Origin of the sequence: Guyparkeria sp. SCN-R1, from assembly GCF_003932495.1 — a bacterium.
Taxonomy (GTDB): Bacteria; Pseudomonadota; Gammaproteobacteria; order Halothiobacillales; family Halothiobacillaceae; genus Guyparkeria.
Map to the genome: position 1 here is coordinate 57,672 of NZ_QZMT01000005.1, position 55,962 is coordinate 113,633.

Here is a 55,962-nt window from a genome sequence, read left to right on the forward strand (position 1 = left end):
GTTCGTGTCCCGGCTCGCGCAGACGCGCCCAGCCGTCGATGACGCCGGGAATCAGCCAGTGGCCCTCGGCACAGACATGCTCGGCGGTATCGGCCGGCCAGTCGCCGGGTGCATCGCCGATCCCGACGATGCGTCCGCCACCGAGATAGATATCGCTGGAGGTATCTAGCCCATTTGACGGATCACGTAGCCGGGCGCCGCGGATGACCCAGCGATCGCAGTCGATACCGGGACGACATCCCTCCGGGTGGCGCACCGGGTCGTGATCGATGCCGAGGTTTTCCGGTGCGTCCTTCATGTGTTGTCTCCCCGGTTGGCGCTCATGCACAGACTCATCACCGCCATGCGCACGCCGATGCCGTTGGATACCTGCTCGAGAATCACCGACTGCGGCCCGTCGGCCACCGACGATTCGATTTCCACGCCTCGGTTGGCCGGGCCCGGATGCATGACCATCGCGTCGGGCTTGGCCCAGGCGAGTTTCTCCTCGGTCAGACCGTAAAGGCGGTAGAACTCCTCTTCGCTGGGCAGCAGGCCCGCCTCCATTCGTTCGCGTTGCAGGCGAAGCATGATGATCACGTCGACGTCCTTGAGCCCTTCACGCATGTCGTGGAATACGCGCACACCAAGCTTCTCGACGTCGGTGGGGAGCAGGGTGCGCGGGGCGATCACGCGCAGTTCACCCACATTGAGCGAGTTGAGCACGTGCATCTGCGAGCGGGCCACCCGCGAATGGCGGATGTCGCCGACGATCGCCACCCGCAGCGGCGTGAAATCGCCCTTGTGCCGACGGATGGTGAAGGCGTCAAGCAAGGCCTGGGTCGGGTGCGAGTGCCAGCCGTCGCCGGCATTTAGTACGGAGACGTGCGGGGCGACGTGACGGGCGATGAAGTGGGCTGCACCGGACTGCTCGTGGCGGACGACGAACATGTCGGCCTGCATCGCCTCGATATTGCGCAGGGTGTCGAGCAGGCTTTCGCCCTTTTTGGTCGCCGAGGTGGCGAGGTTGAGGTTGAGTACGTCGGCGGAGAGGCGCTTGGCAGCCAGTTCGAAAGTGGTGCGGGTCCGGGTCGAGGACTCGAAGAACAGGTTGACCACGGTCCGGCCGCGCAGCAGCGGCACCTTCTTGATCTCGCGATCGGTGACCGAGACGAAGCCCTCGGCGGTATCGAGGATGCGAGTGATCCACTGCGGCCCGAGTCCCTCGATTGTCAGCAGGTGGCGCAGGTGGCCTTGTTCATCGAACTGGATTGCCCAGGGATCCGGGGCAAACTTCGGGATCTTCGGGCGGACGAATTTCACGGCCATGGCGCTCAGCTCTCCTTGCTGGTGACGAGTCGGGCGGTCATCGGGTCGGGGCCGTCGACGTGGATCTGTTCGTCGGGGCCGAGCGTCAACTCTTGACCGGCCCAGTCGGCGCAGATCGGCAGCTCACGACCGTCGCGCTGGTAGAGCACCGCCAGGGCGATCCGGCGTGGTCGGCCGTAGTCGAACAGCTCGTTCATCGCCGCACGCACCGTGCGACCCGTAAACAGCACGTCGTCGACCAGAATGATATCGCGACCGTCGACATCCACCGACAGGTCCGAAGGGCTGACCTGGGGATGCAGGCCGAGTGTATTGAAATCATCACGATAGAAGGTGATGTTCAACCGGCCCAGCGGCTCCTGGCAGCCCAGTGCGCGGTGCAGGGCATCGGCCACCCAGACCCCGCCGGTGTGAATACCCACGATCAGTGGATCGACCAGAGTGCCATCCTGCTGATCCGAGCGGATCTGGGCCTCGAGCCGGTCGATGGCCTCGTTGACGGGCAACAGGCGGTCGGTCTGTGTCATCGCAGGGGAGTCCGGGTGAGATTGATGGGATCGAATTGTATCAATGCCGCGACGTAGCGGGAGAGCCGACCAGGTTTTGCGTGACCTCGGCCTTGGTGACGGTCTCGATCAGGCGCGGCGTCGACTGGGCAAAGAAGGTATCAAGAATGACCGCGGCGGCCATGGCGTCGATCTGACCCTGATCGCGTTCGACGGCACGGCGCCCGCGGCGCTTGACCAGACGCTCGGTGGCCTGCTCGGAGCTCATGCGTTCATCAACGATGAATACCGGCAGGTGGTAGCGTTCGCGCAGACGATTGCCGAAGCGGCGGATGGCGGCGGCCTGCGGGTAGCAGCGTCCCGTGTCGTCGATCGGCCAGCCGAGCACCAGCGCATCGGGCTGCCACTCCGAGACGAGGGCCTCGATCGCCGTCCAGTCAATCTGGTCGGCGTTGCGATTGTGCAGGGTGGTGAGCGGACGGCCACTAGCAAGGCGCCGGTCGCCCACGGCCAGCCCGATACGCCATTCGCCGTAGTCGAAGCCCAGTGCCAGGGAGCCGGGCATGGAGTCGGCCTGGGAGCCGGGCGCTGGTGAGGCAGGCTCCGTGGCAGTCATCAGGCGTGACCGGCCTCGCCGGAGAGCAGGTTGATGTCGATGCCAAGTTGGCTGGCCGCGGTCGTCCAACGCTCGTCGACCGGCTGATCGAACAGTATTTCCTCGGTGGCCTCGACATTGAGCCAGCTGTTTTCGGCGATCTCGCGATCCATTTGCTCGCGGCTCCAGCCGGAATAGCCAAGCGCGACGATGGCCTGCTTGGGGCCCGCCCCGTCGGCCAACGCCTGGAGGATGTCCTTCGAGGTGGTCAGACCGATGCGGTCGGTCACCTCGAGCGTGGATTCCCAGCCGCCGTGGGGGGCGTGCAGGACGAAGCCCCGCTCGAGGGCAATCGGGCCGCCCATGAACACCTGCCGGCTCCGCACGTCGGGGTCGGTGCAGGTGATGCTCATGTGGTCGAGGATGTCGCCGAGGTCGAGCTCCAGCGGGCGGTTGATGGTGATGCCCATCACGCCCTCGTCGTTGTCTTCACAGATGTACGTCACGCTGTGGCTGAAGTTGGGGTCCTCCAGGTTGGGCATGGCGATCAGGAGCTGGTTGGTCAGCGAGCTGTTTTCTTGCATGGTCTCCCCAGTATTGGTGGCGGGCGCGTTGCCTTCAAGCCCGAATGCGGTGAGCGCTTGGGATGAGTGCTTCTCGCCTCAGCGGCTCGTGCCGCGTCGGCGGTTGGCTGCCCCGCCGCCCTTGCGTCGCGAGGTAGCCGGCTTGATGGTCGTTTCGCGCTTGAGCGAATGGCCGACCGGGCCGGCACTCTTGCCGCCCCCGCCACGGCGGGGTTGCGCGCGCTTGCTGTCACGCACCGACTGACCGGCCTTGAACGGCTTATGGGCGCGGCGCGCGTCGTGGCGTCCGAGCGTCTTCTGACGCGTCTCGGCCTTGAGGCCCACCAGCTCGGCCAATGCCGCCTGAATGTCGGGTTCGAGCTCCTGGACCTTGCCGGGTCGCAGACGCGGCGGCAGTGTGACCCCGGCGTAGCTGATGCGGATCAGCCTGGATACCGCTCCGTTGACGGCCTCGATCATGCGACGCACCTCGCGGTTGCGCCCCTCATGCAAGGTGACGTGGTACCAGTGGTTTTGCCCTTGGCCGCCGGCGTCCGCCAGGCGCTTGAAGCTGGCCGGCCCGTCCTCGAGTTCGACCCCTTCGAGCAGTTGTTTCTGCTGTTCGTCACTCAGGCCGCCGAACACGCGAACGGCGTAGGTCCGTTCGATGCCGTAACTCGGGTGCATCAGCCGATTGGCCAGCTCGCCGTCGTTGGTTACCAGCAGCAGGCCGCTGGTGTTGAAGTCGAGTCGACCGACCGTGATCCAGCGACCCTCGCGGATCGGCGGCAGGTTTTCGGCGACCGTCGGCCGGCCCTGGGGGTCGTGGTTGGCGGTGATCTGCCCCTCGGGCTTGTGGTAGATCAGCACCCGGCGCACCGGTCGCACGTCGGGTACTTGGATGCGTCGGTCACCCATCTCGATGATGTCGCCGGGCCCGGCCTGGTCGCCCAGTGTCGCAGTCTGACCGTTGACGCGGACCGCGCCTTCGGCGATCCAGTTTTCGATCTTGCGACGCGAGCCCAGCCCCATGGCCGCGAGGACCTTCTGCAAGCGCTGTTTTTCCATGGGCATCTCCTCGTGTCGCGGTTGTCCGCGTGGGTTGCGTTTGCCGGCGAGGCCAAGCCGCGCGGCAGCCGCCAATAAAAGGCCCGGCATTCTATCAGGTTCGTCTGATCCGACCGACGCAACTGCCTTGCGATGAGGTGCGCGGTGGAGACCTTGCCGAGACGAATAGACGAGTGGGGCGCTTTGCGCCTACGCTTGGGCAATACAGTTGTTCGCGTTTGCATCGATTGCCTAGGCGGGGCGAGGGCTCCGGTTGGGGGCGAGCAGCGCCTAGGCTGCCGGTATTCTCCGTCCGAACAATCTGCCGAGATCGCCCGGTTCATGACAGAAAATGGATCTTCCGTGAACGTGCCGCCGCGTATCGCCCTCGATCGGGGCGATAACGACGTGTGGCACCTGCAGTTGGCCGGCGAATGGACCCTGGCGCAGTCCGAGACCCTTTCGACAATCGATCGGTCGCTACCCGCCGGATTCGGCGACTCGGCCGCGAGGGGCAAGACGATTCGGGTTGGCGGTGAGATCGATGCGCTCGACAGTGCCGGTGCACTGAGGCTCGCCCGGATCGTCGACGGAATGGAGCAGGGCGGTGCGGCGGTGGATCTGGAGGCGTTGCCTCAGAGTCAGCGCAATGTGATCGAGTTGCTCAAGGGGCGTCTGCCGCCACCCAAGACGCCGCGGCCGCCGCGCGAGGGCGTGTTGGCGGGAATCGGCCGGGTGACCGTCGCCAAGTTCACCGAGGGCAACGCCTTTCTCGCGTTTATCGGCGAACTGGTGGTGCGTGGCGGCAAGTTGATCGCTTTTCCCTGGCGCATTCGTTGGCGCGAGGTGGTGGCCGAGATCGAGGCGGCCGGGTTGCGTGCACTCGGTATTGTCGGCCTGCTCTCGTTCCTGGTCGGGATGGTGATGGCCTACCAGGCCGGCGCCACCCTGGCCGATTTCGGTGCCAACATCCTGATCGTCAACCTGGTCGCCATCATCACCCTGCGCGAGATGGGACCGTTGTTGACCGCCATCATCGTCGCCGGGCGGACGGGGTCCTCGTATACCGCGCAACTGGGCACGATGCGGATTACCGAAGAGATCGACGCGCTGCGGTCGATCGGCATTTCACCGTTCGACATGCTCATCCTGCCCAAGATCATCGCCCTGATGGTGGTGCTGCCCCTGCTGACGGTGTTCGCGAACCTGCTGGGGTTGTTGGGTGGGGCGGTGGTTGCGGCCTACCGTTTTGAGGTGAGTTTTGCCGTCTATTTCGATCGGTTGCCGGAGGTGGTCGACTTGACCACGCTGATGCTCGGTCTGATCAAGACGCCGGTATTCGCCATCGCGATTGCGCTGATCGGCTGCATGCAGGGCATGCGGGTGGCGGGCAGCGCGCTGGCCGTCGGGCGGGCGACGACGGTCAGCGTGGTGCAAGCGACCTTCCTGGTCATCGTGCTGGATGCTGGGTTCTCCGTGCTCTTCAACCTGATGGGGTACTGACTGGCGATGGTTTCAGCGTCCCACAGCCCAGCTCAGAACGAATCCATGGCGCCAATCGCGCGTCTGAGCGGCATTCGAAACTGCTTTGGCGACGAGTGCGTCCATGACGGCCTGAGCCTCGAGCTTCCACCGGGACGGATCACCGCGCTGGTCGGCGGATCGGGAACCGGCAAGACGGTCCTGCTACGCACCCTGTCCATGCTCCGCCGCCCGGATGCAGGCCAACTGGAGCTGTTCGGTGAGGATGCCCTCGCGGTGGGCGAGCGCGCCCAACGCGACCTGCGACGGCGGATAGGTTTGTTGTTTCAGGGGGGTGCGTTATTCACTGCCCTGACGGTGCTGGAAAACGTCATGCTGCCGCTGCGTGAACACACATCGCTTCGGGGGCACTGGCTCGAGGAACTGGCGATGAGCAAGGTGCTCCTGGCCGGGCTACCTGCCGATAGTGCCGGCAAGTACCCGGCCGAACTGTCGGGGGGCATGGTCAAGCGCGCGGCCCTGGCTCGCGCGCTGGCGCTCGATCCGCGCCTGTTGATCCTGGATGAACCCACCTCGGGGCTCGATCCGATCGCCGCGGCGGGTTTCGATGATCTTATCCGCGAGTTGACCGATTCACTGGGCCTGACCGTCATTCAGGCCACCCATGATCTCGATTCGATCTGGCGTGGTTCGGATGTGGTGGCCTTTCTGGCCAGAAAGCGCGTGCTCGCGTTCGCCCCGGCGGCCGAGCTGGCGCAACGCGACGAGCCGGAGCTGGTTGCCTATTTTCAAGGTAGTCGATCCGCGGAATATGCGAAACTCGGAACGAGTCAGCCGGGAACGAGCCGGGGGAGCGCCTAGGGCACGGTCATGGAATCAAAGGTCAATTACAGCATCGTGGGGTTGTTCGTCGTGTTGCTGCTCGGCGCGTCGGTGTTGACCGCCTGGTGGCTTTACAGCGGCGGTTCGTCTCGTCAGTACAACCCGTATGTGGTCTACGCCACCGACAGCGTTTCCGGTCTGAATAGCGACAGTCGCGTCTACTACCACGGGGTGGACGTCGGCTACGTGGATGAAATCCGCATCGATCGGCGCAACCCGGACAACATCCGGATCCGGCTGTTGATCGATCAGACCGTGCCCATTCGGGCCGATACCAGCGCCCAGTTGCAACCGCAGGGCGTCACCGGCCTGAGCGTGCTCAACCTCAAGGGCGGCTCGGCCGACGAGGATCTCCCGGCCGCCCCGAACGCCTGCTGCCCGGTGATTCCCTACGAGCCGTCGCTGTTTTCCAAGCTCGAAGGCGGACTCAACGACACCATGGTGCGGCTGGTCGCTGTCAGCGAACGGATCGACCGGTTGCTGAGCAAGGAGAACCTGCAGGCGGTCGAACGCACCGCCAAAAACCTTGACCAGATCACCAGCACGCTCGCCGAGGAGCGGGAGACGCTCCGGTCCCTGTTGGAAAACGCCTCGCGCACCGCGGAGAACACGGCCGAGCTGACCGAGCACGGTGAGCGTCTGCTCGCCCGGGCCGACGGCACCATGGACTCCCTCGACCAGGCGATCGGCAAGTTCTCGGTGACCATGGATACATTTGACGAGACGGCCGACCGAGTAGCCACGGCAGCCGAGGTGACGGTCGGCTTCAGCCAGGCGGGCGAACGGGCCGCCGACGAGATCTCGCGCCAGACGCTGCCCGATATCAGTCTGCTGATTCGGGATCTTCGGGATTTGTCGCGCCGACTGAGTGACTTTACCTCGACGCTGGATGATGACCCGTCGCGGGCGATCTTCGGTGGTGATCAGCGCACTCCGGGACCCGGCGAGGCGATCCGATGAATACCTCCCTCGACCCGAACCAGGATGGCAGGAAGATGAATCAGGTCATTGAAAATAAAATTAAATACGGTTCGATTCGTTTGCTGGTGACGCTCGGGTTCGCGCTGCTGTTGGGTGGTTGCGCCGTCTTGCCGGAACGGGGCGGAGAGCCGCAGCAATGGCGGCTGGTTGCGCCCGCCCCCGTGGTAGAGGGGACCGACGTCAGTGATCCAGTGATCGTCCGCCTGATTGAAACGCGTGCGGCCAGTGCAATCGACCGCCGGGACATGGCCTATAGCCGTGAACGTCAGTCGCTCGCCTATTATCGCGACAACCGCTGGACCAGTCCGCCCGGTGTGATGCTCAACGAAATCATCGACGAGACCCTGTCGACCCAGCCCTGGGTGAGAACCGTGGTCCGCGGTGGGGCGCGCGTGCCTTCCGATTTGAGCCTGTACTGCGAGATCCAGCGCCTGGAGCATCAGCTCGAGCCCGGCGCGGCGATGACGCAGTCCGGGCAGGTGCAGATGAAGGTGGCCTGCAGTTGGTATCGGGCCGCCGAGCGACAACTGGTCGAGGCGATAATCTTCAATGAAACCATCGAGCTCGAAGCCAACGATGCGGAAAGCTACGCCAAGGGCGCGCAATCGCTGGTCGACCAGCTGATGACACGGCTCGCCGCCCAAGGGGCATCGCTTGCCGCAACCACCACGCCGTTGCCTTCGGCCACGGACTAACGGCCGTTACCGGGCTCGTTGGGTCTCCCGATACCAGGCATCGGGTATCGGCAGATGACCGGTCTTGACCCAGATGGTGCAGCCGGTTTCCGAGTAGGGCTGGTGAAGGCTCCAGTGAGGGTTACGTAGCCAGGTCCCGGCGGGATAGCGACCGTACTCGTCGGCGAACGTCCCTTCCAGCACGAAGATCTCCTCCCCGCCGAAGTGATGGTGCGGTTTGAAATGCGTGCCAGGCGCCCATCGCACCAAGGCGGTGTGCTCGCCCTCGAAGCCGGCCAGCGGCATGACCTCCAGGCCCTCGACCAGACCTGGTTGCCAGTGCGTGGCGTGGGTGTCCACCACTATCTGTTCGTGCTCACGCGGGTCGAGGTGGTGGAGCTTTACCAGGATCACGCAACCATCCGGCGCGCTCGGACTGTGGCGAGATCCGGGTGGATTGCGCACGTAGTGACCCGCGGGAAAGCAGCCGGTCTCGTCGCAGAACGCGCCCTCCAGCACCAGGAACTCCTCGCCGCCGTGATGGACGTGCTCGGGGAAGCTCGCCCCGGGGGCGAAACGCACCAGGCTGGTCGCCCGCGTGCCGTCGCCGCCCTCGCGTTCGATCAGCTTGCGCTCGACGGTCGGCTCCGGGGATTGCACCCAGGGCAGGGCGTTGGTGTCGACGACGGCGCGTTCGAACAGGTCGGCGTGAAGGGGGGTCAGCGGGTGTTCGGCCATTGGTCGGGTTGTCATGAGGTGTTCACGGGAGCCCAAGCGTAGACAAAAAAAACCGCGACCGGCCAGAACGGCGGGTCGCGGTTGGTCTCGGCGCATGCCTGGCCGTCAGGCGGCCTTGCGTGCCTTCTTCTCGGCCTTGATCTGCTGATCGAGCTGCCAGAAGTAGTACATGATCGGGATTACCAGCAGCGTCAGCATGGTCGAGGCGAAGGTGCCGAAGATCAGCGAGACGGCCAGCCCGCCGAAGACCGGGTCGGTGATCATGATCGCCGAGCCGAACATGATCGCCAGCGCGGTGAGCAGGATCGGACGGAAGCGCACCGCGCCCGCCTCGAGCACCGACTCCTTCAGGCCGTAGCCTTGCTGGCGGTAATCGAGGATGAAGTCGATCAGCAGTAGCGAGTTGCGTACCACGATGCCGGCCAGCGCGATGAAGCCGATCATCGAGGTGGCGTTGAAGGGCATGTCGAACAGCCAGTGGCCCGGGAAGATGCCCACCAGGGTCAGCGGGATCGCGCCCATCACGATCACCGGCAACATGAACGACTGGTAGTAGGCGACCAGCAGCAGATAGATGAACACCAATGCCACGATGAACGCGGCGCCAAGGTCGCGGAAGACATCGAGCGTCAATCGCATGTCACCGCCCCAGAGGACCTCATAGCCCTTGAGGTCATCCGGCTGGCTGTCGACGAAGCCCAGGTTGCCGGTGCTGATTTCGACGTTGCCGTCAAGCTCCATCTCGTTGAGCCACTTGTTAAGCGTCAGCGTGGCGTAGACGGGGCTCGAGCCGAGCAGGTCGCCCTGGACGAAGACCACCGGGTGCTGGTCGCGGTCCATGATCGGCTTGGTGACCGTGCCCTCGCGGATGTCGACCAGGTTGCCGATCTTGACCGCCTTGCCCTCGGGGTTGGTGACGGTCAGGTCGCGGATCTGGCGGATCCAGGCGCGGTTGGCTTGGTCGAGGCGCAACACGATGTTGACCGGCTCCGAGGTGTCGGTGTCGTGCACGGTGCCCAGGGTCTGGCCGTTGACGTACTCGTGGACCACCTTGGCGATCTGCGCCGGGGCGATGCCCGACTGCAGTGCCTTGGTCTGGTTGACCTCGATCCGGTACTCCGGTGCGTCGGCGGTGATCGAGTCGTCGACGTTGATCATGCCGTAGACGTCGTCGAAGCGCTCACGCACCTGGCCTGCGATGTCGCGCAGCGTCTCGTAGTCCGGCCCGTGGATGCGGGCGAGCACTTGCGCACGCACCGGTGGACCGGGCGGGGTCAGGAACAGCTTGATGCCGGAGTCCGTGTATTGCTGACGCACCGGTTCGAGCTGTCTCCACATCTCCATGGCGACTTCGCTGGTCACGGGGCGATGGTGTCGATCGACCAGATTGACGCGGATCTGTGCCATGTTGGGGGCTTGGCGCATCATGTCGCCACGGACCATACCGGCGAAGGTCAGCGGACCCGTGCGTCCGACGTACGTCTGGTAGTCGGTCACGTACTGGTTCTGCGAGACGACGTTGCCTACCGCGTCGGCGACCAGCGACGTGCGCTCCGTGGCCGTGCCTTCCGGGGTGTTGACCTCGAGCAGGAAGGTGTCGACGTTGCCCTCGGGCAGCATCTTGAGGCTCACGCCGGCCGGCGAAAGTGGGCCGTTCATGCCCGAGTCGCGCACGAACTGCCACGCCGGCATCAGCATCGAGGCGATCATCAGGCCGAGGACGAACAGCAGGAAGGCCAGCGAAAACATCCTCGAACCGAGCAACGGCTTGGCAATGCGCTTGTAGTTGCGCATCAGCCAGTCCTCGTGGTGCGGGTCGCCCTCGAGGGTTTCGCGCTTGGCGAGCGCCTTGCGGGCCTTCGAGCCCAGCCAGCGGTACGCCGTCCACGGGACGATGATGTAGGCGAGAATCAGCGAGGCGATCATCGCCACCGAGACGTTGATCGGGATCGGCAGCATGAACGGCCCCATCATCCCCGACACGAACGCCATCGGCACAAACGCCAGGATGACGGCCAGCGTCGCGATGTTGGTCGGGTTGCCGATCTCGTTGGTCGCCCGCACGAGCAGATCCGCGAATGACGGCTCCTTGCCCTCGTGCAGGTGTCGGTGGATGTTCTCGATCACCACGATCGCGGCATCGACCAACAGGCCCAGCGAGAGGATCAGGCCGAATAGTGAGATGCGGTTGATGGTCTGACCGAAGATCCAGCCCACGCCCAGGACGACGAACAGCGTCAACGGCACGGTCAGGGTGACGATCAGCGCCTCGCGCCAGCCGAGGAAGAAGAACAGGATGATCAGCACCACCAGCACGGCGACGCCGAGGTGCTCGATCAGGGTATTGACCGCGTCGTCGGCCCGATCACCATAGTCGCGGGTAATGGTCAGATCGACCTGCTCGGGCAGCAACTCGCGCTCGATGACCGCAAGCTTTTCCTTGACCGCGGCGGCGACCGTTACGGCGTTGGCCCCCGCGCGCTTGCCGACGGTGACGGTTACTGCTGCCGTGGGATCACCGGCCTGCTTGCCCATGTCGTTGGCCTGGCCGAAGGCGTGGGTGGTGTACTGGTCGTTCTCCTCGGGCGTGTAGGAGATATTGGCGACCTGAGCAAGGTAGATCGGTCGCTGCTCGTGCTGACCGATGACCAGGTTCTCGAGATCCTCCGGACCGGTGAAGGCCGCGTCGGTGCGCAGGCGGATTTCCTGATTGTCGTTGGTCAGGGCGCCGCCCGGCAGGACCGCGTTTGCGCCCTGGAGCATCTCGCTCAGCCGGCTCATTGGCACGCCGGTCGCGGCCAGGCGCTGCGGGTCGACGTCGATGGCGAGCACGCGGCGATGACCGCCGATCACCTCGCTGGCGCCCACCTCCGGGACGTTCTGGACCTGTTCGAGCAGTCGCTGGCCAACTTCGCGCAGCTGAGTGCTGTCCAGCTCCTCAGAGCTCAAGGTGAGGCTCATGATCGGCACGTCGGTGATGCCGATGCTCTTGACCAGCGGCATGCTGGTGTTGGGCGGCAGGCGGTCGAGATTTCGAGAGATCTCGTTGTAAAGCCGCAGCAGGCTCGATTCCTCGTCGCTACCCACCTCGAACTGCACGGTGACCATGCCGAGGTCGTCCATGGCCACGCCGTAGGTGTGCTCGACACCCTTGAGACGCGCCATCAGCGCCTCGAGCGGCTTGACTACCTGGTCCTCGATCTGGGCAGCGTCGTTGCCCGCCCGTTGCACGAAGATCTGCGCCCCGGGGACCACGATCTCGGGGTTGTACAGGCGCGGGGTGATCAGGACCGCCATCAGGCCGAACAGCGTGATGGCGATCATGATCAGGGCGGTGATCTTGGAATAGAGAAAGCTGTTGGCCAGCCGGCCGGCAAGATTCAGCTTCGGGTCCTTGGCGTTGGTCGTCTGGCTCATGACGATGCATCACCCTCGCTTGCATTGCTCGATACGACCTTGGCGCCGTTGGCCAGTCGACCCTGGGCCGCGGTGATCACGCGATCGCCGTCGCTCAGGCCGGCCAGCACGACGACCTCGCCGGCACGTTCCTGACCGACGCGGACGAGGCGGAACCGGGCCCGGTCCTCGTCGTCCAGCACGAATACGCCCTGCATGCCGCCGCGATCGTGGATGACACCCTTCGGTACCAGGATCGCTGCCTTCTGGTCGAGAACCACGCTGACGGTGACGAAATTGCCCGGCGTCAGGGAGAGGTCTGACGGCACGCTCAGCTTGACCGTGTGGGTGCGGGTGATCGGGTCGGCGGCCGATACCAGCCGAAGCACATCGGCGGAGAAGCTGGCCGGGTTGCCGTCGTTGTCGCGGTAACCCACCTCGAGCGTGTCGCCCTCGGACAGTCGCGAGTAGGCCTGATCGTCGACCTCGACCTGTATTTCGCGGTCGCCGCTGCCCATCAACATCAGCAGGGGCTGGCCGGGAGTGGCCAGCTGGCCGGGATCGACCATGCGCTGGACGATGGTCCCGGCGAACGGGGCGCGGATCTGTGCGTAATTGACCTGCGACTGCGCCTGCTCGACGGCGGCCTGGGCTGCCTGGAAATCCCCCTGAGCCACCTCGTAGGCCGTGCGCATCTGCTCGAACTGCTGCTTGGGCACGGCGTTCTGGTCGTAAAGCCGCTGGAATCGCTCGAAGTTGCTGCGCGCATTCGCCAGTCCGGAACGGGCCTTCGCCAGTGCCGCTTCGGCCTGACGGATCTGCGTGTCGACATCGCTCTGGTCGATGGTGAGCAACGGCTGATCCTTATCGACGGTTTCGCCCTCGCGGACGTTGATTTCCCGCACGTAACCCATCATCCGCGAGGCGATCGGCGACTGGTCGCTTGCGATCACCGTGCCGGGGAAGAGCGCCGTGTCGTCGACCTGGCCGGCGTCCACGGTGACCCAGTCGGCCTGGATCTCGTTCTCGGCACCAGCCGGTGGTTGCTCGGTCGGTTCACCGCCACAGCCCGCCAGCAAGAGGCCAGCGAACAGGGGGGCGACCAGCCGGCGGGCAAGTCGGTGGTCCATGACCGGGAAGAAGGAGTGTGTCGCTTGCTGCATCATCGATGGATCTCGTTCGTTGGATCGCAATAGGAACCGCGGCCGGGGCTGTCGGCCGATCAGGATTCGGAGGTGGCCAGTGCCGCCTTCACGCCATCGGCGCGGACGGACTCGACCCGCTCGGGACCGAGTTCGCCCAGCGCCAGCCACAGGGCGGCGCGCTGCATCGTGCGCTGGAAGCGGGCGCGGATCAGCTCGGCACGGGCGTTGTCCAGCTCGGTTTGCGCGGCGAGGAGTTCGGTCATGGTCGCCAGGCCCTGCTGGTAACGCAGTTCCTCCAGGCGCACAGCCTCCTCGCTCTGGTTGATGGCCAGGCGACGCACCTCGACGCGCTTTTCCGCCATGTTGGCTTCGCGCCAGACCTTGCCAACCTGGCCGATCAGCTTGTCGAGGGCCTGCTGGCGCTCGGCGAGACTGGCGTCGACCTTCGCCTGGGCCCGATCGACCTTGCCGGAGCGGGCGCCGAAGTCGAACACCCGCCAGGTGAGCACGCCGCCGACCGTGTAGCTGTCATTGCGTAGACCCAACGATTCGTCGTTGAAGTCCTGCTGTGCCATCAGGTTGAACTGCGGCTTGTAGTCCGCCCGAGCCACGTCGACCTCGGCGCGAGCCGCGGCAATGCGGCCACGCAGTGCCTGGATGCGCGGGTTGTTGGACAGGGCCAGTTGGCGTGCCTCGTCCAGCGTGGTCTCGGGCAGGGAGACGTCGATCGCCTCGTTGAGCTCGATGTCCTGACGGGTGTCGATGCCGGTGAGTACCTTGAGGCCATCGGCGGCGTTGGCGGCCTGGTTGCGCGCGTTCTCGACATCGAGCTCGCGTTCGCCGAGATTGACCTTGGCCTTGAGCAGATCGGCCTTGGTGACCACGCCCTCGTCGTAGAGCTTCTGCGAGAGATCACGGAAGGAGGTGGCCGCCTCGCGCGCCTGGCTGGCGACCTCGACGAAGGCCTCGGCGGTGTTGATGCCCGCGTAGGCCTCGACGGTGTGCAGGACCAGTTGCTGGCGCGCGGCCTCGTCGCCCGATTGCGCCGCCTGCAGCAGGGCCTGCGCCTGGGTGCGCATCTCGCGGATCTTGCCGCCGTTGTAGATCGGGATGGAGAGCTTCAGTGAGGTCTGGAAGTTGTGGTGCCAGCCGGGATCGTTGAGATTGTCCGGCTCGGTTTCCAGGGCGGTGTTGAGCTGACTGAAGTCTTGACCGGCCGCCTGGAAAAACTCCCCGGCACCGAAGTCGTTGAAGTTGGCCTGCTCCTGCTGCAGCTTCATGCCGAAGACGTTCAGCGGGTTGTTCGACCCCATCACGCCGAACGACAGGTCCAGCGTGGGCAGAAGGTTGCCGTTGGCTTGTTCGATTGCCGCGCGCGCCTCGGCGATTCGCGCCTGGGAAAGATCCACGGCGGCATTCTGGCTGAGCGTGCGTTCCACTGCCGCGTCGAAGGGAAGCGTCAGTGCTTGCTGGCTGTCGGTCGCCGGGGTGTCGGCGGTGAAGGCGATCGACTCGCCTTCGTTGGCCATCGCGTGGCCGCTGACGGACAGGGCCAGGATGATGGCGGCCGAGAGCAATCGCTGCGGCCGGGCCGGGTTGGGGAGGCGAGCCGACGAGATGCCATATTCGCTCGTTGAACCCAGAGAGTGGTTGCTGCGCGCCATGCTGCGTGTCCTTGAATGCGGTTGCGGAGAGTCCGAAGACATCGTTCGCGTTCCCGTTAAGGTCGATGACATGAGCCGCTGGACGGGCCCATTTCCGGTCGATCCCTCACGGGCAGCGCGCACAATATCAGTAAACGCTAATATATGAAACCCGCGTAGTTATCCCTATCGATTGGATGCTAGCACGCGGATTCGTGCCTGCCTTTTCTATCAGTACGTTGCGAGATACTTATAGATCATGGGTCATGCCTGCGTGGCGGCCGTTGGGTTAATCGGTATCATCGCGCTTCCTGTCCTGACGGTCGGGCTTGAGCGAAAGCAATTCGAGGGGAGTGGGGCATGCGATTGGCCATGGGGGTCGAGTACGACGGCGGGCGCTATCACGGCTGGCAACGTCAGTCGCACAGCGATTCCGTGCAGGAGCGCGTCGAGCGGGCGATCAGCCGCGTGGCCGATGGCCCAGTGGAGGTGGTCTGTGCCGGGCGCACCGATCGTGGCGTGCATGCCACCGGGCAGGTGATCCATTTCGACGCCGAGGTCGAACGACCGGTCTACGGCTGGCAGATGGGCACGATGCAGCACCTGCCGCGCGATATAACCGCCCTGTGGGTGCAGGAAGTGGACGAGACCTTTCATGCCCGGTTCTCCGCCACGGCGCGCGAGTACCGCTACTGCCTGATCAACCGATCCACTCGGCCGGCGATCTCTTCGGGGCGGCTGAGCTGGTGGTATCGCCCCCTGGATGAGTCGCTCATGCAGGCCGCCGCCGACCGCCTGCTGGGTAAACACGATTTCTCCAGCTTCCGCGGCAAGGACTGCCAGGCGCATTCCCCGGTGCGCACCGTAGAACGCGTCGAAGTCACCCGCCAGGGCGACTATCTGTTCATTGATGTGCGTGCGAATGCGTTCCTGCACCACATGGTGAGGAACATCGTCGGCAGCCTGTTTGCCGTGGGGACGGGCGAGCGTCCCGTCGAGTGGATCAGCGAGGCGCTGGCGGCCTGCCATCGCGAGGCAGCGGGCATCACCGCCCCGGCCGATGGGTTGTACCTGACCGGGGTCGACTATCCGGCGGCTTTCGATCTGCCCACCCGGCCACGCCGGCCGCTGTTCGAGCAGGTGGGCTGAGGTCAAACGGACTCGTTTCCCCATGTTGAGAAGTCGATGCGGGCCCGCGGGGGAGTCGAGAGCCCTCGGGAATCCTGCTAGAATCCGCGGCCCCAATTATCGTTCTTAAGTCATCTTTCTCACGAGGGCCGACAAACCGGTGGACAGCAGCCGCACACGGGTAAAGATCTGCGGAATTACGCGTCTGGCCGATGTCGAAGCAGCGGTCGCCGCTGGAGCCGATGCGCTGGGCTTCGTGTTCGTGCCGGCCAGTCGGCGCTCGATTCGAGTGGAGACGGCGCGTGACCTGGTTGCCCGAGTGCCGGCCTTCGTGCAGACGGTGGCCCTATTTGCCGATCCGAGCGTGGACTGGGTCGAGACGGTAATCGACCAGGTCGGTCCGGATCTGCTGCAGTTTCATGGCAGCGAGACCGGGCGTTTCTGCCGGCAATTCGGTCGCCCCTACATCAAGGCGGTCAGTGCCGACCTGGACGACGAGGCGCGCCGGCGGATCATGCAGGAGCATCACACGGCACGCGGCTTTCTGATCGACAGTCACGCTGTCAGCGGGTTGGGTGGCACCGGCCATACCTTCGACTGGAGCCGCTGGCCGCGGGACAGCGGCCGGGATCGCCGACCCTGGATCCTGGCGGGCGGGCTGTCTCCGGATAACGTGACCGACGCGATCAACACGCTGTCGCCTTACGCCGTCGATGTCTCCAGTGGGGTCGAGGAGACGCCGGGCATCAAGTCGGCCGACAAAATTCATGCATTCATGCGAGGGGTGGGTCATGCCCGAAACCAACGTTAAGGCGACCGGCGCGCCAGTCAATTACGCGAGCTTCCCGGACCAACGCGGTCGTTTCGGGGATTACGGGGGCCGTTACGTCGCCGAAACTCTCATGGGGCCGATCGAGGAGCTGACCGCCGCCTACGAGAAATATCGCAACGACCCGGGCTTCATCGAGGAGTTCGAGTCGGACCTGCGTGACTACGTCGGTCGACCGACTGCCCTCTACCACGCCAAGCGCCTGTCCGAGCTCTACGGCGCCGAGATCTGGCTCAAGCGCGAGGACCTCAACCACACCGGCGCGCACAAGATAAACAATGCGCTGGGTCAGGCCCTGCTGGCCAAACGCATGGGCAAGACGCGCATCATCGCCGAGACCGGTGCCGGGCAGCACGGCGTGGCCACGGCCACCGTGGCCGCGCGGTTGGGCATCGAGTGCGTGGTCTACATGGGCGCGGACGACATCCAGCGCCAGGCCCCGAACGTCTTCCGCATGCGCCTGCTGGGCGCGAAGGTCGTGCCGGTGGATTCCGGGACGCGCACGCTCAAGGATGCCCTCAACGAGGCGATGCGCGACTGGGTAACCAATGTCGACGATACCTTCTACATCATCGGCACCGTGGCCGGTCCGCACCCGTACCCGCTGATGGTGCGCGACTTTCAGTCGGTGATCGGCCGAGAGGCCCGTGCCCAGATGCTCGAGAAGACCGGTGAACTGCCCGACCAGGTGGTTGCCTGTGTGGGCGGTGGCTCGAACGCGATGGGCATCTTCCACGCATTCCTCGCCGACGAGTCGGTGGAGTTGCACGGCTCGGAGGCCGGTGGCGAAGGCCTCGAGTCCGGCCGCCACGCCGCCCCGCTGACCGCCGGTCGCCCGGGCGTGCTGCACGGCAACCGCACCTACCTGATGGAAGACGAGAACGGCCAGATCATCGGCACGCACTCGATCTCCGCCGGCCTCGACTACCCCGGCGTGGGGCCGGAGCATTCCTGGCTCAAGGATATCGGCCGCGTTCACTACGCCGCGATCACCGATGACCAGGCCATGGCGGCCTTCCACGACACCATGCGCTGCGAGGGGATCATCCCGGCGATCGAGTCGGCCCACGCCGTCGCCCACGCCCGCCTGCTGGCCGAGGCGCGCGGCGGGCAGCGCATCCTGGTCAACCTGTCCGGCCGGGGCGACAAGGACATCAATACCGTGGCCAAGCTCGAGGGGATCGAACTGTGAGCGAGACGACCAAGCAACCCGCAAGCCGCCTGGCCTCCCTATTCGAGCGACTCAAGGGCGAGAATCGCGCGGCACTGATCCCCTACATCACCGCCGGCGATCCGGATGCCCAGGCCACCGTCGAGCTGATGTACGCGATGGTCGAGGGCGGGGCGGATGCCATTGAAATCGGCGTGCCGTTCTCCGATCCCATGGCCGATGGCCCGGTCATCCAGGCCGCGCACGAGCGCGCCCTGAAGTCAGGACTGGGTCTGCGCGGCGTGATCGATCTGGTAGCCGAGTTCCGGCAACGGGATGCCGAGACGCCGGTGGTGCTGATGGGCTACCAGAATCCGATCGAGGCGATGGGTGTGGCCGCCTTCGTCGACAAGGCGGCGTCAGCCGGCGTGGACGGTGTGCTGACGGTCGATCTGCCGCCGGAAGAGGCCGACGAGATGTCCGCGGCGATGGGCGAGAGGGGCATGGCACCGATCTTCCTGCTCGCGCCGACCACGAGCGCGGCGCGCACCCGCGAAGTGGCGAGCAAGGGCTCGGGCTTCGTCTATTACGTCTCGCTCAAGGGCGTCACCGGGGCGGCCAACCTGGACACCGATGCGCTCGCCGCACAGGTCAAAGGCGTTCGCGAGGCCTGCGCGTTGCCGGTGGGTGTCGGGTTCGGTATCCGCGATGCCGAGACCGCTGGACAGGTCGGCCGGGTGGCGGATGCGGTGATCGTCGGGAGCGCCATCGTCCGATTGATCCACGAACAGGCCTCGGCGGCCGGCGGCATGAATGCCCAGGGGCTGGAGACGGTGCGTGCCTTTCTCGCCGAGTTGCGCTCGGCCGTGGAAAGCGCACGGCAATAACGACACATACGCGAGGCCGATCCACCGCGAGGACGGTGGTGGTGCGGACCGAGAACGACATCATCCTGGGAGAGTTCGAGCATGAGCTGGCTGGATAAACTGATTCCATCACGCATCCGAACGGAGAGCACCGGCAAGCGCGGTGTGCCGGAGGGATTGTGGGTCAAGTGCGACGGCTGCGATGCCGTGCTCTACCGCGAGGAGCTGCGTCGCAACCTCGAGGTCTGCCCCAAGTGCGGCCATCACATGCGCATCGCCGTACGCGCAAGGCTGGACGCCTTTCTTGATCCGACCGGGCGCGAGGAATTGTTCACCGATATCTCTCCGGTGGACATGTTGAAATTCCGTGACCAGAAGAAGTACCGCGATCGCATCAGCGCGAGCCAGAAGAAGACCGGCGAGAAGGATGCGTTGGTGGTGATGCGCGGCAGCACCGATGGCGTGCCGGTGATCGCCGCAGCCTTCAACTTTGCGTTCATGGGCGGTTCGATGGGCTCGGTGGTCGGCGAGAAATTCGTCCGGGCCGTCGAGGCGGCCATCCAGAACCGCTGTGCGCTGGTGGTGTTCACTGCCTCGGGTGGCGCACGCATGCAGGAAGCGCTGTTCTCGCTGATGCAGATGGCCAAGACCTCGGCGGCACTGACCCGCCTGTCGAAAAAGCAGCTGCCGTTCATCGTGGTGCTGACCGACCCGACCATGGGCGGTGTCTCCGCCTCGCTGGCCATGCTGGGCGACGTGCAGATCGCCGAACCGAATGCCCTGATCGGGTTCGCCGGCCCGCGCGTGATCGAGCAGACCGTGCGCGAAACCCTGCCCGAGGGCTTCCAACGCAGTGAATTCCTGCTCGAGCACGGCGCGATCGACATGATCGTGCCCCGCGACGAGCTGCCGCAAACCGTGGCCCTGCTGGTCGCCAACCTGCAGAAGAAGGACCTGCCTCGCGAGACGAACCGCGCGGCTCCGTGACGGAGACTCGTTTCATGCCAGCCATCCCGTTGGGCAAGTCTCGGGGCCCGATGACATGACCCGCACGGTCGATGACTGGCTCGAGGTCCTGTTGCAGCGCGACCCGAACCGGATCGAGCCGGGGGTCGAGCGTTGCCGGCGGATAACGCACGACCTGCTGGGTAACCGGCCTCCGGCCTGCGTGATTACCGTGGCCGGCACCAACGGTAAGGGCTCGAGCGTAATGATGGCATCGGCCATCTGCCGTGCCGCGGGATACCGGGTGGGCAGTTACACCTCGCCGCACCTGGTGGATGTACGTGAACGCTTTTTGATCGACGGTGAGATGGTCGAGTCCGCCGCTTTGGTTCGCGCCTTCGAACGCATCGAGGCGCACCCTGACAGCGCCGCGTTGACCTACTTCGAGTGGCTCACCGTGGCGGCGTTTCTGGTGTTTGCCGAGGCGGGCCTCGACGTCTGGGTTCTCGAGGTCGGACTGGGCGGTCGCCTGGATGCGGTCAATGCCCTGGATGCCGATCTTGCCCTGATCACCGCGATCGGGCTCGATCATCAGGACTGGTTGGGCGAGGGGCGCGAGGCGATCGCCCTCGAGAAGGCGGGCATCCTGCGCCCCAATCAGCCGGCGGTGTATGTCGATCCGGAACCCGTAGAGGCGATCCGGGTGGCGGCTGCAAGGATTGGCGCCGATCTGCTGTGTCTGGGTGAGGATTTTTCCGTCTCGTCGACCTGCCCGTTGTCGGCGACCGGGACGGTACCTGTGTTCGGGCTGGAGCGAGACGGGCGGACCGTCTGCCTGCCACGGCCCGCGCTCATGGGGCGTCACCAGTGGAATAACGCCGCGGGCGTCGTTGTGTTGCTGCAACACCCGCGCAGCCCGCTTGCCATCCCGGATGAGGCCGTCCGCGAGGGGTTGGCGACGGTGCGATTGCCGGGTCGCTTGGAGCGATTTGTCGACCACGGGCGAACGGTGATCTTCGACGTGGCCCATAATGTCGAGGCGGCGCGGACGCTCGCCGCCGCGCTGGTCGAGAAACCGGTCGGTCGTCGACTGGCGGTGTTTTCGGCACTGGATGACAAGCCGATCGAAGCGATAGTGGAGACATTGGCCGCCTGTTTCGATGCCTGGTGGGTTGCCCCGCTCAAGGAACCACGGGCGGCGGATGTCGGTCGGATCGAGGCGGCCCTCGATCAAGCCGGCGTGAGAACCGTGCACCGTGAAGCCGATCTGGCCGGTGCGTATAATGCCGCGCTTGCCGAGGCCCGGGAGGGGGACGAAATCCTGGTGTTTGGTTCGTTCCACGTGGTCGGTCCATTGCGGGCACGACTGGATACGCGAGAGAATGTGGGGCATTGGCGCCAAGTAGTCGTGCCGCCCCCGTTGCAAAGAGGACGCCGTGGCTGAGCAAACCGAATCAAGCTGGACCGAATCGCGCTTCCGCCAACGACTGGTAGGGGCCTCGGTGGTGGTGGCGCTGGCCGTCTTGCTGTTGCCCCTGTGGCTCGATGGCAGTGGCATCGACAGCCTGAGGGTGCAGTCGGCGCCCGAAAAGCCCAAGGTCGAAGGCACGGACGGGATCGAGGTGCCCCAACCACCGGGGGATACGGGCGAGCCGCTGGAAAACCCGCCGACGTCGCTGTTTCCGGATCAGACGCCAATCGAGGCTCGCGAAGGGGGCGATGCGACCGCGTCGCCGGCCGAGCCGGCGGCGTCTTCCCTGAACGAGGCCGAGGTGGAGGTCGCTTCCGCGGCCGGGGAGAGCCGGGAGGGCGCGGATCAAGCAACCTCCGCCGACTCCGACGCCTCCAGTGACCAGACCTCCAGTGAGGATCGTGAGGACTCACCGTCTGAGTCGGGACCAGCGGACGGTAAGGCTGCCGAAGACGACGAGCCATCGGAGCAGCCGGAAGAGACCGAGACGGAGACCGACTCGGCGTCGTCCGGCGAGAATCTCCCGGAAAGCTCGGCCAGCGGGGAATTCGTGGTCCAGTTGGGCAGTTTTTCCGACGAGCGGAATGCGCGCGCCTTGGCCAAGTCGGTCGAATCCTCGGGGTTCGATGTGTCGGTCACCCCGCTGTTCTCCGAGCAGGGCACTGTCTGGCGGGTGCGTGTCGGCCCGTATGCCACTCGTGATCTGGCAAGCGAGGCAACCGAACGGTTGCGCCAGCGCATCGGCCGGGACGGTCTGGTGATGACCAAGTGACTCGCCCCGGGAGCGGTGTGAGGAGTAAGGCAAGGAGGCAGCCATGACGATGGTCGACTGGATATTCCTGGCAATTGTCCTGATCTCCACGGCGATCGCGCTGGTGCGAGGTTTCGTCAAGGAGGTGATCTCGCTGGTCACCTGGCTGGCCGCCTTCGGTATTGCCCTGGCATTCTCGCAAACCGCGGCCGTGCTGGTGCCCGAGGCGGTGGACATCCCCTCGGCGCGCGTGGCGATCGCCTTCGTGGCCCTGTTCGTCGTGGTGCTAATCCTGGGTGGGATCATCAACTGGGCGATCTCGAAACTGGTGGAAACCACCGGCCTTTCGGGTACGGATCGGTCGGTGGGCATGGTCTTCGGCCTGTTGCGCGGCGTGCTGATCGTCGCCGGGCTGCTGTTGTTGGGCGGGTTCACCGCCTTGCCACAGGAAGCATGGTGGCAGGCCTCGACGCTGATACCGCACTTCCAGGTGGTGGCCGAGTGGCTGCTGGCAGTCATGCCGGCGGACGTTGCCCGCAACGTGCAGTGGTGACAGCGACTTCTTCAACAACACGGTGGCGTGCGGGATGCGTGTCGCCTTCGGGGATTTCCCGAACTGCGCCGGAACGGTCGACCGACCGCTCCGGCGTCGCCGTTTCGGCCTCGGGCGGGAGGGCCCGAGCCGAGGCTTTTCGACTTTTTGCACGGTTACATACCGAGGTGGTTTGACGCATGTGCGGCATTATTGGGATGGTGGCGAAATCGCCGGTCAATCAGGCGTTGTATGACGGGTTGACCGTCCTGCAGCACCGAGGTCAGGATGCGGCGGGCATCCTCACCTGTGACGAGGAACGGCTTTTTCTCCGCAAGGAAAACGGTCTGGTCAAGGACGTCTTCCACACTCGTCACATGCGCCAGCTGATGGGCAACATGGGGATCGGTCACGTCCGTTACCCGACGGCCGGCTGTGATTCCTCTGCCGAGGCCCAACCGTTCTACGTCAACGCGCCCTTCGGCATCGCGATGGGGCACAACGGCAACCTCACCAACGTCGACGAGCTGCGCGCGGCGGTGGTTGCCGAGGATCGGCGCCACCTCAACACGAACTCCGATTCCGAAGTGCTACTCAACGTCTTCGCCCACGAGTTGGGGGCGGTTGCCAAGACACGGCCGTCGGCCGATGACGTGTTCGCCGCGATCACCAACGTGCATCGCCGCGCCCGGGGCGCCTACGCCGTGATCGGCCTGATCGTGGGCGAGGGCGTGTTCGCCTTCCGTGACCCGCGCGGTATCCGCCCGGTCTGTTACGGCAAGCGCGAGACGGAAAACGGCACCGAGTACATGATCGCCTCCGAGTCGGTGGCCATCGAGGCCGGTGAATTCGAGCTGGTGCGTGACCTGGCCCCCGGCGAGGCCATCTACATCTCTCGCGAGGGCGAGGTGACCTTGCGCCAGTGCGCCGATGACCCGCAATACGCCAGTTGCATCTTCGAGTACGTCTATCTGGCACGCCCCGATTCGATCATCGACGACGTGTCGGTGTACCGGGCGCGCATGCGCATGGGCGAGATGCTGGCCGAGAAGATTCAGCGCGATTGGGCGCATCACGATATCGACGTGGTTATCCCCATTCCGGACACCAGTCGGACCGCGGCGCTCGAGATCGCGGTCAACCTCAACCTCAAGTACCGCGAAGGCTTCGTCAAGAACCGTTACATCGCGCGGACGTTCATCATGCCGGGCCAGGCCAAGCGCAAGCGCTCGGTGCGCCAGAAACTCAACGCGATCGACCTGGAATTCCGCGGCAAGAACGTGCTGCTGGTCGACGATTCGATCGTGCGGGGTACGACGTCCAGCGAGATCATCCGCATGGCTCGCGAGGCCGGTGCCAAGAAGGTCTTCATGGCGTCGGCGGCGCCGGCGGTGCGCTACCCGAACGTCTATGGCATCGACATGCCGGCGGCGAACGAATTTGTCGCCCACAACCGCGACGTCGAGGCGATTCGCGACGCGATCGGAGCCGATGATCTGATCTACCAGGACCTCGAGGACCTCAAGGAAGCCGTGCGTCTGGGCAACCCGACACTGGATCAGTTCGATTGCTCCTGCTTCACCGGCGATTACGTCACCAACGACATCGACGGCGATTACCTCGACAACCTGGCGAGCAATCGTGCCGACAGCGAGCGTGACAAGGCCAATGGGGCAGCCGGGGCATCACGCCGATCTCGCGATATCGTTTCCGTCGGTCTTTACAATGACCAGTAACCGTCTGCCGCGTCGGTGGCTTGCGGCCTTCTGGTTTGCCCTGATCGGCATGATGGGAACCGGCCCGGTTGCCGCGGTTGCCTCAACCGCTGAGGGTTCGTCGATGAGCGCTCAAGAGACGACAGTACCCGATCGCGTGCTGCGTTCGGCCACGGCCATGGCCGAACGGCTTGGCGCTGCGGCCGAACCGGTGGAGCAGGCCCTGGTCGTGGATGTGTCCAGCCAGCGGCTCTACCTGTTCGAGTCCGGAGAACTGGTCGGCAGTTTCCCGGTCTCGACCGCCGAACGGGGCACCGGCAACCGGAAAGGCAGCCTGCAGACCCCGCTGGGGCTGCATCGGGTGGACGAGAAGATCGGTGCCGACGCCCAGCGCGGCATGATCTTCCGTGGCCGTCAGCCGACCGGTGAACTGGCCGAGATACTCCAGGGGCCGGACGAGCGCGCCGCCCGCGACGACGTCACCTCCCGCATCCTCTGGCTTCAAGGCTTGGAGCCCGGCGTCAATCAGGGCGGAGACGTCGATTCCAAGCAGCGCTACATCTATATCCACGGCACCCCGGAGGAAGGGCGGATCGGCCGTCCCGCCTCGCATGGCTGCGTGCGCATGACCAATGCCGACGTGATTACCCTGTTCGACGGCGTCCGGGAAGGCGCGCTGGTCGACATCATCGAATAGGAGAAACTCTGCACGAATGCCATACCGCTCTGCGCGCCTTGAGCCGGGCAGATGCAAGGCGTTCGTCCGCCGCGGAAGGGTGATTCCCTTTCCAAGGACGACAACGCAGCAGATGCCCGGCTCAAGGCGCGCCCTACGGGGCCTGTTGAGCCGCCCGTGCTCCGCGTTGCGTCGTCTTGACGTGGCCACCGGCACGCCGGCGACCACGCGCCTTGATCACGAACGGCTCGACAGGCCAGAGTGGCATGGCATTCGTGCAGAGTTCCCCCTAACAGACGACCCACCGTTTTTCGGAGACCCGATCCATGCCCGATTATCGTTCCAAGACCACCACCCACGGCCGCAACATGGCCGGTGCCCGCGCCCTGTGGCGCGCGACGGGCGTGAAGGACGACGATTTCGGCAAGCCGATCATTGCGATCGCCAACTCGTTTACCCAGTTTGTGCCGGGTCATGTCCATCTCAAGGACATGGGTCAGCTCGTGGCACGCGAGGTCGAGAAGGCCGGCGGGATCGCCAAGGAATTCAACACCATCGCCGTGGATGACGGCATCGCGATGGGTCACGGCGGCATGCTCTATTCGCTGCCCAGCCGCGACATCATCGCCGACTCGGTCGAGTACATGGTCAATGCCCACTGCGCCGACGCGCTGGTGTGCATCTCCAACTGCGACAAGATCACCCCGGGTATGCTCAACGCCGCCATGCGGCTGAACATCCCGGTGGTGTTCGTCTCCGGCGGACCGATGGAGGCGGGCAAGACCCGCCTGTCACCGGATTCCGATGAGGTGATCAAGCTCGACCTGGTTGATGCGATGGTCAAGGCGGCCGACGACTCGGTTTCCGACGAGACGCTCGCTCAGATCGAGCGGTCGGCCTGTCCGACCTGTGGGTCGTGCTCGGGCATGTTTACGGCCAACTCGATGAACTGTCTAACCGAGGCGCTGGGGCTCTCCTTGCCGGGCAACGGCTCGTTGCTGGCCACGCACGCCGATCGCCGCGAGCTGTTCCTCGAGGCCGGCCGCCAGATCGTGCGCCTGGCCAAGGAGTACTACGAGAACGACGCGGCTGACGTGCTGCCGCGCTCGATCGCCACACGAGAGGCCTTCGAGAACGCCATGGCACTCGACATCGCGATGGGCGGGTCGACCAACACGGTGCTGCACCTGCTGGCCGCGGCCCGCGAGGGTGAGGTCGAGTTCGACATGACGGACATCGACCACATGAGCCGCAAGATCCCCCACCTGTGCAAGGTCGCGCCGAGCACGGCGCAGTACCACATGGAAGACGTGCACCGGGCTGGTGGCGTGATGGCGATCCTGGGCGAGCTCGATCGGGCGGGTTTGCTACACAACGACATCCCGACCGTGCACAGCAAGACCGTGAAGGACGGGCTCGACCGCTGGGACATCGCGCGCGAGACGGTGTGCGAGGAGGCCAAGAGCCGGTATCTCGCCGGCCCGGCCGGTATCCCCACCCAGACGGCGTTCTCGCAGGACACGCGCTGGCCGAGCCTGGACATCGACCGGGCCAAGGGCTGTATTCGCGACTACGAACACGCTTATTCGAAGGACGGCGGTCTAGCCGTGCTGTTTGGCAACATCGCCCGCGATGGCTGCATCGTCAAGACGGCCGGCGTGGACGAATCCATCCTCAAGTTCACCGGCCGCGCCCGTGTCTTCGAGTCGCAGGATGCCGCCGTCGAGGCGATCCTCGGCGACCGGATCGTGGCGGGCGACGTGGTGGTGATCCAGTACGAAGGCCCCAAGGGCGGGCCGGGCATGCAGGAAATGCTCTACCCGACCAGTTACCTGAAGTCCAAGGGGCTGGGCAAGGACTGTGCACTGCTCACCGACGGGCGCTTCTCTGGCGGCACCTCGGGGCTGTCCATCGGCCATGCCTCCCCGGAGGCGGCCTCCGGGGGCGAGATCGCGCTGGTCGAGGAGGGCGACACCATCGTCATCGACATCCCCGAGCGCACGATCCACCTGGATATCAGCGACGCCGATCTTGCCCACCGTCGCGAGAAGATGATCGAACGTGGCGATGACGCGTACAAGCCGGTCAACCGCGAGCGCTACGTCAGCCAGGCGCTCAAGGCCTATGCGGCCCTGACCACCTCGGCCTCGCTGGGCGCGGTGCGGGATCTCTCGCAGATCGGCGTGAAATAAGCCGGTGGCGGCCGGGACCTACATCCCGCCGGCCTTCCGCCAGGACGACCCGGCGGTACTGGCCGACGTGGTGGCAAGCCACCCGTTCGCCGCGCTGGTGCTGGCCAATGAAGGGCAGATGCGATGCGTGCATTTGCCCTTTCTTCGTTTTGGCGAGACCTGTCGGCCCGAGCAATGGCGGTTTGAGTCGCACCTGGCCCGGGCGAACCCGGTGGCCCAGGCGCTGGCCGACGGTCGCGAGTTGTCCGCCATCCTCATCTTCACCGGCCCGGACGCCTACGTCTCGCCGCGATGGTACGTCGATGCCCACGACACCAGCGTGCCGACCTGGAACTACCAGGCGGTTCATGTGCGCGGCACGGTCCGACTCGCCGGTGAAGGAGATACGGACTGGCTCGACCGTCACCTGCATGACCTGATCGACACGCACCAGGAGCGGATCGGGGGTGAGCCGTTCGACTGGGATCACCTGCCGGATAAGCAGATCGCCGGGATGAAGGCGGCGATCGTGGGTATCGAGTTGCTGCCCGATCGAATCGAGGGTATCGAGAAGCTGGGGCAGAACAAGACGGCTGCCGACCGCGGCGGCGTGATTGCCGGGCTCGAACGGCGATCGGACCACGAGTCGGGTGCGATGGCCGAGTTGATGGCCTTGCGTGAACCAACCGGGGACGTGGGCCATAATACCTAATTTGGTGTCGAGATAAACCTTGCAGGTGCCTGTCTATACTCCGTTTAACGTCGTTTCATTCGTAGGCGACGTAGGAGGAGTGTCGGTAGCCGCGGCAACCAGCCGGCGAGCAGCCGCAGGTGCATCCAGATCAGCAAACGGTTGTCCCGTCCGTAGCGAAAGTGCGACACGCCGTTGTGCTCGGCATCGAAGTATTGCACCGGGGCATCGACGTTGACCGGGGTGACCCCACGCCAGACCAGGCGTACGGCGGCCTCGGGGTCGAAATCAAAGCGTCGCATCCAGCGCGTGCCTTCCATCACCGCGATCAGGTCATCGATCGGGTACACGCGCATGCCGAACAGCGAATCCCCGATCCCCGCCCAGACCGTTTCCAGATTGGCCCAGAAATTCGAGACCTTGCGTCCGTGGACCCGTAGCGCCGGGGCATCGGTCGAGAACACCGGCCGGCCCAGGATCAGGGCATCGGGCTGTTCCCCAGCGGCGGCGATGAAGGCGGGGATGCGCTCGGACGGGTGCTGACCGTCGGCGTCCAGGGTCAGGGCGTGGGTGAAGCCCGCTTGTTGTGCCGCCCGGATGCCGGTAAGGATCGCGGCGCCCTTGCCCTGGTTTGTTTCATGGTGGAGCACCTGCACCCGCTCGTATTCCGTGGCCAATCGCGCCAGTCGCTCGCGGGTTGCGCGCCCACTGCCATCATCGACCACCCAGACCGGAAGTCCTTCGACGTGAGCCAGGGCATCACGCACCGTGGTTTCGATCCGTGGGCCCGGGTCGTAGCAGGGGATCAGGATCAGTGGTCGCATAGAGGGGGTGACGGAGGAGTTCATGGCGTAACGAGTTGTCGCTCGAAGCACTGCCGCCAGTCGCGGGCCGCCTGGTGGGGGCCATGATCGCCCGTTGCGTCTGGCACGTTTGTCAGGGCGTCAACGTGCAGGTGGACGGGAAGTGGCGGTAATTGCCACACCGGTAGCTCCTTGGTGAGCAAGGGCCGATCGTATCGAAACACGAAGGCGTGCAGCGGGGCTCCCGCCCGACTGGCGAGCATGAACGGCGCCGGGTGGAACGGGCCGGTCGCCTTTTCGGTGCCGGAAGGGGTACGCGAACCCTCCGGGAACAGCAATACGTGGCAGCCGTTTCGGATGGCTTCGCGCGCGCCGAGCATCATCTCGACCGGGTGGTCGTTGGGCAGGTAGCCGGCAAGTCGAGCGGGCAGGGCGAACATGGGATTGCGTAACAGGCCGGCGCGCATCACGCAGACGACATTGGGTGCATGCGAGAGGACGATCAGGGCATCGAGCAGCGAGGGGTGGTTGGCCACGATCACCCCCGCGGGGGCATCCCGGAGTGTGTCGAGCGTGCGGCTGTCGATGCGCAGGACACCGATCAGCGTGAGCCACACTCGGTAGGCCTGCATGGCGTGGTGGATCAGCCGGCGCGCCGCCGCTCTGCGGGTAGGCCGCGGCAAGACGACGATGACCAGTGCAATCGGCAACCAACCGATGAGCAGCAGGGCCAGCCCGCCGTGTCCCAGTAGCCCGGCGATTGGTCGGTGCACTGCGCGCAAGAGCTTGATCAGACGCGTGTTCACAATTCCGGCCATGCATCCCGGGCTGCCTCGGCCCCGGACCGGGTCTGGCGCAAGGTCGCCTCGATTTCCACCAGCAGGTCTGTGCGGCAGATATCAGCCTGCAAATAAACCCGTCTCGCGCGACTATCGAGCCAATGGTCGATCTCGTCACGGACAAGGGGCAGGTGCTCGGGATGGCGCAGGTAGACCCGCAGCAGGCTGCCATTATCCCAGGCGAATTGTGACTCACTCGGTCGTCGTTTGCCGTTGGCCTCCTGCAGCACGGCCTCGAGGTTGGCAATCGTCTCCCGAGTCTGGGTGACCACGTCACCGTGGTGACGGGTCTCGTGGCCGACGATCGAGGCGGTGCCCGAGATGAACAGCCAGTCATGCCGTTTGCCCCGAGCCAGCGCTGCCCGCGCGAACAGCGGGCTTTTCGGGCCGTAGCGTTCGGGGTAATCCCAGGCACTGACCTGGCGCGGGTTCTCGATCCGCTCGGCCGGCGTGTCGGCGGCTAGGTAGATCACCCGGCCAGTGGTGTCGCGGGGACTACCCAACGCACAGGCGGCCGGCGCGGACTGGGCTGGCCCCTGATTGGCCCATTCGAAGGCGTTTGCCCGCCCCAGGTTGAACAGGCGGTAACGCTCGAGTCTGGTGGTTGTGTCGATGGCGTTGATGGCGGGTACGTAGTGCCAGACCCGCCAGAGGTGGGGCGTGTTCTCGCCATGCAGACGGGCGAACAGTTGTCGGTACGCGGTCTCGGTCGCGTGGATGAGCCCGTCGGTTTCATCGAGCGGGATGCTGCCGAACAGCCAACCCTCGGCGCGGGCCAGGCACTCGCCGGCGTGGTGCCGGGTGGTCACAGGCCCCGGGGCAAGGAATCCTTCCAGCAGGTCATCGACATTGCCGTCAAGCACGGCCAGCGGCAAGGTGCCGAGGCACCCCCTTAACTCCTCCGGATGGCTGCCGGGCGTGCCAAGCGCCCCCAATTGTCGTTCAGGGGACTCGGGTGGCATGGTGCATGTCGGTTGGTCGGCCATCATCACCGCAGGTCGGTTTCGCTGGTCAGTGGGCGGACCTTGCGGCGATGGGCGCGCCAGTCACCGACCGCCCGGCGGAGTCGTGCGAGCGAGGTGAGGTAGTAGATCCCCTTCAATATCCGGATCGATGGCCAGATCGGGGTGCCGCGATGGATGTCGGCCGCGAGCAGCGAGATCAGGGCGTCCTTGACGCGGAAGAAGTTGCGCGGTGCCATGAACAGATCGCGCATGACCGGCTTGGTGATGCGATAGATGAACCAGGAGAACTCCTTCGGGCCCCGGCGCACCTGCCGGTCATAGCGGGTCAAGGCCTGTTCGGCCTGCGCCGGCTCGCGCAATACCGTATCAATCGCCTCGCTGCCGAACGCGCCGCTCTGCATGGCGAGAAACACGCCGCTGGAAAAGACCGGGTCGATGAACATGAAGGCATCGCCCACCAGGATGAAGCGCTTGCCGTGGCTGCGGTCGGCCGAGTAGGAAAAATTGCCGGTCGCCTGCACGTCGCGCACCAGGGATGCCTGCGACAGTCGGCGCTTGAGTTCCGGGACCGTGTCGATGTTGTCGAGCAGGAATTGCTCGAGCGAGCGACCCTGGCGCGATTTCATGTGGTAAGGCCAGGTGACCATGCCCACGCTGGTGACGCCGTTTTTGAGCGGGATGAACCAGAACCAGCCGTGGTCGAACCAGAACAGGGTGATGTTGCCCTCGGTCTTGCCCGGGTTGCGTACGGCGTTGCGGAAATGGCCGAACACGGCCGCGCTGTTGTGCTTGCGGCTGCGGCGCTTCCAGTCATGGCGGTTGGCGAGGAAGGTGTCGCGCCCGGTGGCATCGGCAACGAAGGCCGTGTGCCATGTCTGCTGTGTGCCGGTGTCATCCTGGGTGGCCTGCGTCGTGATGGTCGCGTGGTACTCACGCCCCTGATCGTCGCTGCGCGCGGCGTCGTGAAAGTCGATGTCGATTACCTTGGTGCCCTCGAAGGTGCGCACCTCGTTGCGCTCGGCATTGCGAAACAGGATGCGGTCGAACTCGGCACGCTCGACCTCGTAGGCCTTGGGCATGGACTTGTCCCAGGCCTCGCCGAAATTGTAATGCTGGGTGTGATCGTGCTCCGGCGAGACGAACTCGGCCCCCCACTTGTTGATGCCGATCTCGGCGATCTCGTCTGCCACGCCCAGGGTCTCGAATAGCTCGAGGTTCGCTGGCAGCAGTGATTCGCCGATATGAAACCGCGGGTGGTGTTCCTTTTCGACCATCACCACGTCATGCCCCTTGCGCGCCAGCAGGGTCGACAGGGTCGAGCCGCCCGGACCACCGCCGACGACGAACACGTCGCAATAGCCGCCCGCAGGGGGGCGCTGGGCGTGTTCGGCATCAGTAGGCGAGTGGTTGGCGGAGGAAGTGGTGTCCTGGGGGTGCATGCGGTCGGCCTTCGTGGCGGTGTTCGGTGGTTCGGGGCTCACGTCGGCCGGTCAACTCCGGACGGCCTTGGCGGCGGGGCGATATGATCGGAGTCCGGGCAGGTCGCGTCAACTTCGATGGGCTGGCCAACGATTCCCCGGCCGTTGCCCGGCCCGGCACGTCCTTGTCCGACGTCTCAAAGGAGACTCAGAAAATGGCGGTCGCTTGAATGCGCGGGTAAGGGCGTGCGATAGTCGCGCGCACTCAGGGAAACCCTGCACCCTTCGATGACGTCTCTGCGGGACTTCCAAGGGCCCAGATGCAAGGCGAAGTCCGCCGTGAAGGGCCGTCGCCCTTTACAAGGGATGCAACGGCGCAGATGGGCCCTTGGATGCCCGCCCGGACGGGGCTCGCCGGTTTGCTTGCACTCGGCGTTGCCGTCCCTCGACGGGCAACGAGCCCGCCTTCGGCCCGGCGCCTTGACTGCGAACAAAGCTGCGAGCCAGAGACGCCATCGAATCGTGCAGAGTTTCCCATTAGCGCACACGCCGGGGGCGAAATCAGGGTGGTATCGGACGACAGAGGAGGTGACGGCGCAGTGACGGGCGGGGACGCGTGGTGGCGGGAGGTGCTCCGGCGGCTCGCTTGCTGCTGGCTCCTGAAGGGACTGGGCACCACCGTGCTGATGACCCTGTTCTTCATCGCCTACTTTCACCTGCTCAACTCGCCGTTGGACGACCCCCGGGTCATGCCCGAAACCTGGGTCGACCGCCAGGTGTTGTTCCAGCCGATTTTCTTCTACCTGTATGCCTCGCTGTGGTTGTACGTCTCCCTCGTCCCGGCCCTGATGCCGGACCGGGTGACGCTGGTGCGTTACGGGGTGGCGATCGGCGGGTTGTGTCTGGCCGGCCTGGCGGTGTTTCTCGCGTTTCCTACCAGCATCGAGCGTGATCCGGGGCTGTGGGCGGGCGAGCCGGCCTTTGCCTTTTTGGCCGCCGTCGACAGCAGCGGCAATGCGTTTCCCTCCCTGCATGTCGCCACCGCCCTGTTCAGCGCCTTCTGGATGGATCGCCTGATCCGGGCGATCGGCATGCCTGCCTTCTGGCGCGGACTCTCGGCGCTCTGGGCGCTGGGCATCGTCTATTCGACCCTGGCCATCGGTCAGCATGTGTTCTGGGATGTGCTGGGCGGGGCGATGTTGGCCACCGCCTTCGCCTGGCTCTCAGCGAACCGGCTCTCGGTGCGACACCCGGTCGGGGCGCGGGCCGAGCAAGCCCAGAGCCTGTCCTCCATTGACCGATCGCCAGAGGTGGATCCATGAGCGCGTCGTCAGTCTGTCCGGCGTTGTCCCCGAACTTGCCCCGACTCGGCATCACGGCCCTGACCGCCACCACGGCGGCCGGGCCGGGTCAGGGTGCCTTGCTGGATGCGCTGCGCGATCGGCGCGGTGCGCTGGCGCCCTGCGACTTCCTCGATGTCGATCTGCCCACCTGGATCGGCCGGGTGGCGGATCTCGAATCGGTCTCCCTCCCGCGTGACCTGTCCGACTATGACTGCCGCAACAACCGGCTCGCCGAACTGGGTCTATACCAGGACGGGTTCGTCGAAGCGGTTGCAGCGGCAGTCCAGCGCCACGGTGTCGAGCGGATCGGCGTGGTTCTCGGCACCAGCACCTCGGGGATACTGCATACCGAGCTGGCCTTTCGCGAGCGCGACCCGGAAACCGGGGCGCTGCCCAGTCCGCTGCACTACGCGACCACACACGAATTGTCTTCCGCCCCCCGGTACGTGCGCGACCGCCTGGGCCTCAAGGGGCCGATTTATGCCGTGTCGACCGCCTGTTCGTCCAGCGGCAAGGTGTTTGCCAGCGCGCAACGCCTGATTGCCACCGGGATGTGCGATGCGGTCGTGGTTGGTGGCGTCGACAGTCTCTGTCTGACCACCTTGTACGGGTTCGCCTCACTCGAGTTGACCTCAACCGGACCGTGTCGGCCGGGGGATGTGGCCCGGGATGGCATCTCCATCGGCGAGGCGGCCGGGTTCGCCTTGGTCGAGGCCGACCGCGGCGAGGCAGCACTTTGCCTGTTCGGGGTCGGCGAGAGCGTCGATGCCCATCATATGTCCTTGCCGCACCCCGAGGGGCGGGGTGCGGAACTGGCGATGCGACGCGCTCTGGATGCCGCCTCGCTTTCGCCGGAATCAGTGGATTACGTCAATCTGCATGGCACGGCCAGCCGGGTAAACGATGCCGCCGAGGACCGTGCGCTGGAGTCGGTGTTCGGCCCGGGACAGGCGTGCTCGTCGACCAAGGGATGGACGGGTCACACGCTCGGCGCGGCCGGCATCACGGGACTGGTAACCGGGGCGCTTGCCATCGAACACGGTTTCTTGCCCGGTACGCTCAACACCGAGCACGTCGATCCGGCCTTCACGGCCGACTACCTTGTGGAAAACCGTGACCAGCCCCCGGCCCGGGTGATGACCAACTCGTTCGGGTTCGGCGGGAACAATTGCAGCCTGCTGTTCGGTCGGCCGGAGGAAAACGCATGAAGCTCTCGATCAGCGGCATCGGCTTTGTCGGTGCCGCGCTCGCGGACTGGGACGAGGCGGCGGACGCCTTGCGAAACGGCCGCGAGCCGGGTCACATGCCACTCGACGAGCTAGGGCGGGCGTTGAAGGCCGATCGCCTGCCCCGCACCGAGCGGCGCCGTGCCGGCAAGAGCACGCGTCTGGCGATGACGGCCTGCTGGGAAGCCGTCGAGGCCGCCGGCATCGATCCGGCCACGTTGCCGATGGTATTTGCCTCGTCCACCGGTGATACCGAGGTGCTCACCCACAGTTGCGCCTCGCTGGCCGAGACGGAGCGCATGATCTCGCCGATTCGCTTTCACAATTCCGTGCACAACGCGGCTTCGGGCTACTGGTCGATTTCGGTGGGCGCGCAGGAACCCGCGACCGCCATTGCCGCTCACAACGAGACGGCCGCGGTCGGGCTCCTCGAGGCCGGGATGCAGGCCACCCTCGGGAACCGCCCGGTGTTGTTGGTCGTCTACGACCTACCGTTTCCCGAGCCGATGCATCAGGCCGAGCCGATCTCGGAGCCCCTTGCCATCGCGCTGGTCATTCAGCCGGCGCGGGAAGGCGAGGGTGACCAATTGAATATCGAACTGGCCGCCGTAACCGACCGAGGCGATCCCGCTATGGCCGATCCGGCCTGGGAACGGCTACGCCGAGAGGTGCCCACCGGTCGGCTCCTGCCCCTGCTGGAGGCCATGGGCCGAGGCGAGCCACGTGAGTTTCTGCTGGCACTCGACGGGACCATTGGCCTTGACCTGAGCTATCAACCGAAATCATGAAAGCAAGCCCATGATTAACTACGAAACCTCGTCACGAAAACTGGCGCTGGTCACCGGCGTCAGCGGCGCGATCGGCTCGGCCATCGCCCGACGACTCGCCGCCGATGGCTTCGATTTGCTGTTGCACGCCAACCGCAACGCCGAACGCGTCGGGGAGCTGGCCGTGGAGTTGCGTGCCGCGGGAGCTGAGGCCGAGGTGGTCATTTTCGATGTGACTGACCCGGAGGCCGTCGAGGCGGCCCTGGCCCCGATCCTCGCCGAGCGCCCGGTGCAGGTGCTGGTTAATAACGCCGGCATGCACGATGACGGCCCGCTGGCGGGGATGTCCGCGGCCCGCTGGCGCGCGGTGGTGGATGTCTCGCTCAACGGCTTTCACCACGTGACCCAGCCGGTGCTGCTGCCCATGATCCGCACGCGCTGGGGACGGGTGATCAATATCGCCTCCGTCAGTGGCCTGATCGGCAATCGCGGCCAAAGTAATTATTCGGCGGCCAAGGCAGGGCTGATCGGTGCGACCCGTGCACTATCCCGGGAGGTGGCCTCGCGAGGGGTGCTGGTCAACGCCGTCGCGCCAGGCCTGATCGAGTCGCCGATGAGCGAGGGCTCGGCCGCGGCCGCTGGCATCAAGGATCACATCCCCATGCGCCGGGCCGGTCGACCGGAAGAGGTCGCCGAGGTGGTCGGTTTTCTGGCCGGCGAGGGCGCGGCCTATGTCACCGGGCAGGTGATCGCCGTTGATGGTGGCATGACGTGAGTCCGGGGCGATTCACGCCATGATGCGGCCATGAAGCCAATCAAGGGTGGGGTTGGCGGCTATCCCGTCATGCTTAGTTTCGATGACGGCCCGCGGCCCGGAACGACCGAGCGGGTCCTCGACGTGCTGGCCCGGCGTGGCTTAGAACCGGACCGACCGTTACGCGCGGCGTTCTTCACGCTTGCGCGCAATCCGCGGGGTTGGTGGGTCCGCCGGCTGCTGTTCGCCCCCTACGAGATCTGGACGGACAAGGGGAGCCTCGAGCGCCACCCGGACCTGGCACGCCGGATCGTCGAGGAGGGGCACTGGCTGGGCAATCATGGCGCCACCCACTTCTGGCCACGCTGGCCCTGGTATCGAAACCGCCGGCGGGTGGTCGCCCAACTGCGGGAATGGGAGCGGGTGGCGGACGCCGTGGTGCCCGCCTGGCGGGGTCAAGCGGCGCGCCTGGCACGCGCGCCTTATCTGATCCGGACTTACGCTTGGCGTGCGGCAACCGCAGAGACCGGCGTTGCCGACCTTGGCGGTTTGACCACCGGCGATGCCAACCCGCGTGCCGACTGCGAGGATGTCCGCCGTACGCTTTTGACTCGGCTCGAGCGCGAACGGCGCCTCGCCGAGCAAACGGGGCGACCGGTGGTGCTGATCTTCCACGACATTCGTGAACTGACCGCCGAGTGCCTTGATCGGTGGCTCGATACGATCAGCGCGGCCGGGTATGACCTGACCGACTTCGATCCCGACCGTCTCTGACCGACCGGCCCATCAAATGCCGTTCGTCAGCCAGACGGACAGGCCTCCGTCGAGTATCACCGCGCGTTCATGCTCCAGGGTGAAGCCGTACCGCGCCATCTCTCCGGCGTGCGCCTCGCAGGTCACGGTGATCCGTAATGGACCGGGCAGTTCATCGAGCCGTTCCACACGCGGGTTCAGGCCACTGGCGCGGGTGATCATGCCTTCTCCGGCTGGCGCGTTGTCGTTGGACTGCAGCGCCAGGTGCAGGGCCATCGACTGCCCGGCCATCTCCACGCCAGCAAAGGCTCCTAGTTGACCGCCCACGCACAGGGGATTGTCATCCCGCTGATGGGCCCGGGTTTCGGCGACGAGTCGGGTTTCATCAGCGCTCACGATTCGCTCGATCTGGCAGACGTCACCGTGATGTGGCAGGCGTTTGCAGATGGCCGGGCCATCAAGGCTGGTCAGGTCGGTCGGCATGGGTGCATACCTCAGGTTTGTCCTGTCATGTCAGGTAACGGGCGGGCGGCAGGGGTGGCGAAGATCGCGGCCAGCAGCCAGGCGGCAAGCGCCCCCGGCGCTACCGTGGCCCCGATGGCCTGCAGCACGGGTACCGACGAGAATGCCAGTACACCGAAGGCACAGACGGTGGTGGTCGTTGCCAGGGTCAATGACGCAAGGGTGCGCGCGTCCAGTCCGTTGCTTTGGCCGGGTGGTGGCTGGAAGAACAGGGCGTAGTTCGAGCCGATCGCGGCGACCAGCAGCAGGCCAACCAGGTGCAGCAGGGTCAGTTGCCCGCCAAACAGTGCGTGCCCCGCCACCACCAGCAGGACCGCGAGCGTGATCGGCAGCAGCGTGCGCAGCGTGCGCCGGGGGCTTGCCTGGACGATCAGGAGCAGCAGGACGATCGCTGCGGCGCCCGCGAGGGACACGACCAGTGTGGTATTGAGGTAGCGAGCGTAAAGCCGATTTGACTCCGTGAGCAGGTCGATGAGCACGGCGGATTCGACCGGGGTGATCGCCTCTCGCAGTACCGCCATTTCCTGCGGGGTGGTGTCGTCGGTGTGCAGGGTGATGACCGCCAGGGCTTGACCCGCCGCGGCATCGGATGGCAAATGCCCGGCGACCGCGAGCCAGAGGGGCGTGCCTTCGAGATCCGCCAGTTCCATCGCCGCGGCCTTTTTCTGGCGTGCCACGTCATCGACGAAGCCCTGTAGCCGATCGGGCGATACCGGCAGATCTACCAGTGCCTGCTCAAGGCGTTGCTCCAGTTCCTTGCCAGCCGGCAGGGCCGTTTGGCGCGCGCGCTGCGTTGCCAGCGAGGGCAGCGTCTCGGTAGGCGAGCGATAACCGGCGAGCAGGCCATCCTCGACCTGCTGATCCAGTATCGAGGTGACGTGTTCGGCCGCGCGTAGTGCGGTCTCCCTGTCCTCGCCCTTTACCACGATCAGATGGCGTGGGCTCGGGGAGCCGAGCTCCTCGCGCAGGCGGGTGTCGGTGGCCTCGAGTGCGGGGTCGATCGGGGCGAGTCCGGAAAGACTGTCTCGCCAGAGGCCATCCTGCTGGAACACGAGCACGACCACGGCCAATCCGCCGAGCAACATAGCAACCGGGCGCAGTCGCCGCATTTCGGCGACCGGACGCTCGAGCCGTCGGCCCAGCCCGGCAATGTCCCCGCGCGGCAGTCGGGGCCCCAGGATAGGCAGCACGTAGCGCGTGACCAACGCCGCGGTCAGCAGGCCGGTCATCGCGTAGAGACCGATCTGCATCAACCCCGGAAAGCCAGAGAAGAGCAGGGCGGCGAAACCGATCAACGAGGTGACCAGCCCCAGGCGCACGGTGGGCCAGTAGTCCCGGAGCCAGGCACTTTGTCCCGCGCCCTGCCCGTCGCTGTCCATGCCCACCTGCCGTGACTGGACGAAGTAGTAGATGCTGTAGTCGATCGCCTCGCCCATCAGGGCGGTACCAAAACCGATCGTGATGCCGTGGACCTCGTCGAAGCCCAATCCGACCATCGCAATGCCGACCGCCACCCCGCTGCCGACCGGCAGCAACCCGGCCAGCAACACAGGCAGCGAGCGATAGGCGAGCAGCAGCACCAGGGTCACCAGGATCACGCTGATAATCGAGAACAAGGTGACCTCGGCCTTGATGCGGTCGCGTGCCTCGATGGCAAACATCGGTGAACCGGCGATCGCAAGATGCAGGGACGGGTCAATGTCGTCGCGGATGGTGTCGAAGGTGTTTTTGATGCGTTGGGAGGCACGGGCGAGCCCGTCGGTGTCGGAGCCAGACGCACTGGCCTGCGCGACGAGCAGCATGGTCGACTGATCGGCAGACGACCAGACGACACAGCACCGAGCCGGGCCGCTGCTTGGATCGTGTCGGTCGAGTAGCGCCAGCATTTCACCCGTGGGATCGCGCGGGAAGAGCTCGCGGGTGACGTCGCCCAGCGGCGAGTTGAGCTCACGGATCGACTTGCCAATAGCGCTGTTCAGCCCCTCCACGGAGAATCGCTCGGCATCGACGGCCGGGCTCAGGAGATAGCGATGCTCGAACAGGAACTGGCGGGCCTGCTCGTGGTGGGCCCGATCGCCGTTCTGTATGGCGGCGAAGGCGGGGTCATCGACCAGGCTGGCATGCAGTTGCCGGCTGGCCTCGGCCCGCTGCTCATCGGTCCCGCCCTCGATCCCGACGAGGAAGGTGCGCGAGACCGCGCCTTGCTGGAGCTGATCCACCAGCAGTTGCTGCTCCGAGCTGGGCGAGGCGGGCAGGAAGGCGGACATGTCCGCCGTGAAGCGGGTCTGGGTGATCGAGTAGATGGCGAGCAACACGACCGTCAGCCACAGACCGAGGGTCAGTGAATGCTTGAGACGCAAGCTCATGGTGACGCTGGCTCGTGATCCGGCTCATCTTCCCGATGCTGGTCGAGCCGCATCACGCTGCGATCGCCGTTGGCGAATTCCAGTGTCAAACGCTCGACGATGGCGAGACCTGCGTCGATCTGTCCGATCACCTCGATACGGCGAATACGGTCGGCCAGCTCGCCGCGTAGCGGTAACAGGTGCAGTCGCCAGCCATCGTCCGGGCGTTCGTTCAGCACCAGCTCGTAGTCCTCGCTCAGCACGTCGATCCGACCATTGAGGATGCCGCGTAGGCTGTCGGCCAGTGCCGCGCCCTCGGGCGAGTCCTCGAGCTGCACGACCCGACGGCGACCGTCGGCCTCGAACGTCAGCTGCTCGCCGTCGAGCGTGAGGATGCGCGCCTCGGGTTCACGTTGCTCCTGAACGAGACGATCGGGGGGCTCGAAGGAGAGACGGCCGCTGGATTCCAGCGGCTCGTCGAGGATGCCGAGATAGCGCGTCTGCTCGTATGCCGTGCTGTCGGCGCCACGCTCGGCCAGCGCGGCGGCGAGCTCCTCGATGTCAATGGCGTAGGTCGGGAGGGGCAGGATCAACGGGAGCAGGACGGCGAAATGTCGGAAGATCGACCGGGTCATGATCGCTCCTTGGGTGAGGCCAGGGTGGACGGGGGGCGTCTGAGTCACTCGTGGGCGACTCTTCTTCCTGCGAGTCGGTTTCTCGTGACGGGATATCCCGGGCGTCGGCCCAAAAATCAAAGAAATTGAACCAGTTGTCGGGGTGCTCGCGCACAAGCGCCTCAAGGCGCTCGACGTAGCGATCCATGGCGGCTTCGACGGCCTTCGAGCGTTCACGCCGCGACACATGGCGAAAATCAGCCAGCGGCTCGAAGTGAATGAGGTAGCGGTTGCCGCCCAGGTAGATGCCGGCCATGAACAACAGTCGCTGGCGGAGTATCGCGGCCATGCGAAAGGGGCCGGCGGCAAAACGCGCCGGGTGGCCGAAAAACGGCCGCGTGCCCATCGGATCCCCATCGAGGCTGCGATCGGCAAGCATGCCAATCAGTTCTCCTTGGTCAAGACGGGCGCCCGCCTCGAGCATCGAGTCGATCCGCCCGAGAGGGATGATGTCTCGCGCCCGCTCCGGGTTTATGGCGGCCAGCACGCGCTGGATCTTCCGGGCGTTCTCCGGGTACATCATCATGCTGATGGGCAAATCGCGCTCGACACGACCCATGGCGCGCAGGACGTCGAAGCTGCCGAAATGCGCCCCGACGAGGATCGCCGACTCCGGTGGCTCGAAACACTCACCGCCCTCCACCTCGATCTCGAACGCATCGAAGCGTCCGCTGAGGAAGAACACCCGGTCGTGGATCGTGCTGGCAAACGCATGGAAGTGCCGGTAGATATCGGGCAGACGCGGCGGTCGGCCGTGAACCTGGCGCAGAAAATCCCGGCTGGCGCGCCGGGCGGCCGGGACGAACAGCAGGAAGTAGAGGCTGATGGGGGCGAGCAGCAGTCGGGTCGTACGCCGGCCGGTCCAACGCGAGAGGAACACCATCAACCGGATCAGCGCCGGGTGGCCCCGTTCCCGGCGTGCATGCCACTGGTTGGATTCGGCCCCCGGCCCGTTCACGGACTCTCCTCCACGCCACCGTGACCGGGTGGGTCGAGGAGCACGTCCAGCACGACATAGGCCTCACCGTCGCTGGGCATTGCCAGGATCTGCAAACGCGTGCGGTTTCGGCGGGCCGTTCGCTGTTCGAGTTGGAGCGGCACGTCCGGGCGGGCAGGGGCGAGAAAGCGCGCGTGGCGCACGGAGCAATCGGCGACGCTATGTTGATTGGCGTTGGCCCATGCCGACACGGCCCAGTCGAGGAGCATGCTGCCGGGAAGGAGGGGGGTTCCCGGGAAATGCCCGGCGAACACAGGTGACTGCGACGACGGCGTCCATTCGGCCAGGAATTGGCTAGGATGGTTCATCAGCTCGCATCCCGTCGTTGGTGGTCGGAATCGTTGCTGTCCGTCAACAGGGAATCGAGGGCATCGCGCGTGATTTTTCCGGTGGCATTGACCGGCATCTGCTCGACGAGCAAGAGGGGACGGGGCAGGAAGAAGGGGTCGAGTCGTTCCCGCAGGGCGCGGCGAATCGAGTCGGCGGTCAGTCCCGGTCCACGCACCACCGCAGCCAAACGCTTGGGTTGCCGACCATCGGAGCCGGTCGAGCGAGGACGAAAGAACACGCCGTCCTCCACGCCATCGATCGCCTGCAGGGTGGCGTTCAGATATTCGATCGAACTGCGTTTCCCGGCAATGTTGACCTGATTGGCAAGGCGGCCGATCAGTCGGAAGCGGCCCTCGTCCATCACTTGGATGCAATCTGCCAAGGAAACCGGGTGTTCGACATGTCCACCCGAGGCGATCACCTCGCCACTGGCCGTTTCCTCGAGGCGAACACCGTCCATCAGTTGCCAGTCGGCGCCTTCGGTTGGTTGGCGCACGGCAATCTGGCCCGTCTCGGTCGAACCGTAGATCTCCTGGAGTACCCCGCCCAAGGCCTGTTCGGCCTGGGTGGCAAGCCCGGGATCGAGTGGTGCCGTGGCACAGAGGATGTACTCGCAGGGTGGCAGGGCACATTCCGAGGCAAGTAGGTGATGCAGGTGGTAGGGCGTGGTCACCAGCATGCGCGGCGATGGCAATCGGGCCAGCGAGGCGGCGATATCACCGGGGAAAAAGGGTTGATCGACCGAAAGGGTGGCGCCGCCACAGAGCGCGGCGAGGATCAGCGACTCGAAGCCGTACATGTGCTGGGAGGGCACCGTCCCAAGGAGGTGGATGCCGTCGAGTTGGCCGCGGTTCGCCTTGATCGTGTCACGATTTCGGGTGGTGAGGGCACTGGCCGCAACCTGGGTGTTCGCGACCAGTCGACCCCAGTGCTTGTCATGCCCCTTGGGCTTGCCGGTGGTGCCCGAGGTGAATACCCGTGCGACCAGTTGGTCGGCGGCGATACGCGGAACCTGGGCAACACCCTCGGATGGCGGTTTTGCCGTGCGCAAGGGCGGGATGGTCAGGTGTGGGCCACAGGCGGCCAGGGCCGGTTCGAGCGACTGGTCACTGTCGTGGAGGATCACGGTATCCGGGTGGTCGGCAAGTAGGTCCTCGATCGCGCCACGACTGCGGGTCGAGGGCATGAGGCTCACCTGTGCGCCGAGGATGCCGGCGACGAGACCTACCAGGAACTGGTCGCGGCGGCCCGCAAGGTTGATCAGATGCGTGACCGGGCCGGGCAGGGCGCCGAGTGCTTGCTGTAGTTCTCGTGCGCTGGCCAACACGTCGGCAACCGTCCATTGGTTGTCGCCGTCCAGCAGTAACACCCGGTGGAGGTTGCCATCCGGGGCCAGCGGGATGGAGTCGGACGTGGCGTCGATCATGGCTGACTCCGTCGTTCGGCGCTTTCACGAACGTGGCGGCGGTAGGCGATCACCGCACTCCAGGGGCTGGAAAGATCCTCGCGCGGCAGTACCCCAAGTCGCACCAGGTACTCCAGCACGAACATCAGGGCGACCAGCGGGAAGGTGGCGTAGACGGCGTAGTCGGCCCAGATGGCGGGCCCGGCAAGGGCCATCAACGCAACCGAGAAGGCGCCATTGATGACAAAGAACAGCCCCCATGCCCACGTGACCTGCCGGGTGTAGCGATTCAGTGCCGGCGTCATGGCGTCGTGGACCTGTTCGGCGAAACGCGTGCAGGCGGGGACCCGGCCCGGTTTCAGGCTGGCCAGGAAAAAGGCGGCCAGGGCAATATGCACCGCCAGATGTTGCAGCAGGTAAAGCAGTGAAACACGGTCGTGCAGGACGGTCGCGGTACCCAGCACCAGCAGCGATAGCCCGACGAGCCCAATCAGGCCGCCGATTCGGTTCAAGCGAGGGAGAATGAGGATCAGCGCGACGATGCCCAGCGGGCCGACGGCCAATGCCGCCTGGGCGAGCGAGACCTGATCCTGCCCGGCGAAGAGATGGGCGAACACGACGTTGAGCGCCACCATGGCGCCGATCAGCCAGCCACGGAGTCGGGTGGCGGCCGAGTCGCCGCTTACTTGGTCCGGTTCTCGGCGATGAAGCGGCATAGGTCACGCAGCGAGGCGAATATCTGCTCGTTTCGGTCGTCGTCGGAGCGCAGGTTCAATCCGTAGCGCCGCGAGACGACCAGGGCGATTTCCAGCACGTCGATGGAATCGAGACCCAGCCCGTCGCCGAACAATGGTTCGTCGGGATCGATTTCCTCGGGCGTCTCGTCGAGGTTCAGGGCCTCCACCAGTTCGGCGGCAACCTCGGGAATCAGGGCATCGATGGTGTTGTCGTGGCTTTCGGTCATCGTTTGAGTCGGTCTGTCGGTGATAAAAAGGGGCGCGGCACGTCAGCCGTCGGGGTGCGTAAAGGCCAGCACGGCATTGGTGCCGCCGAATGCGAACGAGTTCGACAGCGCCGCCCGGATGTCAGGGACCTCACGCGCCGTGCCGCGTACGTGATCGACCCCCTCGCAGGTGGAATCGAGCCGATCCAGATGCGCGGTGGGCGGGAGTTTACCCTGTTGCAGCGCCAGGACGGTCAGTGCCGCCTCGATTGCACCGGTTGCGCCCATCGCGTGGCCATGGACGGCCTTGGTCGCGCTGACCGGCAACCGTTCGGCGCAACGATCACCAAAGGCCTCGCGGATGGCGCGTACCTCGATGGCATCGCCCTCCGTGGTGGCGGTGCCGTGCGCGTTGATGTAGCCAACCGCATCGGGGGCAAGCTCGGCATCGGCCAGTGCCGCCCGGATGGCCCGGACCTGACCGCGGTGGTCCGGGCGGACGACGTGGTTGGCGTCGTTCGAGGCACCGTAGCCGGCCAGCTCGGCCAGGATCGGTGCCCCCCGACGCTGGGCGTGTTCCAGTGATTCGAGTACCAGGCAGGCCGCGCCTTCGGCCAGCACCAGTCCGCGGCGATCCGGGTGAAATGGCAGGCAGGCCCGGTGGGCACTGCTCTCGTCGCCCGGTGCGAGCATGTGCATTGCATCCCAGGCCCGCAGTACCCCGACGCCGAGTGGCAGATCAGAGCCACCGGCGACCATCAGGTCCATTTCGCGGTCACGGATGCGCTCGTAGGCCTCGCCGATGGCGATGGCGGCCGAGGCACAGGCGACGCTGTGGGTCACGGACCGTCCGCCCAGGCCGTAGCGGATGCCGATCTGCGAGGCGGCTGCATTGTTCATGCCCATGACCACGGACATCGGCGAGAGTCGCTTGCGTCCCTCCTTCCAGAAGGCGCGATAGCCACTCTCGAAGGTGTTGATGCCCCCGAGCGCGGTTCCCCAGTGGACCCCGGCGCGCGGATCGGGTTCCTTGGTCGGTCGCGCCAATCGCGTCTGCTGCCAGGCCTCCTCGGTGGCTAGCAGTGCCAGGCGTGCGAAGGGATCGGTGCTGCGGCAGGTGGCCTTGCCGAGCCGCGCCTCGAAGTCGATCGGGTCGAAATGGACGGCCGGCGTAGAGCCGCCGATCGCCTCGTCGCCGTAGGGAAACAGGCGAACGCTGGACTGTCCGGCCACGGCGCGTTCGAATACTGCATTCGTGTCACCGCCGAGCGGATCGAGAATCGAAAGGCCGGTAACGACGACCCGTGCCTGACGGCGGGATTCAGCCATTGGTGGGCAAATGGGGCTGGAGGATGTCGATCAGGTCCTGAACCGTCTCCGGCGTGCCGACGTCGCTTCCCAGTTCGATTTCCATTTGTTCCTCGAGCGTAAAGATCAATTCGAGCAGGGTGAACGAATCGACGCCGAGCTCATCGAGCCGGCTCGACGGGGTCACGGTGGCGGGGTCGATATCCGTGTTCTCGGCAATGCCGGTGCGGATGAGTTCCAGTGCCTGCATGCGTTCCTTCCTGTAAGCGTCTTTCACCGATGTCCAGCGTGCTTCGACCCAATCCCTGGATCGAGAATCCACCGACGGTGGCGGCGTGGGCTAGCTCAAAAACAAAAAAGACACCCGGAGGTGTCTCATTCGTCCGATCTGGTGGCGGAGGGTCAGGGATTCGAACCCTGGAAGGGCTATTAACCCTTGCCGGTTTTCAAGACCGGTGCATTCAACCGCTCTGCCAACCCTCCGAAGCCCGCGCATCTTCCGCGATCGAGCCGGTTGGTGTCAAGCCGGGCATCTGTTGTTGTGGATATACAACACGCCGTGTGGTGCTAAAGCAAAAAGGCCGCGTGGCGTGGGAACCGGATTGCTGTGTTCCAAGTCACAGCGCAGCAACTCGATACGGTTTTGCCGGTCGGGTGCTGTGCTATTGTTTTTCTCAGTCTCGTGTTGACTGAAGTATCCCAATTCAAGGAGATCGAATTATGCGTTGGTCCTATCTTGCTTCTGTCGGTGCACTGGCCGTGGTCCTCTCGGCGTGTAGCTCCACGCCGGATTCGGGGGCGGGTGCCGGGGACGGCGCCGATTCCGCCGATGGCGCGCAAAGCACCGGCATGTATGGCGATGGCGGTATGAGCGAATCCCAGATGTACGAAGGTCAGCCGGCCGAGCGTGAGCGCGTCGTCTATTTCGGCTTCGACGAGTACTCGGTTGCCGGCCAGTATCAGGGCATGCTGCAAGCCAATGCCGATTTCCTGAAGGAAAACGGCAATCGCGAAGTGGTAATCGAAGGTCACACCGATGAGCGTGGCAGCCGCGAGTACAACATCGCGCTGGGTGAAAAGCGTGCCAATGCCGTTCGTGACGTGCTGCTCTCCTACGGCGTTTCCTCGAGCCAGATCGATACCGTCAGCTACGGTGAAGAGAGCCCGGCCGTGGACGGCAGTGGCGAATCCGCCTGGTCGAAGAACCGCCGTGCGGTGATCGAATACGGTCAGTAAGCCGTTTGACTTGACCGGTCGGGACGAGCCCGACCGGAAACACGAAAGCCAGGCATGCGCCTGGCTTTTTTTGTAGGAGGGTGTGCTTCAGCCTTGCAGCGGTGTGCCGTGGTGACGATCGCGGACGCTTGGGTAGGGGCGTGCCGGAGGTGGGACTAGCACGGTGTTGAAGTGCTCGGCCCGAGGGTTGGTTTGCGGGAAATCCTTGCTGAAATGCAGTCCACGGCTTTCGTGGCGCGTTAGTGCTGAGCGGACGATCAGGTCGGCGACTTCCACCAGGTTGCGCAGTTCGATCAGATTGTTGCTGACACGGAAATGCGCGTAGTAGTCGTGTATCTCGCGGCGCAGGAGGTTGATGCGGTCCCGGGCGCGGTACAGGCGTTTGGTGGTGCGCACGATCCCGACATAGCTCCACATGCTGCGCCGCAGTTCGTCCCAGTTGTGGGTGACCACCACGGCCTCGTCCGGATCGGTGACCTGGCTTTCGTCCCAGGCGGGGATGGTCGGGTGCTCGCGAACGGCCGCTTCCGGGGCTTCGGCGATGCGTTCAGCGGCAGCTTGGGCGAAGACGAGGCATTCAAGCAGCGAGTTGCTGGCCAGTCGATTGGCCCCGTGCAGGCCGGTATGGGCGGTTTCGCCGATGGCGTAGAGGTTCTCGATGTCGGTGCGCCCGTGTTTGTCGACCATCACCCCGCCACAGGTGTAGTGGGCGGCCGGGACGACTGGCAGCGGCTCGCGGGTCATGTCGTAGCCGAACTCTAGGCAGCGGGCGTGGATCATCGGGAAGTGGGTCTCGATGAACTCGCGTCCCTTGAAGCTGATGTCCAGGTAAACGCAATCGATGCCCAGCCGCTTGATCTCGGCATCGATGGCCCGAGCGACGATGTCACGCGGCGCCAGTTCGGCGTCGGGGTGGTGCTCGGGCATGAATCGAGTGCCGTCCGGTCGCAACAGCACGCCGCCTTCACCGCGCACCGCCTCGCTGATCAGGAAGGATTTGGCGCGCGGCTCGTACAGGCAGGTGGGGTGGAACTGGATGAATTCCATGTTCGAGACCCGGCAGCCGGCACGCCACCCCATCGCGATGCCGTCGCCGGTGGCGCCGTCGGGATTGGTGGTGAACAGGTACGCCTTGGCGGCACCGCCCGTGGCGAGGGCCGTATGCCGAGCCCGCACTGTGATCACCCGATCATTTTTGATGTCGAGTACGTAGGCGCCCAGGCAGGCGTCTCGTGTCTCGCCCAGCCGACGAGCGGTGATCAGGTCGACGGCGTTGTGGTGCTCGAGTACGGTGACATTCTTGCGTGCGCGGACGGCGCTGACCAGCGTTTCCATCAGGGAGCGGCCGGTGTGATCAGCGGCATGGGCGACGCGGCGCTGGCTGTGGCCGCCCTCGCGTGTCAGGTGGAGGCGTTCTGAGTCATCGTGATCGTGACTGAAGGGCATATCCAGTGACTTGAGCCACTCGATCTGTTCCGGGCCGGCACGTACCACCCGTTCGACCACCTCGCGCTCGGGCAGGCCTGCGCCGGCCTTTATGGTGTCCTCGATGTGTTGATCGATGTCCTGGGGGCCACCAAGGGCCGCGGCGATTCCGCCCTGTGCCCAGGGTGTGCTTCCCCCGACCAATTCAGCCTTGCTGAGCACCAGCACCCGCAGGTTCTCAGGGAGCCGCAGGGCCATGGCCAGGCCGGCCGCTCCCGAACCAATGATCAGGATGTCGCTCTGAAGGGTGCTGCTGTCGTTCTGATCGCTCATGAAGGCTTACGAGTCCTCTTTCCGTGGGCCACGCGGATACGGCCTGCGGTATATGTCTCAAGCGTGGTTTTTCGGTACAATACCGCCCGGCGAGTATACGTGCTTAGGCGCCTCGGGCGGGGGCGGGCATTGCCTGATCAGACGCGGGGTCTTGAAGGCGACCGAGGTTGGCTGACAAACCAACCCAACCGTGTCGCCCGAAATGCCGCAACTTCACCTCTCTTAAATTAACGATTTGTACGCAAGGTAGGACCGGATACGAAAATGAGCGCCGAGGAGAACGACAAGGCCCTAGTGGCCCGCGCCCGCAAGGGCGACCGGCGAGCCTTCGATCTCCTGGTCCTGAAATATCAACATCGCGTGCAGCGTCTGATCGCGCGTTACATTCGCGATCCCGAACAAGTATTTGATCTGTCTCAGGAAACCTTCATAAAGGCCTATCGGGCACTGGAGCGTTTTCGGGGGGACAGCGCGTTCTACACTTGGATCTATCGCATTGCCGTCAACACCGCCAAGAACCAGCTTGCCTCGGATGCGAGGGGCGGTTACATGGTTTCGTTGAACTCCGGCGGATCGGACGAGTCAGACGAACCAATGATGGAGCCCGAAGCGTTGCGTGATGGCGGAACGCCGGACGCGCTCGCAGCGACCGAGGAACTCAAGGGGGCCATTGATCGGGCTATCTCCGAACTGCCCGAGGACCTACGCACGGCCTTGACGCTGCGAGAGATGGAAGGGCTCAGTTACGACGAGATCGCGGCGGTCATGGACTGCCCGATCGGGACGGTACGGTCGAGGATTTTCCGCGCCCGTGAAGCCACTGAACAGTCGATTGAGCCGTTCAAAGGCGGTTAATTTAGGTGGCAACTGTGATGAAACAACGGCAAGCAAACGATCCAACAACCCTTCGGGACACCGTTTCCGACTGGTGGGACGATGAATGGCAGGCGGGCGAGCGAGAAATCGACGCGCTGTTGGCCGATGTCGACGGCGTTCGCTCGCATACCCGCGACTACGATCTGATCGGTAGCCGGTTGCGCGGCGAGCCGCTGGTCACGCGTGATCTGCTTGATTCGATCAACGCCCGGCTCGACGAGATTCCGGATGCCGAACGTCCTGGCGGCGGCAAGGTTGTCTCGTTGTCCACCGCTCGCAACTGGCAGTCTCGCCGAGTCTGGCAGGGGGCCATGGCAGCCTCGCTGTTCGCCGCGGTGACAGCCGTTGGCTTGACCCTGTCAACCGGGGAGCGCTCGGCAGTTGACGTAGAGACACCCATGCAGGCCGAGGGCGAGACGGATAACGATCGTGCCGTCATGGCGTCACTCAACGCGCAACAATTGCCTGAGGATGCCTCGCCGGCAGCGCTTGCGGCCAAGGCTCAGCAAAGTGGTGTTGTTCAAGTTTCCACGGCGCCGAGTAACGGCTCCAAGCTTCCCGATTGGGCGACGGGGCGTAGCGGGGCCGGTCCGGACCCCTACGTGGTGACCCATTACCGTATGGCGTCGCCCGAATTCGGCACCACCGGCCCCGAGGCGCGGGCCACGACCTTTGACCGGAAGTAAGCGAGGCGTGATGCAAGCATTGCGGTTGCCTTTTCGCAAGCCATTCTCGTTGGCCACTCTCGCTTTGGCGGGGGTGGCCTTCTGCTGTGCGCCCGTCAGGGCGGAACCACTGCTCAAGGCCCTTCCCGCCGAGCAGGAAGGGGTCAGCAGCCTGGAAACCCCGGCGGAGGGCGCCGGCCAAACCGACACGGAAACCCTGCGTGACCGTGTGCGATCGATGGTTGAGGCCATGGCCAGCCGCACCTACGGGGGGCGGTTCATTCACGTCCGTGGCGACCAGATCGACCTGATGCGAGTGGTGCACCGCCAGATTGATGGCAAGCGTGTCGAACTGCTGGTTGCCGAGAACGGTGAAGTCCGGGAGATCCGCCGACTGGGCGAACGATGCGCCTGTTTGTGGCCGGAGCGCCGTCAGGTGATGTTGGGTGACTATCCCAACATCAACAGCCGACTTTCCGGCGAGCGTTTCGAATCCATCGATGAACTCGAGGACGATTACCGCTTGATCGATCTGGGTGGCAGTCGCGTGGCCGGAATGACCTGCAACATGATGGCCGTCGTGCCGCGCGATGATTATCGATACGGCTACAAGCTCTGCATTGGCGACCAGGAGCCATTGCTGCTCCGCATGAGCATCTACGATGAGCGCGGTCGTCCGATCGAGCATAACCAGTTCACGCAGGTCGAATCGTTGGACTCGGTGGAACTGACGTTCCAGGATCAACTGCTCGCGGGTCTCGAGGAAGATTTCGAGCAGATCGAGCTGGGTGGCGAGCCGGTAGAGCAGGCACCCATCCGCCAGAGTGGCTGGGTTGTTGATCCGTTGCCGACCGGCTACACAATAAGCTCGCGTAGTTGGCGGCGTAACCCGGTGACTGGCCAGTACTTCGAGCACATGGTGATCACCGATGGGTTGGCAACGGCTTCCGTTTTCGTGGAGAAACGCGATAGCGACGCCGCGCAACAGGTGACACGTACCGACCAGGGCATGACGATGGCCGCGCGCAGTGTCGACAACGTGCGCATTACCGCCATGGGCGACGTGCCCTCGGCAACTGTCGAATCCCTGGTCGAAAACACGGTGCGTGACGTGGCCTCGGCGGGTATGGAACACGTCGAGCCCGGCTCGGGTGAATAATGGATCAGGAACGGGCGGCGATTGACCAGCCTGTGCTCGAGGCGGCACGGGTTGTCGCCGTGGAGGCTGGTGGCGCCTGGCTCGAGTCGGAAGGCCAGAGCGGCTGCGCCAATTGCCGCGAAGGTCGTGGCTGTGGCGTCAGTGTGTTCCAACGGCTGTTTCGTTTGCCCCGTCATCGGCTCTATTTGCCGACAGAAGAAGCATTGTCGGTGGGCGACCACGTGGTGATCGCGCTATCGCAACGAGCGGTGCTGACGGCATCGTTGTGGCTCTATCTCGCTCCGCTTGTCGGCCTCCTCGTGGGCGCACTGGTGGCAGAGATGCTTTTTGCGCGGGAAGGGTTGACGGTTCTGGGCGCAATTACCGGATTGGCCGGCGCCTTGCTGTTCGTGCGTGGCCGCCAACAACGTCAGGCCCGCTCCGGGGCATTCTTCCCCGTGCTGCACGAAATCACGCTTCGGCAGGCGGATGAGTCACCGAAAAAAGGCGTCGTAACGGATTGATTTTCCTTGGCGCTTATTCGGAGTAAGCTTTCGCATTCGCCATGTGGCTTAGCATGCGGCATTGCCGCCGCGCGGCCCCGAGTTCCCGTCTTTCACGTTTCCCCGGTCGTTTCCCGATGCATTCACTCCGAATGATCTTTCCGCGCCTTACGAGGTTCCCGCGGGTACTCACGCTCGTTCTGTTATCGCCGCTGTGGATGACGGGTTGCACGGATCCCGAGGATCAGCGCCCACCCGAGCAGGTGACTGGCTTGCCGGACTTCACCGAGTTGGTGGAGGCCAATGCCTCGTCTGTCGTTAACATCACCAGCGTCAGCAGCCTGCCTTCCTTGTCTGAACAGGGGGAGGGCGGTGACAGCCGTCACGACTGGATGCGCGGCCTGTTTGGGGAGCGCGCGGATGAGTTGCCCGGACCTTTGTTGCCACAGGAAAACGATGGGTCGGGCTTTATCCTCAGCGAAGATGGCCACGTCGTCACCAACGCCCATGTGATTGATGGGGCAAACAAGGTGTTCGTGCGCTTGAGCGATGGTCGCGAGCTGGTTGCCGACGTGGTGGGTGTTGACGGTATTGGCGATATCGCGCTGCTCAAGGTGGAGGCCGATAGCCTGCCGGCGGTCTCGCTCGGCGATTCGGATGCGGTGCGCCCTGGACAATGGGCGCTGGCTATCGGTTCGCCCTACGGGTTCGACCAGACCGTGACCGCCGGGGTCATTAGTGGGCTGGGTCGGCATCTTCCCGGTCAAGCAAACCAGCCCTATGTGCCCTTCATTCAAAGCGATGTCGCCATCAATCCGGGTAATTCGGGCGGTCCGCTATTCAACACGAGTGGGCAGGTGGTCGGCATCAATGCCCAGATATTCACCGAATCCGGCGCCTTCAACGGCATCTCGTTCGCCATCCCGATCAACTACGTCGTCGACGTGATCCGTCAGATAAAACAGAACGGTGAGGTCAAGCGGGGTTACGTCGGCGTCGAGGTGCGCGGTGTTAATCGTCAGCTTGCCGACCGCCTGGGCCTTGATGAGGCTCGTGGCGCCGAGGTGGTGCGTATCGTCGAGGGCTCGCCGGCGGCTGACTCGTCGATTGTGGCAGGGGACATCATCCTCGCGGTCAATGGCATTCCTATCAAAGATGGCGCGGACCTGACCGAAGCGTTGGGGTCGTTGCCGCCGGGTTCCGAGGCATCCCTGGAGGTTTGGAGCGACGGGGAGACGCGTGATGTGGAGATCACGTTGGCCTCGCTTCCCGAACCGGAGGAGGCGCAGTCGGATACCACCATCCCGGAGTCTTCGGAAGAGCCGGAACTGGTCGTGATCGAGACCCTCGGCATGATCCTGCGGCCACTGGAAGAAGGCGGGGTGCGTATCGGTGAGCTTGATCCGAAGGGACCCGCGTCCCTCGCCGGACTGATGCCGGGGGATCGGTTGATCTCGATCGATCGCCAGCCCGTGGGGACGCTGTCCGAGGCGTATCGAGAGATCGCTCGCATCGCGCACAACCGCAGCGGTAAGGGCAACGATCTCGTGCTGTTCCTGGTCGAACGTGATGGCAAACAACGTTTCTTCATGCCCGCCTTTTCCGGCAACCCGCATCAGTCGCACTGACTCTGCGGGCTCCGGGGAAGGGCCTACGCGAATCCGGCACCCCTCCGCGCCTGGTGCATCTGCCCGGCGCAAGAGGCATTCAGTTAGGCCAGGGTGGCGCCGGATTCGTGCAGCCCGATCCCTCGCCCTATATACTGTGCGGCTCTTCTCGCGGCGCGTTTTCGTTGCCCGCGGGGCTTTCCCACGAACCGAAAGTTAAACCTCTATGGCGTCCGAGCGACTCTCCCGGATTCGCAATTTCTCGATCATTGCGCACATTGACCACGGCAAGTCGACCCTGGCCGATCGCATCATCCAGCGCTGTGAAGGCCTGGAAGAGCGCGAGATGAGCGCGCAGGTGCTCGATTCCATGGACATCGAGCGCGAGCGCGGTATCACCATCAAGGCGCAGAGCGTCTCGCTGGACTATCACTCCCGCGACGGTGAGACCTATCGTCTGAACTTCATCGACACGCCCGGGCACGTGGACTTCTCCTACGAGGTGTCGCGTTCGCTTGCTGCCTGTGAAGGGGCATTGCTGGTGGTGGATGCCTCGCAGGGCGTCGAGGCCCAGTCGGTCGCCAACTGTTACACAGCGATCGACCTTGGACTTGAAGTCGTGCCGGTGCTCAACAAGATTGACTTGCCGGCCGCCGAACCCGATCGGGTCAAGGCCGAGATCGAAGACATCATCGGCATCGAGGCACAGAACGCCGTGACCTGCTCGGCCAAGACGGGCGAGGGCGTCGACGAGGTGGTCGAGCGCCTGATCGAGCAGATCCCGCCGCCAGAAGGCAACGAGGACGGCCCGCTCAAGGCGCTGATCGTGGATTCGTGGTTTGACAACTACGTCGGCGTGGTCGCGTTGGTGCGCGTCATCGACGGGGCGATCCGGCCCAAGGCGAAGATCAAGGCCATGGGCACGGGCGACGTATTCACCGTCGACAAGACGGGCGTGTTCACCCCCAAGACGCTGGCCCGCGACGGGCTATTCGCCGGCGAGGTAGGCTTCGTCATCGCGGGTATCAAGGATATCGATTCGGCCAAGGTGGGGGACACCCTGACCGACGCCGAGAATCCGGCCGACGGCCCGCTGCCGGGCTTCAAGGAGATGCAGCCGCGGGTATTCTCGGGGCTGTACCCGGTGGAGGCCGATCACTACGACGACCTGCGCGAGGCACTGCGCAAGCTGCGCCTGAACGACGCGGCGTTGCATTTCGAGCCGGAAGTCTCGACCGCGCTAGGATTCGGTTTCCGCTGCGGCTTTCTGGGGCTTCTGCACATGGAGATCATCCAGGAGCGGCTCGAACGTGAGTACGACATCGATCTGATCACCACTGCGCCGACGGTCATCTTCGAGATCGAGGAAAAGGACGGAACGACCTACCAGATCCACAATCCCTCGCAGTTGCCGGAACCGACGCTAATCAACGAGATCCGCGAGCCGATCATCGAGGCGCACATTCTCTGCCCGCAGGACTATGTTGGACCGGTACTCAACCTGTGCATGGAAAAGCGCGGCGTGCAGAAGAACATGCTGTATTCCGGCAATCAGGTCACTCTGATCTTCGATCTACCGATGGCCGAGGTGGTGCTCGACTTCTTCGATCGCCTGAAGTCGGTTTCGCGCGGCTATGCCTCCTTTGATTACCATCTGGACCGTTTCGAGGCGGCGCGCCTGGTCAAGATGGACATCCTGATCAACGGTGAGGCGGTCGATTCGCTCTCGCTGATCGTCCACCGCGACAAGGCCGAGCAGCGGGGCCGCGAGCTGGTGGAGAAGCTCAAGGAGCTCATCCCGCAGCAGATGTTCGAGGTGGCACTGCAGGCGGCTATCGGCGGCAAGATCATCGCGCGGACCAACGTCAAGGCGCTGCGCAAGAACGTGTTGGCCAAGTGCTACGGCGGTGATGTCTCGCGCAAGAAGAAGCTGATCGAAAAGCAGAAGGCCGGCAAGAAGCGGATGAAGAACATCGGCAAGGTCGAGGTGCCCCAGGAGGCGTTCCTCGCCGTCTTGCAGATGGACAACAAGAACTGATTGTCGCCACGAGCGACCCGATTGACCCAACGCGGAGCACGTCGTGGATTTTGAACTTCTCTTGGTGGTGGCCACCTTCGTCAGTGGTCTGATCTGGCTGATCGATCGATTGGTCTTCCGGCCCCGGCGTCGTGCCCGGTTGTCTTCCGAGGCGGAACAACTGGGTGCCGAGGCGGGTATCGACGGCGGGGCGGCCAAGGATCACGAGCCACTGCTGGTCGACTACGCCAAGTCGTTCTTTCCGATCCTGCTGGCAGTGCTGGTAATCCGCTCGTTCCTGTTCGAGCCGTTCCGTATCCCGTCGGGATCGATGATGCCCACCTTGCTGGTGGGTGATTTCATCCTGGTCAACAAGTTCACCTACGGCCTGCGCCTGCCGGTGGTCAACACCAAGGTGTTGCCGATTGGCGAGCCTGAGCGGGGCGATGTCGCCGTTTTCCGTTATCCCGAGCAGCCCGAGGTCGATTACATCAAGCGCATCGTCGGTTTGCCCGGGGATTCGGTCCGGGTCGATGATCAGCGATTGTGGATCAACGGCGAGGAAGTGTCATTGGAGACAACCGGGCGATACGACGGTGACGCCAATCTCAAGCATGCGGGCCTGACCACCGCAATCGAGACCCTGCCGGACGGCGGTCCGCACCAAATCCTGATGGATACCGACCGTCGCCTGGGTGCGGCGGAGTGGACCGTGCCGGAAGGGGAGTATTTCGTCATGGGTGACAACCGCAATCACAGCAACGACAGCCGCTTCTGGGGCACCGTGCCCGAATCGAATCTGGTGGGCAAAGCGGTTATGATCTGGCTGCACTGGAACTGGCAGGACGGTGGTTTCGACACCGGGCGCATCGGTCGCTCGATCGA

General features: G+C 64.8%; 54 protein-coding genes and 1 tRNA gene (2 of these 55 running past the window's edge). 29 read left to right on the forward strand and 26 right to left on the reverse strand.

All coding sequences use genetic code 11. The features are described 5' to 3' along the window. The 6 genes from D5687_RS04355 to rluB form a co-directional block, all read right to left on the reverse strand. Positions 1-298, reverse strand: the 5' end (the start) of a protein-coding gene (locus D5687_RS04355; protein ID WP_125198546.1) for a dihydroorotase. 1,073 nt of this gene lie to the left of the window's left edge; 298 of the gene's 1,371 nt are visible here — the first part of the coding sequence; its start codon is at positions 296-298; its stop codon lies off the left edge, out of view. Beyond that, entirely contained in the window at positions 295-1,308 is a 1,014-nt protein-coding gene (locus D5687_RS04360; protein ID WP_125198547.1) for an aspartate carbamoyltransferase catalytic subunit, read from the reverse strand. The genes D5687_RS04355 and D5687_RS04360 overlap by 4 nt, the downstream gene beginning before the upstream one ends. A 5-nt stretch (positions 1,309-1,313) precedes the next feature. After that, positions 1,314-1,835, reverse strand: a complete 522-nt coding sequence (gene pyrR / locus D5687_RS04365) for a bifunctional pyr operon transcriptional regulator/uracil phosphoribosyltransferase PyrR (protein ID WP_125198548.1) — start codon at positions 1,833-1,835, stop codon at positions 1,314-1,316. Positions 1,836-1,875: 40 nt separating this feature from the next. After that, positions 1,876-2,379, reverse strand: coding sequence for a Holliday junction resolvase RuvX (ruvX, locus tag D5687_RS04370; protein WP_158611747.1), 504 nt, complete (start codon positions 2,377-2,379; stop codon positions 1,876-1,878). A gap of 50 nt (positions 2,380-2,429) precedes the next feature. Then, entirely contained in the window at positions 2,430-2,993 is a 564-nt protein-coding gene (locus tag D5687_RS04375) for a YqgE/AlgH family protein (protein ID WP_125198550.1), read from the reverse strand. 78 nt (positions 2,994-3,071) lie between these two features. Continuing rightward, on the reverse strand, positions 3,072-4,040 hold the full coding sequence (gene rluB / locus D5687_RS04380; protein WP_125198551.1) for a 23S rRNA pseudouridine(2605) synthase RluB: 969 nt from the start codon (positions 4,038-4,040) through the stop codon (positions 3,072-3,074). Between the two features lie 321 nt (positions 4,041-4,361). On the opposite strand from rluB, the gene D5687_RS04385 reads away from it, so the two are divergent. From D5687_RS04385 to D5687_RS04400, 4 genes are read left to right on the forward strand one after another with little or no spacing between them, the layout of a single operon-like run. Next, complete coding sequence (locus tag D5687_RS04385) at positions 4,362-5,522, forward strand: ABC transporter permease (protein WP_125198552.1); 1,161 nt, start codon at positions 4,362-4,364, stop codon at positions 5,520-5,522. Between the two features lie 45 nt (positions 5,523-5,567). Then, a complete protein-coding gene (locus D5687_RS04390; protein ID WP_204742137.1) occupies positions 5,568-6,362 on the forward strand; it encodes an ABC transporter ATP-binding protein in 795 nt (264 codons plus the stop codon). Positions 6,363-6,371: 9 nt separating this feature from the next. Further along, the gene (locus tag D5687_RS04395; RefSeq protein ID WP_125198554.1) at positions 6,372-7,343 is read left to right on the forward strand and encodes an MlaD family protein; all 972 of its coding nucleotides are present in this window, start codon (positions 6,372-6,374) and stop codon (positions 7,341-7,343) included. Between the two features lie 35 nt (positions 7,344-7,378). Further along, a complete protein-coding gene (locus tag D5687_RS04400) occupies positions 7,379-8,059 on the forward strand; it encodes an ABC-type transport auxiliary lipoprotein family protein (RefSeq protein ID WP_158611748.1) in 681 nt (226 codons plus the stop codon). A gap of 6 nt (positions 8,060-8,065) precedes the next feature. On the opposite strand, the gene D5687_RS04405 is transcribed toward D5687_RS04400, so the two are convergent. The 4 genes from D5687_RS04405 to D5687_RS04420 form a co-directional block, all read right to left on the reverse strand. Continuing rightward, positions 8,066-8,791 (reverse strand): cupin domain-containing protein, encoded by a 726-nt coding sequence (locus D5687_RS04405; protein WP_370271300.1) that lies wholly within the window; start codon positions 8,789-8,791, stop codon positions 8,066-8,068. A gap of 90 nt (positions 8,792-8,881) precedes the next feature. Next, entirely contained in the window at positions 8,882-12,193 is a 3,312-nt protein-coding gene (locus D5687_RS04410) for an efflux RND transporter permease subunit (RefSeq protein ID WP_125198556.1), read from the reverse strand. After that, complete coding sequence (locus D5687_RS04415; protein WP_158611749.1) at positions 12,190-13,335, reverse strand: efflux RND transporter periplasmic adaptor subunit; 1,146 nt, start codon at positions 13,333-13,335, stop codon at positions 12,190-12,192. The genes D5687_RS04410 and D5687_RS04415 overlap by 4 nt, the downstream gene beginning before the upstream one ends. A gap of 59 nt (positions 13,336-13,394) precedes the next feature. Continuing rightward, the gene (locus D5687_RS04420; protein ID WP_158611750.1) at positions 13,395-14,981 is read right to left on the reverse strand and encodes a TolC family protein; all 1,587 of its coding nucleotides are present in this window, start codon (positions 14,979-14,981) and stop codon (positions 13,395-13,397) included. A 339-nt stretch (positions 14,982-15,320) separates the two neighbouring features. Here D5687_RS04420 and truA point away from each other — a divergent pair, with 339 nt between their 5' ends. The 12 genes from truA (at position 15,321) to D5687_RS04480 (ending at position 27,906) form a co-directional block, all read left to right on the forward strand. Then, positions 15,321-16,109 carry a tRNA pseudouridine(38-40) synthase TruA gene (gene truA, locus D5687_RS04425; RefSeq protein ID WP_125198559.1) on the forward strand — a complete coding sequence of 263 codons (789 nt, stop codon included), beginning with the start codon at positions 15,321-15,323 and terminating at the stop codon, positions 16,107-16,109. Positions 16,110-16,248: 139 nt separating this feature from the next. After that, a complete protein-coding gene (locus tag D5687_RS04430; RefSeq protein WP_125198560.1) occupies positions 16,249-16,899 on the forward strand; it encodes a phosphoribosylanthranilate isomerase in 651 nt (216 codons plus the stop codon). Next, a complete protein-coding gene (gene trpB, locus D5687_RS04435; protein ID WP_125198561.1) occupies positions 16,880-18,109 on the forward strand; it encodes a tryptophan synthase subunit beta in 1,230 nt (409 codons plus the stop codon). The genes D5687_RS04430 and trpB overlap by 20 nt, the downstream gene beginning before the upstream one ends. Further along, positions 18,106-18,954 carry a tryptophan synthase subunit alpha gene (trpA, locus tag D5687_RS04440; RefSeq protein WP_192894153.1) on the forward strand — a complete coding sequence of 283 codons (849 nt, stop codon included), beginning with the start codon at positions 18,106-18,108 and terminating at the stop codon, positions 18,952-18,954. The genes trpB and trpA overlap by 4 nt, the downstream gene beginning before the upstream one ends. Positions 18,955-19,035: 81 nt before the next feature. Beyond that, positions 19,036-19,920 (forward strand): acetyl-CoA carboxylase, carboxyltransferase subunit beta, encoded by an 885-nt coding sequence (accD, locus tag D5687_RS04445; RefSeq protein WP_125198562.1) that lies wholly within the window; start codon positions 19,036-19,038, stop codon positions 19,918-19,920. Positions 19,921-19,975: 55 nt separating this feature from the next. Then, positions 19,976-21,322 carry a folylpolyglutamate synthase/dihydrofolate synthase family protein gene (locus tag D5687_RS04450; protein ID WP_125198563.1) on the forward strand — a complete coding sequence of 449 codons (1,347 nt, stop codon included), beginning with the start codon at positions 19,976-19,978 and terminating at the stop codon, positions 21,320-21,322. After that, positions 21,315-22,121: an SPOR domain-containing protein gene (locus tag D5687_RS04455; protein WP_125198564.1), complete on the forward strand. Its 807-nt coding sequence runs from the start codon at positions 21,315-21,317 to the stop codon at positions 22,119-22,121. Before D5687_RS04450 ends, D5687_RS04455 begins: the two co-directional genes overlap by 8 nt. A gap of 43 nt (positions 22,122-22,164) precedes the next feature. After that, complete coding sequence (locus tag D5687_RS04460; RefSeq protein ID WP_125198565.1) at positions 22,165-22,653, forward strand: CvpA family protein; 489 nt, start codon at positions 22,165-22,167, stop codon at positions 22,651-22,653. 179 nt (positions 22,654-22,832) lie between these two features. After that, on the forward strand, positions 22,833-24,368 hold the full coding sequence (gene purF, locus D5687_RS04465; protein WP_125198566.1) for an amidophosphoribosyltransferase: 1,536 nt from the start codon (positions 22,833-22,835) through the stop codon (positions 24,366-24,368). Between the two features lie 157 nt (positions 24,369-24,525). Beyond that, a complete protein-coding gene (locus D5687_RS04470) occupies positions 24,526-25,044 on the forward strand; it encodes a L,D-transpeptidase (RefSeq protein WP_125198629.1) in 519 nt (172 codons plus the stop codon). Positions 25,045-25,391: 347 nt separating this feature from the next. Beyond that, positions 25,392-27,215 (forward strand): dihydroxy-acid dehydratase, encoded by a 1,824-nt coding sequence (gene ilvD / locus D5687_RS04475; RefSeq protein WP_370271303.1) that lies wholly within the window; start codon positions 25,392-25,394, stop codon positions 27,213-27,215. A 4-nt stretch (positions 27,216-27,219) separates the two neighbouring features. Beyond that, positions 27,220-27,906, forward strand: coding sequence for an FMN-binding negative transcriptional regulator (locus D5687_RS04480; RefSeq protein ID WP_125198568.1), 687 nt, complete (start codon positions 27,220-27,222; stop codon positions 27,904-27,906). 44 nt (positions 27,907-27,950) lie between these two features. On the opposite strand, the gene D5687_RS04485 is transcribed toward D5687_RS04480, so the two are convergent. Genes D5687_RS04485 through D5687_RS04500 form a run of 4 tightly spaced genes read right to left on the reverse strand, consistent with a single transcriptional unit; the run spans position 27,951 to position 31,973 of the window. Further along, positions 27,951-28,709: a glycosyltransferase family 2 protein gene (locus tag D5687_RS04485; protein WP_204742138.1), complete on the reverse strand. Its 759-nt coding sequence runs from the start codon at positions 28,707-28,709 to the stop codon at positions 27,951-27,953. Between the two features lie 20 nt (positions 28,710-28,729). Continuing rightward, complete coding sequence (locus D5687_RS04490) at positions 28,730-29,506, reverse strand: lysophospholipid acyltransferase family protein (RefSeq protein WP_125198570.1); 777 nt, start codon at positions 29,504-29,506, stop codon at positions 28,730-28,732. After that, positions 29,491-30,489 carry a hypothetical protein gene (locus tag D5687_RS04495; RefSeq protein ID WP_125198571.1) on the reverse strand — a complete coding sequence of 333 codons (999 nt, stop codon included), beginning with the start codon at positions 30,487-30,489 and terminating at the stop codon, positions 29,491-29,493. Before D5687_RS04495 ends, D5687_RS04490 begins: the two co-directional genes overlap by 16 nt. A gap of 26 nt (positions 30,490-30,515) precedes the next feature. Next, a complete protein-coding gene (locus D5687_RS04500; protein ID WP_240031419.1) occupies positions 30,516-31,973 on the reverse strand; it encodes an NAD(P)/FAD-dependent oxidoreductase in 1,458 nt (485 codons plus the stop codon). A 536-nt stretch (positions 31,974-32,509) separates the two neighbouring features. Between D5687_RS04500 and D5687_RS04505 the strand changes: the two genes are divergently transcribed. The 5 genes from D5687_RS04505 to D5687_RS04525 are packed head-to-tail and all read left to right on the forward strand — an operon-like array spanning position 32,510 to position 36,774. Further along, positions 32,510-33,232, forward strand: a complete 723-nt coding sequence (locus D5687_RS04505) for a phosphatase PAP2 family protein (protein ID WP_158611751.1) — start codon at positions 32,510-32,512, stop codon at positions 33,230-33,232. Then, complete coding sequence (locus D5687_RS04510) at positions 33,229-34,461, forward strand: beta-ketoacyl-[acyl-carrier-protein] synthase family protein (protein WP_370271301.1); 1,233 nt, start codon at positions 33,229-33,231, stop codon at positions 34,459-34,461. Before D5687_RS04505 ends, D5687_RS04510 begins: the two co-directional genes overlap by 4 nt. Next, positions 34,458-35,267, forward strand: a complete 810-nt coding sequence (locus D5687_RS04515) for a beta-ketoacyl synthase chain length factor (RefSeq protein WP_125198573.1) — start codon at positions 34,458-34,460, stop codon at positions 35,265-35,267. Before D5687_RS04510 ends, D5687_RS04515 begins: the two co-directional genes overlap by 4 nt. A gap of 10 nt (positions 35,268-35,277) precedes the next feature. Further along, the gene (fabG, locus tag D5687_RS04520) at positions 35,278-36,021 is read left to right on the forward strand and encodes a 3-oxoacyl-ACP reductase FabG (protein ID WP_125198574.1); all 744 of its coding nucleotides are present in this window, start codon (positions 35,278-35,280) and stop codon (positions 36,019-36,021) included. 30 nt (positions 36,022-36,051) lie between these two features. Further along, the gene (locus D5687_RS04525; protein WP_125198575.1) at positions 36,052-36,774 is read left to right on the forward strand and encodes a polysaccharide deacetylase family protein; all 723 of its coding nucleotides are present in this window, start codon (positions 36,052-36,054) and stop codon (positions 36,772-36,774) included. A gap of 12 nt (positions 36,775-36,786) precedes the next feature. Here the strand turns inward: D5687_RS04525 and D5687_RS04530 are convergent, their stop codons facing one another. From D5687_RS04530 to D5687_RS04580, 11 genes are all read right to left on the reverse strand, one after another. Then, positions 36,787-37,236, reverse strand: a complete 450-nt coding sequence (locus D5687_RS04530; protein WP_125198576.1) for a hypothetical protein — start codon at positions 37,234-37,236, stop codon at positions 36,787-36,789. Between the two features lie 11 nt (positions 37,237-37,247). Next, on the reverse strand, positions 37,248-39,641 hold the full coding sequence (locus tag D5687_RS04535) for an MMPL family transporter (protein ID WP_125198577.1): 2,394 nt from the start codon (positions 39,639-39,641) through the stop codon (positions 37,248-37,250). Continuing rightward, positions 39,638-40,255 carry an outer membrane lipoprotein carrier protein LolA gene (locus tag D5687_RS04540; RefSeq protein ID WP_125198578.1) on the reverse strand — a complete coding sequence of 206 codons (618 nt, stop codon included), beginning with the start codon at positions 40,253-40,255 and terminating at the stop codon, positions 39,638-39,640. The genes D5687_RS04535 and D5687_RS04540 overlap by 4 nt, the downstream gene beginning before the upstream one ends. Continuing rightward, the gene (locus tag D5687_RS04545) at positions 40,182-41,252 is read right to left on the reverse strand and encodes an acyl-CoA synthetase (protein ID WP_240031420.1); all 1,071 of its coding nucleotides are present in this window, start codon (positions 41,250-41,252) and stop codon (positions 40,182-40,184) included. Before D5687_RS04545 ends, D5687_RS04540 begins: the two co-directional genes overlap by 74 nt. Continuing rightward, positions 41,249-41,599, reverse strand: coding sequence for a hypothetical protein (locus D5687_RS04550; protein WP_125198579.1), 351 nt, complete (start codon positions 41,597-41,599; stop codon positions 41,249-41,251). The genes D5687_RS04545 and D5687_RS04550 overlap by 4 nt, the downstream gene beginning before the upstream one ends. Then, positions 41,599-43,047, reverse strand: a complete 1,449-nt coding sequence (locus D5687_RS04555; protein ID WP_125198580.1) for an AMP-binding protein — start codon at positions 43,045-43,047, stop codon at positions 41,599-41,601. Before D5687_RS04555 ends, D5687_RS04550 begins: the two co-directional genes overlap by 1 nt. Further along, on the reverse strand, positions 43,044-43,742 hold the full coding sequence (locus D5687_RS04560) for a hypothetical protein (RefSeq protein WP_125198581.1): 699 nt from the start codon (positions 43,740-43,742) through the stop codon (positions 43,044-43,046). The genes D5687_RS04555 and D5687_RS04560 overlap by 4 nt, the downstream gene beginning before the upstream one ends. Next, positions 43,709-43,990, reverse strand: coding sequence for a phosphopantetheine-binding protein (locus tag D5687_RS04565; RefSeq protein WP_125198582.1), 282 nt, complete (start codon positions 43,988-43,990; stop codon positions 43,709-43,711). Before D5687_RS04565 ends, D5687_RS04560 begins: the two co-directional genes overlap by 34 nt. Positions 43,991-44,032: 42 nt before the next feature. Then, positions 44,033-45,298 carry a beta-ketoacyl synthase gene (locus D5687_RS04570; protein ID WP_125198583.1) on the reverse strand — a complete coding sequence of 422 codons (1,266 nt, stop codon included), beginning with the start codon at positions 45,296-45,298 and terminating at the stop codon, positions 44,033-44,035. Then, positions 45,291-45,527 carry an acyl carrier protein gene (locus D5687_RS04575; RefSeq protein WP_125198584.1) on the reverse strand — a complete coding sequence of 79 codons (237 nt, stop codon included), beginning with the start codon at positions 45,525-45,527 and terminating at the stop codon, positions 45,291-45,293. Before D5687_RS04575 ends, D5687_RS04570 begins: the two co-directional genes overlap by 8 nt. Positions 45,528-45,669: 142 nt before the next feature. After that, positions 45,670-45,760: transfer RNA gene (locus tag D5687_RS04580), tRNA-Ser, on the reverse strand. Between the two features lie 237 nt (positions 45,761-45,997). Between D5687_RS04580 and pal the strand changes: the two genes are divergently transcribed. Continuing rightward, entirely contained in the window at positions 45,998-46,513 is a 516-nt protein-coding gene (gene pal, locus D5687_RS04585; protein ID WP_125198585.1) for a peptidoglycan-associated lipoprotein Pal, read from the forward strand. An 87-nt stretch (positions 46,514-46,600) separates the two neighbouring features. Here the strand turns inward: pal and nadB are convergent, their stop codons facing one another. Further along, positions 46,601-48,271 carry an L-aspartate oxidase gene (gene nadB / locus D5687_RS04590; protein WP_125198586.1) on the reverse strand — a complete coding sequence of 557 codons (1,671 nt, stop codon included), beginning with the start codon at positions 48,269-48,271 and terminating at the stop codon, positions 46,601-46,603. A gap of 264 nt (positions 48,272-48,535) precedes the next feature. Between nadB and rpoE the strand changes: the two genes are divergently transcribed. From rpoE to lepB, 7 genes are all read left to right on the forward strand, one after another. Then, positions 48,536-49,126 (forward strand): RNA polymerase sigma factor RpoE, encoded by a 591-nt coding sequence (rpoE, locus tag D5687_RS04595; RefSeq protein WP_125198587.1) that lies wholly within the window; start codon positions 48,536-48,538, stop codon positions 49,124-49,126. 17 nt (positions 49,127-49,143) lie between these two features. Next, positions 49,144-49,833 carry a hypothetical protein gene (locus tag D5687_RS04600; protein ID WP_125198588.1) on the forward strand — a complete coding sequence of 230 codons (690 nt, stop codon included), beginning with the start codon at positions 49,144-49,146 and terminating at the stop codon, positions 49,831-49,833. Between the two features lie 10 nt (positions 49,834-49,843). Further along, the gene (locus D5687_RS04605) at positions 49,844-50,971 is read left to right on the forward strand and encodes a MucB/RseB C-terminal domain-containing protein (RefSeq protein ID WP_125198589.1); all 1,128 of its coding nucleotides are present in this window, start codon (positions 49,844-49,846) and stop codon (positions 50,969-50,971) included. Next, entirely contained in the window at positions 50,971-51,474 is a 504-nt protein-coding gene (locus D5687_RS04610) for a SoxR reducing system RseC family protein (protein WP_125198590.1), read from the forward strand. Before D5687_RS04605 ends, D5687_RS04610 begins: the two co-directional genes overlap by 1 nt. Before the next feature lie 53 nt (positions 51,475-51,527). Further along, on the forward strand, positions 51,528-53,081 hold the full coding sequence (locus D5687_RS04615; RefSeq protein WP_158611752.1) for a trypsin-like peptidase domain-containing protein: 1,554 nt from the start codon (positions 51,528-51,530) through the stop codon (positions 53,079-53,081). Between the two features lie 205 nt (positions 53,082-53,286). Continuing rightward, on the forward strand, positions 53,287-55,098 hold the full coding sequence (lepA, locus tag D5687_RS04620; RefSeq protein WP_125198592.1) for a translation elongation factor 4: 1,812 nt from the start codon (positions 53,287-53,289) through the stop codon (positions 55,096-55,098). A gap of 43 nt (positions 55,099-55,141) precedes the next feature. Beyond that, positions 55,142-55,962, forward strand: the 5' portion of a protein-coding gene (gene lepB / locus D5687_RS04625) for a signal peptidase I (RefSeq protein ID WP_125198593.1). The gene runs 19 nt beyond the window's last position; 821 of the gene's 840 nt are visible here — the first part of the coding sequence; it begins with the start codon at positions 55,142-55,144; the stop codon falls past the right edge of the window.

What these genes read in the sequence shown, in the direction of transcription:
- D5687_RS04360 (WP_125198547.1), bottom strand. Translation starts at nt 1,308, where the DNA reads ATGGCCGTGAAATTCGTCCGCCCGAAGATCCCGAAGTTTGCCCCGGAT.
- pyrR (WP_125198548.1), bottom strand. Translation starts at nt 1,835, where the DNA reads ATGACACAGACCGACCGCCTGTTGCCCGTCAACGAGGCCATCGACCGG.
- ruvX (WP_158611747.1), bottom strand. Translation starts at nt 2,379, where the DNA reads ATGCCCGGCTCCCTGGCACTGGGCTTCGACTACGGCGAATGGCGTATC.
- D5687_RS04375 (WP_125198550.1), bottom strand. Translation starts at nt 2,993, where the DNA reads ATGCAAGAAAACAGCTCGCTGACCAACCAGCTCCTGATCGCCATGCCC.
- rluB (WP_125198551.1), bottom strand. Translation starts at nt 4,040, where the DNA reads ATGGAAAAACAGCGCTTGCAGAAGGTCCTCGCGGCCATGGGGCTGGGC.
- D5687_RS04385 (WP_125198552.1), top strand. Translation starts at nt 4,362, where the DNA reads ATGACAGAAAATGGATCTTCCGTGAACGTGCCGCCGCGTATCGCCCTC.
- D5687_RS04390 (WP_204742137.1), top strand. Translation starts at nt 5,568, where the DNA reads ATGGCGCCAATCGCGCGTCTGAGCGGCATTCGAAACTGCTTTGGCGAC.
- D5687_RS04395 (WP_125198554.1), top strand. Translation starts at nt 6,372, where the DNA reads ATGGAATCAAAGGTCAATTACAGCATCGTGGGGTTGTTCGTCGTGTTG.
- D5687_RS04400 (WP_158611748.1), top strand. Translation starts at nt 7,379, where the DNA reads ATGAATCAGGTCATTGAAAATAAAATTAAATACGGTTCGATTCGTTTG.
- D5687_RS04405 (WP_370271300.1), bottom strand. Translation starts at nt 8,791, where the DNA reads ATGACAACCCGACCAATGGCCGAACACCCGCTGACCCCCCTTCACGCC.
- D5687_RS04410 (WP_125198556.1), bottom strand. Translation starts at nt 12,193, where the DNA reads ATGAGCCAGACGACCAACGCCAAGGACCCGAAGCTGAATCTTGCCGGC.
- D5687_RS04415 (WP_158611749.1), bottom strand. Translation starts at nt 13,335, where the DNA reads ATGCAGCAAGCGACACACTCCTTCTTCCCGGTCATGGACCACCGACTT.
- D5687_RS04420 (WP_158611750.1), bottom strand. Translation starts at nt 14,981, where the DNA reads ATGGCGCGCAGCAACCACTCTCTGGGTTCAACGAGCGAATATGGCATC.
- truA (WP_125198559.1), top strand. Translation starts at nt 15,321, where the DNA reads ATGCGATTGGCCATGGGGGTCGAGTACGACGGCGGGCGCTATCACGGC.
- trpB (WP_125198561.1), top strand. Translation starts at nt 16,880, where the DNA reads ATGCCCGAAACCAACGTTAAGGCGACCGGCGCGCCAGTCAATTACGCG.
- accD (WP_125198562.1), top strand. Translation starts at nt 19,036, where the DNA reads ATGAGCTGGCTGGATAAACTGATTCCATCACGCATCCGAACGGAGAGC.
- D5687_RS04450 (WP_125198563.1), top strand. Translation starts at nt 19,976, where the DNA reads ATGACCCGCACGGTCGATGACTGGCTCGAGGTCCTGTTGCAGCGCGAC.
- D5687_RS04460 (WP_125198565.1), top strand. Translation starts at nt 22,165, where the DNA reads ATGACGATGGTCGACTGGATATTCCTGGCAATTGTCCTGATCTCCACG.
- purF (WP_125198566.1), top strand. Translation starts at nt 22,833, where the DNA reads ATGTGCGGCATTATTGGGATGGTGGCGAAATCGCCGGTCAATCAGGCG.
- D5687_RS04470 (WP_125198629.1), top strand. Translation starts at nt 24,526, where the DNA reads ATGGCCGAACGGCTTGGCGCTGCGGCCGAACCGGTGGAGCAGGCCCTG.
- ilvD (WP_370271303.1), top strand. Translation starts at nt 25,392, where the DNA reads ATGGCCGGTGCCCGCGCCCTGTGGCGCGCGACGGGCGTGAAGGACGAC.
- D5687_RS04485 (WP_204742138.1), bottom strand. Translation starts at nt 28,709, where the DNA reads ATGCGACCACTGATCCTGATCCCCTGCTACGACCCGGGCCCACGGATC.
- D5687_RS04490 (WP_125198570.1), bottom strand. Translation starts at nt 29,506, where the DNA reads ATGGCCGGAATTGTGAACACGCGTCTGATCAAGCTCTTGCGCGCAGTG.
- D5687_RS04495 (WP_125198571.1), bottom strand. Translation starts at nt 30,489, where the DNA reads ATGCCACCCGAGTCCCCTGAACGACAATTGGGGGCGCTTGGCACGCCC.
- D5687_RS04510 (WP_370271301.1), top strand. Translation starts at nt 33,229, where the DNA reads ATGAGCGCGTCGTCAGTCTGTCCGGCGTTGTCCCCGAACTTGCCCCGA.
- D5687_RS04515 (WP_125198573.1), top strand. Translation starts at nt 34,458, where the DNA reads ATGAAGCTCTCGATCAGCGGCATCGGCTTTGTCGGTGCCGCGCTCGCG.
- fabG (WP_125198574.1), top strand. Translation starts at nt 35,278, where the DNA reads ATGATTAACTACGAAACCTCGTCACGAAAACTGGCGCTGGTCACCGGC.
- D5687_RS04525 (WP_125198575.1), top strand. Translation starts at nt 36,052, where the DNA reads ATGAAGCCAATCAAGGGTGGGGTTGGCGGCTATCCCGTCATGCTTAGT.
- D5687_RS04530 (WP_125198576.1), bottom strand. Translation starts at nt 37,236, where the DNA reads ATGCCGACCGACCTGACCAGCCTTGATGGCCCGGCCATCTGCAAACGC.
- D5687_RS04535 (WP_125198577.1), bottom strand. Translation starts at nt 39,641, where the DNA reads ATGAGCTTGCGTCTCAAGCATTCACTGACCCTCGGTCTGTGGCTGACG.
- D5687_RS04540 (WP_125198578.1), bottom strand. Translation starts at nt 40,255, where the DNA reads ATGACCCGGTCGATCTTCCGACATTTCGCCGTCCTGCTCCCGTTGATC.
- D5687_RS04550 (WP_125198579.1), bottom strand. Translation starts at nt 41,599, where the DNA reads ATGAACCATCCTAGCCAATTCCTGGCCGAATGGACGCCGTCGTCGCAG.
- D5687_RS04555 (WP_125198580.1), bottom strand. Translation starts at nt 43,047, where the DNA reads ATGATCGACGCCACGTCCGACTCCATCCCGCTGGCCCCGGATGGCAAC.
- D5687_RS04560 (WP_125198581.1), bottom strand. Translation starts at nt 43,742, where the DNA reads ATGCCGCTTCATCGCCGAGAACCGGACCAAGTAAGCGGCGACTCGGCC.
- D5687_RS04565 (WP_125198582.1), bottom strand. Translation starts at nt 43,990, where the DNA reads ATGACCGAAAGCCACGACAACACCATCGATGCCCTGATTCCCGAGGTT.
- D5687_RS04570 (WP_125198583.1), bottom strand. Translation starts at nt 45,298, where the DNA reads ATGGCTGAATCCCGCCGTCAGGCACGGGTCGTCGTTACCGGCCTTTCG.
- D5687_RS04575 (WP_125198584.1), bottom strand. Translation starts at nt 45,527, where the DNA reads ATGCAGGCACTGGAACTCATCCGCACCGGCATTGCCGAGAACACGGAT.
- pal (WP_125198585.1), top strand. Translation starts at nt 45,998, where the DNA reads ATGCGTTGGTCCTATCTTGCTTCTGTCGGTGCACTGGCCGTGGTCCTC.
- nadB (WP_125198586.1), bottom strand. Translation starts at nt 48,271, where the DNA reads ATGAGCGATCAGAACGACAGCAGCACCCTTCAGAGCGACATCCTGATC.
- rpoE (WP_125198587.1), top strand. Translation starts at nt 48,536, where the DNA reads ATGAGCGCCGAGGAGAACGACAAGGCCCTAGTGGCCCGCGCCCGCAAG.
- D5687_RS04600 (WP_125198588.1), top strand. Translation starts at nt 49,144, where the DNA reads ATGAAACAACGGCAAGCAAACGATCCAACAACCCTTCGGGACACCGTT.
- D5687_RS04605 (WP_125198589.1), top strand. Translation starts at nt 49,844, where the DNA reads ATGCAAGCATTGCGGTTGCCTTTTCGCAAGCCATTCTCGTTGGCCACT.
- D5687_RS04610 (WP_125198590.1), top strand. Translation starts at nt 50,971, where the DNA reads ATGGATCAGGAACGGGCGGCGATTGACCAGCCTGTGCTCGAGGCGGCA.
- D5687_RS04615 (WP_158611752.1), top strand. Translation starts at nt 51,528, where the DNA reads ATGCGGCATTGCCGCCGCGCGGCCCCGAGTTCCCGTCTTTCACGTTTC.
- lepA (WP_125198592.1), top strand. Translation starts at nt 53,287, where the DNA reads ATGGCGTCCGAGCGACTCTCCCGGATTCGCAATTTCTCGATCATTGCG.